We start from the raw sequence: 57,671 nt of genomic DNA, 5'->3' as shown, positions 1-57,671 counted from the left end.
TGAGCAAGGCTCTGGGTCGTGAAGTGCCGCTGGTGGCCGATTACCTGGGCGGCGTTGACGTGAAGGCCGGCGACATCGTGCTGTTCGAAAACGTGCGCTTCAACAAAGGCGAGAAAAAGAACGCTGACGAACTGGCCCAGCAATACGCCGCCCTGTGCGACGTGTTCGTGATGGACGCCTTCGGCACCGCTCACCGCGCCGAGGGTTCGACCCATGGCGTGGCCAAGTTCGCCAAAGTCGCGGCGGCTGGCCCGTTGCTGGCCGCCGAACTGGACGCACTGGGCAAAGCCCTCGGCGCCCCGGCCCAGCCAATGGCGGCGATTGTTGCCGGCTCCAAGGTCTCGACCAAACTCGACGTCCTCAACAGTCTGAGCCAGATCTGCAACCAACTGATCGTCGGCGGCGGCATTGCCAACACCTTCCTGGCCGCTGCCGGTCACCCGGTTGGCAAGTCCCTGTACGAGCCGGATCTGCTGGACACCGCTCGCGCCATCGCCGCCAAGGTCAGCGTGCCGCTACCGGTCGATGTTGTGGTTGCCAAGGAATTCGCTGAAAGCGCGACCGCGACCGTCAAGCTGATCGCTGATGTGGCCGCAGACGACATGATTCTGGACATCGGCCCACAGACCGCGGCGAATTTCGCCGAGCTGCTGAAGTCGTCCCAAACCATTCTGTGGAACGGCCCGGTGGGCGTGTTCGAATTCGACCAGTTCGGTAACGGCACCAAAGTCCTGGCCCAGGCCATCGCCGAAAGCTCGGCGTTCTCCATCGCTGGCGGCGGCGACACCCTGGCCGCCATCGATAAATATGGCGTTGCCGATCAGATCTCCTACATTTCTACCGGTGGCGGCGCGTTCCTCGAGTTCGTCGAAGGCAAGGTGCTGCCAGCCGTTGAAGTCCTGGAAAGCCGGGCCAAGGCCTGAGGCCGCCCATTTGACCAGGCAAAGGAGTGTTCAGATGGTCAAAACATTAGCGCTGTTGATTATCGCGGGGTCGCTGGCAGCTTGCGGGAGTAACCCGAAAGCCCCGAAGGTACCCGAGACGCCTGAACAGGACAAAGGCTGCTACCAGGCCGACTGGCAGGCCGAAACCAACCCGGTGATCAACAAGCGTTCCGGGCCTGATGGCCTGGACAAATATGAGACACAGACCCCGGCCAAGGAACATGGTTGCCCTTGACGGGTCTGACACTTTACTCAGGGCTGGCGGCGTGCGTCGTCGGTCGAGGAACATGGATGAAAGGTTTTATCGCCGTTGCGGCGCTGGCTCTGCTGGCAGGTTGCGCTAATTTGAACCTGTTCAAGCCTGCCGAATCGACGGACAGCTGGACCACCTGGACCTGCGACAGCCAGGCCAAAGTGCTCTGGCGCTACACCGACGAAAGCCGCAAGGAAGTCGACGTTCGCCTGGGCGGTGCCGATCAGGTCTACCGCTTGAAGCATGAGCCGGGCGCCGAAGGTTCGCTGTACAGCAATGACATGCTGGCGTTTCACATAAAAGGTGAGGAAGGCCTGGTGTACTGGGTCGCCACCAATGATTTGATCGGCCGCGGTTGCAAAGCGCAGTAAGACACGAAATTGATACACCACAGATCCAATGTGGAAGCAGATCCAAATGTGGGAGCGGGCTTGCTCGCGAAGGCGTCGGGTCAGCTTGCATCAACGTTGAATGTTAAATCGCATTCGCGAGCAAGCCCGCTCCCACAATGAATCTGTGCGGGTACATCAGATTTTTGCAGCACCGAATGAGCGGAGCGGGCCAACCCCCGATCTGCAATAACTTGAATAGCCGCCGCCGCTACGGCAGGCTGGCACGATTAACGACCCTAAACCGGGAGAGACACACACAATGGCACTTATCAGCATGCGCCAGATGCTGGACCACGCAGCCGAGTTCGGCTACGGCGTTCCAGCCTTCAACGTCAACAACCTTGAGCAGATGCGCGCCATCATGGAAGCCGCTGACAAGACTGACTCCCCGGTGATCGTCCAGGCTTCGGCCGGTGCCCGCAAATACGCCGGCGCCCCGTTCCTGCGTCACCTGATCCTGGCGGCAATCGAAGAATTCCCGCACATCCCGGTGTGCATGCACCAGGACCACGGCACCAGCCCTGACGTCTGCCAGCGCTCCATCCAACTGGGCTTCAGCTCGGTGATGATGGACGGTTCCCTGGGCGAAGACGGCAAGACCCCGACCGACTATGACTACAATATTCGTGTCACCCAACAAACCGTGGCCCTGGCTCACGCCTGCGGCGTATCGGTAGAAGGCGAGCTGGGCTGCCTGGGTTCGCTGGAAACCGGCATGGCCGGTGAAGAAGACGGCATCGGCGCCGAAGGCGTTCTGGATCACAGCCAAATGCTGACCGACCCGGAAGAAGCCGCTGACTTCGTCAAGCGCACTCAGGTCGACGCCCTGGCCATCGCCATCGGCACCAGCCACGGCGCGTACAAGTTCACCAAGCCGCCTACCGGCGACGTGCTGGCCATCGACCGCATCAAAGAAATCCACAAGCGCATCCCGAACACCCACCTGGTGATGCACGGCTCGTCTTCGGTTCCGCAAGATTGGCTGGCGATCATCAACCAGTACGGCGGCGACATCAAAGAAACCTACGGTGTACCGGTTGAAGAAATCGTCGAAGGCATCAAGCACGGCGTGCGCAAGGTCAACATCGACACCGACCTGCGTCTGGCGTCCACCGGTGCGATGCGTCGCCTGATGGCCACCAACCCGAGCGAGTTTGATCCGCGTAAATTCTTCGGCGCGACCGTGACTGCGATGCGTGACGTGTGTATCGCGCGTTATGAAGCGTTTGGTACGGCGGGTAATGCTTCGAAGATCAAGCCGATCTCGCTGGAAGCGATGTATCAGCGGTATTTGAAGGGTGAGTTGAACGCTAAGGTTAACTAAGCCTTTGGTGTTTGAGTCGCATTAATGAACCCGCCGAGAGGCGGGTTTTTTAATGCCTGGGAATTCTTCCAGACGTAAGGTGCTTGAAATGCCCAACATAGCGGACATAATCAGCCTTACACGTGTAAAAGTCCGATATAGGTAACATTGTGCTGATTCTGAATCCCCCAGTCCTCGGCGAGAGAATACGCCTGCTGCGCCGTGCTAAAGGCTATAGCCAGCAACAGCTGGCGGACAAAGCCAAGTGCAATCGCAAAACGATTATTGACTTGGAAGCCGGTGAAAACGTGGCGGTCTACACCTTGTTCAGGGTCATTTTGGCGTTGGGGATGGCACTCGAAATCGTGGATAAGAGAATCGACCTCAAATCTCTCTCTGATTTGGTAGAGCACGATGAGTAAAGTCAAATTGCTTGAGGTCATGACACCACAAGGGCTGTCGGGCGAGCTTTCCAAAGGTTCGCAGTTCTCATTTGCCTACGCGTCTGCCAAGGCGGTGCGTGAAGTCTCACTGGTCATGCCTTATGACCCGACGCCTTCGGTCAGCAACGTGCTGCATCCAATATTCGATATGAACGTGCCCGAAGGGTTTCTGGCGGACCAGATCAAGCGCCGGATGGCCAAGCATATGCAGGTGGATGAAATGCGCCTGTTGTCGGTCATCGGGGGAAATCAGATAGGGCGTCTCAGTTATCAAAACCCTGCTGATGCAACCGTGTCCGTTCGCGCTGAGGTCGGGCTACAAGAAATTCTGTCTGCGGACGCTTCGCAAGGCGTCTTCGCATTCCTCGTCGACACCTACTTCGAGTCGGGCATTTCGGGGGTGCAGCCCAAGGTGTTGGTGCCCGATCTGGACAAGCTCACCGGCACTCGAAAAACCATGCTCAGCTCCGACTTGATTGTGAAGTCAGGTGCCGATGAATACGCACATCTGGCTCAAAACGAATTTCTTTGCCTGGAGGCGGCTCGTCTTGCCGGGCTCGAGACGCCGCCATTCTGGCTTTCTGAAAACGGCGATCTGTTCGTGATGGAGCGATTCGACCTGACGCCGTCCGGTCGCCTTGGGTTTGAAGACATGGCCGTGCTGCTCAGTCTCAACAAAGACCCTCACGATAACTACAAGTATTCCCAGAGTTATGAAACGCTGGCAGCGGTGATTGGCCAGGTGTGCCGGCATGGTGACCCGATCCGTGAGCTTGAACGGTTTTTTTCCTCGGTCTGTCTTTCGGTCATGGTTCGCAACGGCGACGCGCATCTGAAGAATTTCGGCGTGATTTATACCCATCCTGATGCGCTGGATACCGTGCGATTGGCACCTGTTTTTGACGTGACAACCACAACGGTCTACGAGAACTACAACCCAAAGTCTGGCCGGTCACTGGAGGATCGCACCCTGGCCATCAAGATGAACAAGATGAAAAGTTACCCTGACCGCCAGCAATTGATTGAGTTCGGTCGCAAGCACTGTGCTGTGGATAGGCCCGCGTTAATCATCGAGCGGATTGCCGAGGCGATGACTGAGGCGCTCGCGAACAATCAACATCGCACAGACGGTGAGCTGTTTTCGGGTATGCAGACTGAATGGGATGCGGGGCGGCTGATGGCGCTTAATGATTCGATAACACCGGGGCTGCGGCGCAAGCCTGTCGTAGGGGGCGTGAATAAGCGGGACAGCTGATCAGCGTTGGCTTGCGATCTTCACCGGTCTGGTGGTGACATCAAAGAAACCTACGGCGTACAGGTTGAAGAAATCGTCGAAGGCATCAAGCATGGCGTGCGTAAGGTCAACATCGACACCGACGTGCGTCAGGCGTCCACCGGTGCGATGCGTCGCCTGATGGTCACCAGCCCGAGTGAATTCGATCCGCGTAAATTTTTCGGCACGACCGTGACGGCGATGCGTGATGTGTGTATCGCGCGTTATGAAGCGTTTGGTATGGCGGATAATGCTTCGAAGATCAAACCGATCTCATTGGAAGTGATGTATCAGCGTTACCTGAAGGGTGAGTTGAACGCTAAGGTCAACTAAGCCTGTGAGTTGAACCTGTTTATGAAAACCGCCGAAAGGCGGTTTTTTTATAACTGTAGTCGGAGGAGAGAGGGCTCTTTTCTGGGTAATGGGCTTTAAAGTTACCTGTGCCGTTGGTCGGTATAGGTATTTCTGACAGGTAGTAAGAGGCAAGTTGCATGCTTAGAGTAGGGCTAGTCGTCGAATCCTCGACGGTCACTACTGAGGGTAATAACTATGACTGCCTATATTGATTCAGCCTGGGGCGGCAACGCCTCAATAACGGTTCGTGGGCGAGGAACTCCTGGATAGGATCTATCTGCATCAGGCGGGCACCGGCGCGTTGCTGGGGACTGGTGTTGTTGGGGCGGATGGCGATTATTCGTTTATGACGCAGGAGTCAACGTTGCTAATGTACGGCGGTCAGACTATTAATGTGCAAGTCCGGGAGACTGCGGACAATGTTAGTTATTCCGATTGGAGTCTTTATTCCAGTGTTTCTATCAGTTGAGTCAAGCCGTTAGCTGGCGTGATTGGTTTTGGTTGTTTGGGATCACGGCAAAGACTTACAAAAACCGCAGGCATGCGGTTTTTGTGGCTGTAATTTAGTGAGCTAACCAGTTGTTCAACAAACTCGTTCGTTTGAATTTTCGAACTAAAAGGGGACAGATCTGGGGACAGATGTATTTAATCGTCCCCTAGAGCATCTGTTGGAGCTGTTTCGCGCATGCTGAGCCATTTGCGCTCGCACCGGGTTTAGCTCGATGTATCGACTACAAGCCAGCAAATAGGGCGAATTGGGACATGGGGACAAAGCGGCGGGGCGGTAATTGATTTGTCATGGAAAATCCTTAACTCAAGAAAAGAATTTGCCACCGTTTGCTGCGAAACAAATGGGATGACAGCTGTGCGCGGGTTCGCAGACCGAGGAGTTAAGACCCGGCAGACCCGAGGGTCTCCCACGCACAGCCGCCATAAAAAACAAGCACGGGCAAATGCTGCGCGTGTCGTAGTTTGACGGTTGTGGTTCTAACTCGGTAGGGCTGCGAAACCCTATCGCCGACTGCTGCCGGCCACGGGGCGAACTATAAGCGGCGACTTTGGCGGCTGCAACCGGGGCGTAGGACCGCGCGCGGGCATTGTGGCGAGGGGGCTTGCCCCCGTTCGGCGGCGCAGCCGTCGTAAATCGGGCGCTGCGGTGTGTCTGAGGAAATTGCGTAGCAGGGTTTGGGGCTGCTTCGTATCCCAACGGGGGGCACGCTCCCTCGCCATGGTCGGAGGAGTCCTACGAGCTTTTCGGAGGCTCAGATAATTTGGTTGTAGCAGCTGTCGAGCCTGCGAGGCTGCGTTCGGCTCGGGCCGCGTTCGGACGTAGCAGTCGTAAATCAGACAACGCATTTATTCAGTTAGACCGGGTTCATCGGGCTTGCGAGGACTTCGTCCTCGGACGCAGCCTCGCAGGCTCGGCAGCTGCAACAGAGATCGAGTTGTTCTTGGGAACGATCAGCGGGAGAGGGCTACTTATCGTGATCAATATCCAGCTTGCTGAACGTCACCTTCCCACCTTCGCTGGTGTACCCAGTGTGGTCCTGCACATAAACCCCGGCCTTGAAGTACAGTGGCTTGACGCTCCAGGTCTTACTGATGTCGGTGTCCCATTGGTAGCCTGCCGCACTGATGCCCAGCGCGCCGCGCGGGCTCAGGTGGATGAGGTAGGAAAACTCCCGATCCAGTTTCACCCCGGTAGCAATGGTGATTATCCGTGCGCTATCGTCATCAGGGTGCATACGAACCTTGGCGACGATGTTGCCTGACTGCGTGCTGGTCGAGTACTGATACTCGAGCTTCACCATGGGCTTCTGGCTTTCATAGGCGTGGATCTGGCCAATGACGATCTTGCCCGAGGTCGGTACCTGGTTCACTGCCAGGGTGGCGCGCAGGGTATTGTCGGCGTCCGGGTAGCGCCAGTTTTTCAGGGTGCCATTGCTGTAGGTTTCGCGAAGTTCAGTGCGGGGGTACTTTGCGTTTTCAGTTGTAGAACCGGTGACCGGGGCCCAGAAAAACAAGGTGCCGGTGTCGGAGTGAAAGTATTGGTCCTTGAAGCCATCCACCAGTTTTGACGTTTCAACGGTGTACGGCGGATTGCCGACGGGAACGCTGAGGTTCCAGGTTGCGAGATCGATCATAGACAAAAGCTTCCACGAGTTTTTTGCTGCACGCACGTTCCAGAAGCTCTGGCACGCGCCTTGGGGGCAATCCTTATAATCGCAGAAGTTCAATTTGTTAATGCGTAAATGACAAACGGGTGACGTCAAAATCCTGTCAAAAGGCCATCTTTCCCGGTTTCAGAGGCCTGTGGCGCCGACCGTTAGTCGGCAAATGGACTCTTTGGTTAAATGATGGCGTTCTGATAGCTTCTGCTTTTGCAGAACCCGGTCTAGAGTGAAGGCTTAGTATTTGTCCGGTTTTCACGAGAAACCGGCCTGACGTCCCGCATAAGAGAAGCAGCATGGAATGCGCGCAACCCACGCCAGCTGAAGGCAGTTCAATTCTTTTAATCGTCGATGATTACCCTGAAAACCTGATCAGCATGCGCGCGTTGTTGCAGCGCCAGGACTGGCAGGTCATGACCGCCGCCTCGGGCTTCGAGGCGCTCAGTCTGTTACTCGAACACGATGTCGACCTGGTGCTGCTGGATGTGCAGATGCCGGGCATGGATGGTTTTGAAGTGGCACGCCTGATGCGCGGCAGCCAACGAACCTGCCTCACGCCGATCATTTTTCTTACCGCCAACGAACAGTCCCAGGACGCCATGATCAAGGGCTATGCCTGCGGCGCGGTGGATTACCTGTTCAAACCGTTCGACCCACAAATTCTCAAGCCCAAAGTCCAGGCGCTGCTCGAGCATCAGCGCAATCGCCGTGCGTTGCAGCGCCTGAGCCACGATCTGGAGGTCGCACGCGCGTTTAATGCCTCGGTGCTCGACAATGCCGCCGAAGGCATCCTGGTGGTCGGTGAGGACGGTCTGATCCGCTTTGCCAATCCGGCGATGTCGCGGCTGCTCAATGCCTCGGTGCAAGACCTGCAAGGCAAAGAGTTCCTGGATTTCCTGCAAAATCCGCACATCCCGATCTGGGCCGACTCCGAGTTGTTCGCCGGTTACAAACGCGGTGAAACCCTGCGTCTGCACGATGCATTGCTGCGTACGGCGCCCGGCCAGCAGGTGCCCGTGGCGCTGTCTTGCGCACCGTTGCCCAGCGAGCAACATGCGATGGTGGTGACGGTGCTGGACATGTCGGTGGTGCGCCATCTGCATCAGCAACTGGAGTTCCAGGCGGTCACTGATCCATTGACCGGGCTGCTCAATCGTCGCGGTTTTTACCAGACGGCGGAAAACCTGCTGTTGCGTGGCGACCGCTCAGACGGCGCCTGGGTGCTGCTGTATCTGGACCTCGACGGCTTCAAACGGGTCAACGATTCCCTCGGTCACGATGCCGGCGACCGGGTGCTGCGGTGGGTGTCCGAGCAGTTGAAGGCCTGTCTGCGGCCCTTCGACATTCTGGCGCGCATGGGCGGTGATGAGTTCACCGCGTTGCTGGATCTGGAATTCCCCGAGCAAGCGGCAAAGATTGCCGAGAAGCTGATTGAGCGGGTGTCGATCTGTCAGCAGATCGATGGTCTGGATATCGCGTTGGGCGCCAGCATCGGCATTGCGACGTACCCGGATTGCGGTTCCAATCTTGACGGTTTGTTGCGCGCATCTGACATCGCCATGTACGAAGCCAAGCGCGCCGGCCGTCAGCAATATCGTTTCTACGATCACGGAATGAACGGCCGGGCACGCTCGCGCCTGATGCTCGAAGAAAGTGTGCGCGGGGCGATCGAGAACCGTGATTTCAATTTGGTGTATCAACCTCAGGTGGCCATTGCCAGTGGGCAGATTCGCGGGTTCGAAGCGCTGATCCGCTGGCAGCACCCGAGCGTTGGCGATGTACCACCGGGGCTGTTTTTGCCATTGCTGGAAGAGGCGCGGTTGATCAGTCGCCTGGGCAGCTGGATCTATCAACAAGGGGCGAGCCAGCGAAAAGCCTGGGAAACCTTGTTTGCCGACGACCTGGTGCTGGGCGTCAGTTTGAGCAGTACGCAGTTCGGCATGCCCAATCTGGTCACTGAGTTGCGCCAGGTACTGGAGCGCCATGGTTTGCAGGCGCGCCATCTGGAAGTCGAGGTCACAGAAGAGGCCTTGATGCAAAACCCCGAGGAAACCCGCAAACAGCTGCGCCTGCTGCGTAACCTGGGGGTGCGAGTGGCCCTGGATGACTTTGGTTGCGGGCCGTGCTCGCTGTCACATCTGCGTGATCTGGAGTTGGACACGCTCAAGTTCGACCGGCATTTGATTGCCCGGCTTCTGGAGTCCTCACGCGATGCGGCGCTGGTGCGCAATGTGATCGAGTTGTGCAAGGAGTACGGGATGCTGGTGATTGCCGAGGGGGTGGAAACCGTTGCGCAATATCGGTGGCTGCAAGCCAATGGTTGCGAGTACGTGCAAGGGTTTCTGGTCGCACGGCCGATGATGGCCGAGGACGTCGGCGACTTTGTGCGGCCGTTTGACTGGAACACGCTGACCGCCTGAATTCGCTACACTGGCGACCTTTTCGTGAATTGTGTTGCCGCCCCAATGACCGCGTTGAAATACCTCCAGGCCTATCCTGCAGCGCTGCAGGACCAAGTGCGCCAGCTGATCGCCGACGGTCGGCTGGGCGACTACCTGAGCCAGCGTTACCCGGAAAAACACTGGGTACAGAGCGACAAGGCGTTGTACACCTATACGCTGGACCTCAAGCAGGAATACCTGCGAAATGCCCCGGCCATCGATAAGGTGTTGTTCGACAACCGCCTGGACCTGACCCACCGTGCCCTCGGATTGCACACCGCGATATCCCGGGTGCAGGGCGGCAAGCTCAAGGCCAAGAAAGAAATTCGTGTTGCTTCATTGTTCAAGGATGCACCTGCCGAGTTTCTGAAAATGATCGTGGTGCATGAACTGGCGCACTTCAAAGAGTCGGATCACAACAAGGCGTTCTACAAACTTTGCGAACACATGTTGCCGGGGTATCACCAGGTGGAGTTCGATGTGCGGGTGTACCTGACGTGGCGGGATATGCAATAGAGATCAAAATATCGCAACCGGGAGTGTTTAGATGGATGTAAGCAAGACCAAGAGCAGCTTCTATCGTCGGTTGTACGTGGCGTACCTGATTGATAGCGGGTTGGCCAGTAGCGTCCCGGCGCTGACCGAAGTGACCGGCATGCCACGGCGCACGGCGCAGGACACTATCGCGGCGTTGGCGGATCTGGACATTGTTTGCGAGTTCCAGCAGGAAGAAGGTGCGCGCAATCATGCCGGGCGCTATCGGATTCGCGAGTGGGGGGCGATTGATCGGGGGTGGATCGAGCGTAATTTGCGGCAGATTAAAGCGGTGCTTGAGTACCCCTGAACTTCTGCGGTGAACCGGCTGACGCCTTCGCGAGCAAGCCCGCTCCCACATTAGATCTCCAGTGGATATGGACTTTGTGCACGACGCAGATCAATTGTGGGAGCGGGCTTGCTCGCGAAGAGGCCCTCAGGAACGACGCATCCCGATATGAGGAATGCCATCCTCCACGAACTCCTCGCCCGCCACCACAAATCCATATTTAGCGTAATACCCCTGCAAATGCGCCTGGGCCGAGAGATAGATCGGTACTTCAGGCCAGCGTTTTTCAGCCTGCTTCAACGCCTGTGCCATCAGCTCATGCCCAAGCCCTGTACCGCGCGCTTGAGGGGCAATAATCACTCGCCCGATGACCACGTCGCCACCCTGTAACTCAGGGTCGAGCAACCGCAGGTATGCCACCAACCGATCCCCGTCCCAGGCCATTAAATGGCAGGTGTCACCTTCAAGATCCTGGCCATCGACGTCCTGATAGACGCATTTCTGCTCAACGACAAACACCTCTGCACGTAGCCGCAGAATGGCGTACAGCTGCTCTTTGCCCAGATCGCTGTGGTGTTTGCAAACCCAATCGATTGTCATTTTCACACTCCTTGAACATCGTCGCTCCGATACTAAGCGCCCAGGCGAAAGATGTCTTTATGGCAGAGAAATCTGTGACAAAGGCCAAAATGCCATCATTCATTTCGCGCGGCCTTGTCTTGTTTGTGTAATCTGGGGTGAAGCGCTGTGCAGTGGCTTCGATGAGCTAATGTTAGTACCTGGGTTTGGCAGTACGGGGGCCTTGGAGTTTTGGCTGAAAACACGTCGGGCGTCCCGCCCGCTAAGGATTTTCTAGCATGCCGCGATTGCATCGAGCCTTTGCTTTGATTGGATTGCTGTTGCTGACTCAAGGCGCGGCAGCTGAAAAGCTGCGATTGGTCGCCGATACCTGGCCGCCGTTTACCGACGCCACGCTGGTCAACGGTGGGTTGGCCACGGACATCGTCAGCACAGCACTGGCCCGGGCCGGTTATGCCAGTGACTTTGAACAAGTGCCTTGGGCGCGGGCCTTGCTGGGGGTAAGCGAGGGTCGATACGACGTGTTGGTCAACGCCTGGTACACCGACGATCGTACAAAGTTTGGCCAGTTTTCCGGCGAATACCTGCTCAACCGGGTGCGCTTTCTCAAGCGCAAAGACACACCGATCGAATACAACAACCTGCAACAACTGCATACCTACCCGATAGCGGTGGTGCGCGGTTATGCCTATTCGCCAGAGTTCGATGGCGACGTATCGCTGCAGAAAGTCCCGGTGCACAGCTTCTCCATGGCGGTGCGCATGGTCGCCGCCGACCGGGTCAAATTGACGCTGGAAGACGAATACGTCGCGCGTTACTACCTGGCCCGGGAATCAAACAAGGTGCGCAATGCCGTGGAGTTTTTGCCCCAGCCACTGAGCGAGAACAGCCTGCACATCCTGGTCAGCTTGAAGAACCCCAGGCATGAACAGATCGTCGCCGGTTTCGACCGCGAGATCGCGGCGATGAAAGTGGATGGGAGTTATCAGCGGTTGATAAAACAGCACGGACTGTAAGCGCCGGGCCCACGCTCAATCCTCGCTCGTTTCCTTGATGAGATGCGCCGCCAACGTGCGCAATGGCCCGAGCTGACGGCAGATCAACGCCAACTGTGTCTGCACCAGCCGTTGGCCTTCATCGATTTCGTCCGGCATCTGTTCAAGCGTATTGGCCAGTGCCTCTTCCTCATCGCTCTGAATCGCAATCGGCAATTTGCTCGCCAACCCTTGGGCAATTTCATCGATGCTGGCGGCCAGTCTCACGCCGGCCCCGTCGATCAGATGCTCGCGCACGTCGGGCGGTAGCTGGGTTTCCCGGTGTGCGCCCAGTCCGGACAAATAACTGAGCAAGGTGTGCGACAGCACCAGGAAGCGGAAACCGACATCCGCTTCCTTACGGAAATGCCCCGGTTCCATCAGCATGTTGGCGAGCGTCGTCGACAGTGCCGCGTCGGCGTTGTGCGCATTGCGCCGGGCCAGGCGATACGCCAGGTCGTCGCTTTTGCCGACTGCGTATTGCTGCATGATCTGGCGCAGGTAAATGCTGTTGCACGTGAGGGTGCTGGCCAGCACTTTGTTCAGGCGTCGGCCCTGCCAGTCCGGCAGGAACAGGAACACCGCGAGCCCGGCGATGAGGCTGCCGAGCAAGGTATCGAACAACCGTGGCAGGAACAGCCCGTAACCATCCCCGACCTGATTGAAGCAGAACAGCACCATTAAGGTGATCGCGGCCGTTGCCAAGGTGTAGCGGGTGGTGCGGTTGATAAAGAACACCACCCCGGCGGCGATCGCGAAGCACGATTGGACCAAGGGATTCGGAAACAGATCGAACAGCGCCCAGGCCAGGGTCAGGCCGATGGCGGTGCCGATGATTCGCTGGCCGAGTTTGCGGCGGGTGGCGCCGTAGTTCGGTTGGCAGACAAACAGCGTGGTGAGGATGATCCAGTAACCCTGAGACGGATGAATCAAATGCACCATCCCGTAGCCGATGCTCAGGGCCAGGGGCAAACGCAGTGCGTGACGGAACAATAACGAGGTCGGCGTCAGCTGCGTGCGTAACCGAATCCACACATCTTTGAGGCTGCGGGGCGAACGGTCGAGCAGGCTGCTGTCGGTGGCGTCCGCCAGGGCATCGGGGTTGCTGGCGTCGCTGAGCAAACGGTCGAGCGTGCCGAGGTTGGCTGCGAGTGCCCGCAACGAACGCAGCAATCCGCGCCATGCCGGGTTGCTCTGAACGCGCAAATGTTCGAGAGAGGCGTGCAGGTCGCTCAGGGCTTCGGCGAAGCTGGCGTCATAGATGAACGGCTGGCGCATCTGAATTGACTCGGCCAGCGCCCGGCAGGCCTTGCCTTGCTGGCGCAGCAGACGCTGGCAGCGGAACATCACGTCGCTGTGAAAGAAGGCATCGGCGAGGGCGTTGTAAGGGTAGTGCGAGGAGCTGGCACGCTCGTGGATGTCCTGAGCGAGGAAGTACAGCTTCAGGTAACGGCTGACTTTCGAGCCCGGTCGACCGTTGCCAACCCGGTGCAGGATGATTTCCTTGGCGGCGTTCAGTGCTGCCACGACACGGCCGTTTTGCTGCGCCAGTTCCAGTCGACGCGCTTCCACGTCCATCTGCCGGATCGGCTCGAACAGCGACGATTTCAGCTTCAGGTAAAAACCCAGTTCACGGAACAACCGCGCCAGGCTTTGTTGCACCGGCTGATTGGAAAACATCGCCTGCCACAGTACCGAGAGCAAACCGTACCAGGCTGCACCGGCCACCAGCAGCACCGGCTCGTGCCAGAAATCGGTGACTGCACCGCCGCGCTGGTCCACGCCGATCATGGTATAGACCGACAGAATCAACGTCGCGGAGGCAATCGCGCCATAGCGTTCACCCAAGGCGCCGAGCATGGTCAGGCCGAAACTGGCCAGGGCCAGGGCAATGACAAAAACGACGGGGTAGGGGAAGAGCAGCTCGACGGAAAGGGCGGCGACGCTGAAACACACCAGCGTCACGGCCAGTGCGTTAAGGCGGCCTTGCCAACTGTCGTCGGTCTCGGCCAGGGCGCTGGCGATGATCCCGAGGAACAGCGGGATCAGCAGCCCCATTTCATCCTTGTACCAACACAGCGCCATGCTGCCGGTCAGGGCGATGAACACCCGCACGCTGTAGCTGAATTTATCCAGCGCCCAGAGGCGACGTAGAGACTGACTAAAGTGGGTCGATGACATGAAGTGCGAGGGCCTTCCGAGGCAATGACGCTAAATTGAGCCAGTAATGACGCCGACGCAATGGCGCCGATCACATCCGACAGCAAAATCTGTTCCTTCCTTGTGATCAGATGTATTGCGCTGCGGCGTAACCCGAGGCCCAGGCCCACTGGAAGTTGAAACCCCCCAGATGCCCGGTGACGTCGAGCACTTCGCCGATGAAATACAGGCCGGGGCTTTTCAGCGATTCCATGGTCTTGGACGACACCTCGTTGGTATCGACGCCGCCCAATGTCACTTCAGCGGTGCGATAACCTTCAGTGCCGGCCGGAACCACTTTCCAGCTCGCCAGTTTTTCGGCGATGTCAGCAATTTCTGCGTGGGTGTACTGCTTCATCGGTTTGGAGACGAACCAGTTATCCGCCAGCAGGTTGGCCATCTTCTTGGTGAAGATTTCTCCCAGCAGGGTTTTCAGCTCGCTGTTCGGACGTTCGGCTTGCTGCTGTTGCAGCCAGGTCGGCACGTCATGGTCCGGCATCAGATTGATCTCTATCGTGTCGCCCGATTCCCAGAACGAAGAGATCTGCAAAATCGCCGGGCCACTGAGGCCGCGGTGGGTGAACAGGATGTTCTCGCGGAAACTCTGGTCATTGCAGCTCACCAGGCAATCCACCGACGTACCGGACAGTTCGGTGCAAAGCTCCTTGAGCTGATCGGTAATGGTGAACGGCACCAAACCTGCTCGGGTCGGCAGTAAATCGTGGCCGAACTGTTTGGCCACCTGATAACCGAAACCAGTGGCGCCCAGCGTCGGGATCGACAAACCACCAGTGGCGATCACCAGGGATTCGCAAGTGATCTGATCGAGGGTGGTTTGCAGCAGGTAGCCGCTTTCCATTTTCTCGATGTGCTGGATCGAGGTGTCCAGGTGCAGGCTGACGCCGACCTGATCGCACTCGTTGAGCAGCATGTCGAGGATGTCGCTGGATTTGTTATCGCAGAACAGCTGACCGAGTTTCTTCTCGTGGTACGGCACGCCGTGTTTGGCGACCATGCCGATGAAATCCCACTGGGTGTAACGGGCCAGGGCGGATTTGCAGAAGTGCTCGTTCTGCGAGAGGAAATTGCTCGGTTCGGTGTACATGTTGGTGAAATTGCAGCGGCCACCGCCCGACATCAGGATTTTCTTGCCGGCCTTGTTGGCATGGTCGAGCAACATCACCTTGCGCCCGCGCCCCGCGGCGGTCAGCGCACACATCAAACCTGCGGCGCCAGCGCCAATGATCACGACTTCGGTAGAGCGCAAAACGGTGTCCTCTTAATCTGTCACCACAAAACTAACTGTGGGAGCGGGCTTGCTCGCGAAAGCGGTGTGTCAGCCAACATCAATGGCGACTGACAGATTGCATTCGCGAGCAAGCCCGCTCCCACAGGGGATCTTCGTTGGGTCGAAGAATCCTTACAAAATCCGCACGCGCAGCGAACGGCCTTTGATCTTGCCGTCGTTCAGACGCTGCAAGGCTTGCTTGGCGATCCCGCGCTCCACAGCCACATAGGCCTGGAAGTCGAAAATCGCGATCTTGCCAACCTGAGCGCCCGGAATACCGGCATCGCCAGTCAGTGCGCCCAGAATGTCGCCCGGACGCACCTTGTCTTTACGGCCCGCGCCGATGACCAGCGTACTCATCACCGGCAGCAGCGGAGCGCCGCCCTGGGATTTGAGGTTGTCCAGCTGATCCCAGCTCAACGGCGAGTTCTGCAGTTGCTCGATGGCTTGGGCGCGGTGCGCTTCGGACGGTGCGACCAGGCTGATCGCAATCCCTTTCTCGCCAGCACGACCGGTACGGCCGACACGGTGGATGTGGATTTCCGAGTCACGGGCCAGTTCGACGTTGATCACCATATCCAGCGCATCGATGTCCAGACCGCGAGCGGCGACGTCAGTGGCGACCAGCACCGAGGTGCTGCGGTTGGCGAACATGGCCAGTACCTGGTCACGGTCACGCTGTTCCAGATCGCCATGCAGGCCGACGGCGGAGATGCCTTTGGAGGTCAGGTGATCGACGGTTTCCTGAACCTGCTGCTTGGTGAAGCAGAAGGCGACACACGATGCCGGACGATGATGCGCGAGGACTTTGACCACGGCGTCCATGCGCTCTTCCGGGGAAATTTCGTAGAAACGCTGCTCAATCTGCGTGTCGTCGTGGAACGCCTCGGCCTTCACGATCTGAGGGTTGCGCATGAACTTCGCGGCCAACTGCTTGATGCCCGTCGGGTACGTGGCGGAGAACAGCAGGGTCTGGCGACGCTCCGGGCACTGGGCGATGATTTCTTCGATGGAATCGTAGAAGCCCATGTCGAGCATGCGGTCGGCTTCGTCGAGGATCAGCGTGTTCAGGCCATGGAGAATCAGCGAACCCTTGCGCAAATGCTGCTGAAGGCGGCCCGGGGTGCCGACGATGATGTGCGCGCCGTGCTCCAGAGAGCCGATCTGTGGGCCGAAGGACACGCCGCCGCACAGGGTCAGGATCTTGATGTTGTCTTCGGCGCGGGCCAGACGACGGAGTTCCTTGGCAACCTGATCCGCCAGCTCGCGAGTCGGGCAGATGACCAGCGCCTGGCAACCGAAGAAGCGCGGATTGATCGGGTTCAGCAGGCCGATACCGAAGGCGGCGGTCTTGCCGCTGCCGGTCTTGGCCTGGGCGATCAGGTCCATCCCCTTGAGGATCACCGGCAAGCTTTGCGCCTGGATCGGCGTCATCTGGGCATAACCGAGGGAGTCGAGGTTAGCCAGCATGGCGGCGGACAGCGGCAAAGTATTAAAAGCGGTGGCGATGGTGGTCACGGGACTGGCCTGCAAAACAAAATGTCGCGCAGTGTACCAGCCCGGTGGCCATTCGCCCTAAGGCTCTATGTGTTCTTCCGGACGCTTGACGCGCCGTCCGTCTTCCTGTGAGAGCTGGGAGAAGATGGTTGCAGCGAGCATCGCCATGATCCCGACCGTTACAAAGGTCAGCTGGAACGCGCCTAAAACCGTGTCCACACCATCGTTGCCAGCTTCTGCAGTGAACCCGCCGAGCAAGGCGCCGGCACAGGCAACGCCAAGGCTCAGGGACAATTGTGCAACCACCGACAGCAGGCTGTTGCCGCTGCTGGCGCTGGCGTCGTCGAGGTCGATCAGGGTGACGGTGTTCATGGCGGTGAACTGCAAGGAGTTGATCGCCCCCAGAATCGATAGCATCACCAACAGCAGCCAGTACGGCGTTTGCTCGCTGACCAGGCCCATGCTCGCCAGCATCAGCCCCAGCGCCAACGTATTACCGGTCAGCACGATGCGATAGCCCCAGCGTTCGATCAGCGGCCGCGCCACCGACTTGGCGACCATCGCTGCCGCCGCCAGCGGCAGCATGCTCATCCCGGCCTGGGACGGCGAGTAACCCAGCGCCACTTGCAACAACAATGGAACGAGAAACGGCAGGGCGCCGCTGCCCAGTCGAGCGAACAGGTTGCCGAGGATGCCCACGGCAAACGTCCGGGTCTTGAACAATGACGGTGCGAACAGCGGATTTTCGATGTTCCCGGCCCGCAACCAATACGCCGCCAGACAGGCCATGCCGGCGAACAGCAGCAACATCACGCGCAAGTGCGGCAGGTGCAGCTCGCCGAGGCCTTCCATGGCGATGGTGATCAGCACCATCGCCGCGCCGAACAGTAAAAAGCCCAGGCTATCGAAGCGGGTGCGTTCAGTGCCGCGCAGGTCGGGGATGCATTTCCACACGGCATAGCAGCCGATGGCGCCCACCGGCAGGTTGATCAGGAAGATCCAGTGCCAGGTCAGGTATTCCACCATCCAGCCGCCCATGGTCGGGCCGATCAACGGGCCGAGCAATCCAGGGATGGTGATGAACCCCATGATCCGCACCAGCTCCGAGCGAGGGTAGGCGCGCAACACCACAAGTCGCCCGACCGGCAACATCAGCGCACCGCCAAGGCCCTGAATCACCCGTGCGCCAATCAGCATACTCAGGGTGCTCGACAGTGCGCAGAGCAACGAGCCGAGGCTGAACAGCAGGATCGCGCCGAAGAAGATTTTCTTGGTGCCGAAACGGTCGGCGATCCAGCCTGAAGCGGGGATCAGCAAGGCGACGGTGAGCATGTAGGCGATGATCACGCCCTGCATGCGCAGCGGATCTTCGGCCAGGTCTCGGGCCATGGCGGGCAGGGCGGTGTTGAGGATGGTCCCGTCGAGGGATTGCATGAAGAACGCGATGGCGACGACCCACGGCACCCAGCGGGCGGTGACAGTGTCGAGAGGCGGGCGGTTGGGCATGGGACCTCTTGTGGGTTGAAGTTAATGCAAAATCACTATGTCTCACGGTCCATGTGGGAGCGGCGGTGCGGCGATCCGACTTGCTCGCGAAGAGGTCATCACATCCAACATCAATGTTGACGGATCCATCGCTTTCGCGAGCAAGCCCGCTCCCACAGGGCCTTCTGTGTACCGTGGGATTGTGCTTACAGGGTCAGGGTCAATCGGCTCACGAGCGCCCCCGGCAACAACGCCGAGGCCGTGGCCCGCTGGCTGTAGGTGCTGGCCGACAACATCAGCTCGCGCTCCTCGGTTAACGCTTCCAGCTGCGATCCCAACAAACTGTAAGCACTGTCATCAAACCGCATGGTGCTCACCGGCGCCTGAATCTCGCCGTTCTCGACCCAGAAGGTCGCAAACCGCGTCATGCCGGTCAGGCGTGCCGCCGGCTGATCGGAGTAGTTCAGGTACCACAGGTTGCTGATGTACAAGCCCGTGCCCAGTTGCTTGAGGATTTCAGCCTCAGGCAACGTACCGGCCGCCATGTTCACTGCGCTCGGCATTTCACCGCCGCTGGCGCCGTTGGCGGTCAGGCCGTACTCGGCCGCACTGCGTGAGCTGACCATCTGCGCGCCGGCCTTGCCGTTGACGATCAACCCAAGATCGCTGCGCGGATAACCTTCGCCGGAGAATGCCGGGCTCAACGAACCGCTGACTTTTTCATCAACGGACACCAACGGGCTGAACGCACTGTCGCCCGCGTAAAGCTTCTGCAGCGGGCTGTTTTTGCTGGCAATCGACTGCGCCGAGAAACCACCCCAGCCCAGCATGTCCATGATTTCTCCCAGGGCTGCCGGCGCCAGATAGGCGCGGTACTGACCGGGCGCCAGGGTGTGTTGCGGTCTGCCGAGAAACGCCAACTGCTCGCGTGCCTGCGCAAAGCGCTTGGCAAACCCTTCGCTGTTCCAGTCGTGCCCGGCGTAACTGGCTTTCACCGCTTGGCCGTTTTCATGGACCAGACTGAAATCAAAGTTGAAGCTGTTGGCCTGATGCCAACCGAAGGCACCCGAAGAACTGGCGAAACCACGACTGATCGGGCCGGCGGCGTAGAAGCCGACCAGATCCAGCCCTTTGGCGGCCTGGGTGATTTCAGCGACCACTTGCTCGGTGTCCGGCAGCGGGTGATCTTGAACATTCTTGCTCTGCCAACCGTTGTGGTTGAGCAGCAGGTACGGATCCTGCTGCAGCAGCGGCAAGGTTTCGCGCAACTGTTGCAGACCTTCGGCCAGGCGCTGCACATCGACTGCGGCATCACCCGACAGCGTGATGTCCAGGTCTGCGTGGCGCCCCTCGTTGATCAGTTTGAAACCGACGCTCGCCTGTTGCACCTGCCCGGCCTGACGGACCTTGGCGTGGTTGAAGCGCACGAAGGCCGACGACTCAGCCGCGTAGCTGAGGGTGAATTGTTCCGGCTCGCGAATCGCATCGCGCAGCCAGTTGACCAAGGCCTTGAACGCATCGGCCTGACTTTTTGAAGTACTCATCAGGCATCCCCCCCAAACACATCAACGTTGCTGAACACACAGGCCGGTGAGGCATGGCCGACGCGGATCACCTGGTTCGGCTCGCCTTTGCCGCAGTTCGGCGTGCCGAGGACCTTGACGGAGTTGGCATCGCCAACGGCGCTGAGGCTTTTCCAGAACTGCGCGGAAATCGCCCGGTAGTTCGGGTTCTTGACCACGCCTTTGAGTTCGCCGTTTTCGATCAGTTGGCCCCATTCACAGCCGAACTGGAACTTGTTGCGGGCATCGTCGATGGACCAGGACCGGTTGGTGCTCATCAAGATGCCGTGCTCGATGTTGCCGATCATCTGCTCCAGCGGTTGATCGCCGGCCTCGATGTTCAGATTGGCCATGCGATCGATTGGCGGGCGGTTCCAGCTGCAGGCGCGGCTATTGGCCACGCCATCCATGCCGGCACGGAATTGCGACAGCGCACCGCCCAATGGGCGCAGCAGCAAGCCTTCTTTAATCAGAAACTGTTTGCTGGCGGCAGTGCCGTCGTCGTCATGGCCGTAACTGGCGAGTTGCTCGGGGATCTCCGGGTCGAAGGTCACGTTGAGCAGTTTGGAGCCGTATTGCAGGCGGCCGAAGTCTTCTGCCTTGACGAAGCTGGTGCCAGCGTAATTGCGCTCGTCGCCGAGGATGCGGTCCAGTTCCAGCGGGTGACCGATGGATTCGTGGATCTGCAGCATCATTTGGTCCGGCATCAACAGCAGGTCGCGCGGGCCTTGCGGGGTGTTCGGCGCCAGCAGCAATTGCAGCGCCTGATCGGCGACTTTCGGGCCGGCACCGACCAGGCCGCAGCGGCTGATGACATCGGCACTGCCTTGCTGGCCGAAGTTCTCGCGGCCCAGGGTACGGGTCTGGCTGTCATTGCCGTCGTAGGCGGTGACTTCCAGGCTCGGGTAGACGAACCGCTGGGCCTGGCGCAGTTCGGCGCCGGCGCTGTTGAGGTAGATCTGTTCGACATTGGTGATGCCGATGCTCACTTCCCAGTTCACCAGTCGCTCATCCTTGGGCACGGCGGCGGATTCGGCACCGAGCAGTTGGTAGCAATCGCTCAGGGACGGGAAGGGCTGGTCGAGGTTCGGCGAAAAGTAGTCGGCGCGGTCGCTGGAGACGGCTTGCTCGCGCAGGTCGAGCAGAGCGTGGGGCTTGAGTCGGCGGGCTTGTTGCTCGGCTCGCTCCAGCGCGGCTTGCAGGCCAGATTGCGACAGGTCGTTGGTCGCGGCGTAGGCTTCGACGCCGTTGACCCGAACGGTCAGCATCGCGCCTTCGTCACGGCTCAGGCTGGGAGGTTCAGCGACATTCTTGCGCACCGACAGGTACTGGCCGGACTCACGCACATAACGCAGCGAAAAGAATTCAGCGCCCGTGCGCAAGGCAGCGAAGCGCTGCTTGAGCTGGGGATGGAAATCGAACATTCGGGAACCTCCTTGGTATGGAGTGGCGGTGTATCTATGTTGCGAGGGGGGTGAAACGTTTGCGTGGCGCTAGATTAGGCCGGTGCGGGGGGTAGGATCAAGCTTGGAGAGGTGTAGGAAAAGATTACCCGAGGTGGGTCAGAGGGAGATGTGGTGTCTGGCCGGGCCTCTTCGCGAGCAAGCCCGCTCCCACATTTGATCTTGGGTGTTCACAAATTTTGTGTTCACTGGAGATCTCCTGTGGGAGCGGGCTTGCTCGCGAAGGGCGCACCGCGGTGTAACTGTCTTACTGCGCGGTAGGACTCACATCACGCAACGGCTTGCCACGCACTGGCGCATCGCCGGCCACGAAGTAGGCGGCCTTGCTACGCGGCAATGGCTTGCGGCCACGGATCTTGTCGGCGATTTTCTCGGCGATCATGATCGTCGGCGCATTCAGGTTGCCGGTGGTGATGATCGGCATGATCGAGGCATCGACCACACGCAGGCTCTGCATGCCGTGCACACGACCTTCAGCGTCAACCACCGCCATTTCGTCGGTGCCCATCTTGCACGAGCAGGACGGGTGGAACGCGGTTTCGGCGTGTTCGCGGATGAACTGGTCGAGCTGTTCATCGGTTTGCACGTCGATGCCCGGGCTGATTTCGCGGCCACGGAACGCGTCCAGTGCAGGCTGTTGCATGATTTCACGGGTCAGGCGGATGCCGTCACGGAATTCCTGCCAGTCCTGCTCGGTGGCCATGTAGTTGAACAGGATGCTCGGGTACTCGCGCGGATCCTTGGACTTGGCCTGAATCCGACCACGGCTCGGCGAACGCATGGAGCCCATGTGCGCCTGGAAGCCGTGCTCTTTCACACCGTTGCTGCCGTTGTAGTTAATCGCGACCGGCAGGAAGTGGTACTGGATGTTCGGCCAATCGAATTCCGGACGGGTACGGATGAAACCGCCGGCTTCGAACTGGTTGCTGGCGCCGATGCCGGTGCCGTTGAACAGCCACTCGGCACCGATGGCCGGCTGGTTGTACCAGAGCAGCGACGGGTACAGCGAGACTGGTTGGGTGCACGCGTATTGCAGGTACAACTCGAGGTGATCCTGCAGGTTTTCACCCACGCCCGGCAGGTCGTGGACCACCGGGATTTCGAGCTTTTTCAGCAGCTCGGCTGGGCCGACGCCGGAACGCTGCAGAATCTGCGGCGAAGCGATGGCGCCGGAGCACAGCAACACTTCTTTGCGGGCGCGGGCTTCAACGCGCTCTTCAGCGGCGCCGATCAAGTAACGCACGCCGACCGCACGCTTGCCTTCGAACAGAATCTTGTCGGTCAGGGCGTGGGTGACGATGGTCAGGGTCGAGCGCTTCTTGGCGATGTCCAAGTAACCGCGAGCGGTGCTGGCGCGACGGCCGTTCGGCGTCACGGTACGGTCCATCGGACCGAAACCTTCCTGCTGGTAACCATTCAGGTCTTCGGTGCGCGGGTAACCGGCTTGCACGCCGGCTTCAACCATCGCATTGAACAGCGGGTTATTGCCGGCTTTTGGCGTGGTCACGCTGACCGGACCTTCGCCACCGTGATAGTCGTTCGGGCCGATGTCACGGGTTTCAGCCTTGCGGAAATACGGCAGGCAGTTCAGGTAGTCCCAGTCTTCAAGACCTGGCAGTTTGGCCCAGTTGTCGTAGTCCATCGCGTTGCCGCGGATGTAGCACATGCCGTTGATCAGCGAGGAACCACCCAGGCCCTTGCCGCGACCGCATTCCATCCGGCGACCGTCCATGTGTGGTTCTGGATCGGTTTCGTAGCCCCAGTTGTAGCGACGACCTTGCAGCGGGAACGCCAAAGCGGCCGGCATTTGCGTGCGGAAGTCTAAACGGTAGTCCGGGCCGCCTGCTTCGAGCAGCAGGACGGTGACGCCTTCGTCTTCAGTCAGACGGGTCGCCAGGGTGTTACCGGCCGAGCCGGCACCGATGATGATGTAATCGAATTCTTGGGACATTGAATGCACCCTCTTTGAAGTTGGTCAGGTCGCCTGTAGCAGCTGCCGAGGCACGAGGCTGCGTTGGGTCGCGCAGCGACCCTCTGAGGGCGGTCCTGCGGACACGCAACGCAGCCTCGTGCCTCGACAGCTGCTACCGGGTATTCAGCCGGGGCTTAGAAAACCGAGGCGTAATCGCCCAGTTCGACCTGTACCGATTTGATGCGTGTGAAGTTGTTCAGCGAGCTGATGCCGTTCTCACGGCCCACGCCCGACTGCTTGTAGCCGCCGACCGGCATCTTGGCGTCGGATTCGCCCCAGGCGTTGATCCAGCAGATACCGGCTTCCAGTTGATGAATCACGCGGTGAGCGCGGTTCAGGTCTTTGGTGACAACGCCAGCGGCCAGGCCGAAGTCGGTGTCGTTGGCGCGACGGATCACTTCTTCTTCGGTTTCGTAAGTCAGGATGCTCATCACCGGACCGAAGATTTCTTCGCGAACGATGGTCATTTCGTCGGTGCAGTCGGTGAACACGGTCGGTGCCACGAATGCGCCTTTGGCGAATTCGCCTTCGGTCAGACGGTCGCCGCCGCACAGGACGCGAGCGCCTTCTTCCTTACCTTTGGCGATGTAACCCAGCACGCTTTCCATGTGGGCGAAGCTGACCAGAGGACCGAAGTTGGTGTTCTCGTCTTCCGGGTTGCCGACGCGGATGCGCGCAACGCGCTCAACGATCTTGGCTTCGAACGCGGCTTTCAGGTGGCTCGGCACGAACACGCGAGTGCCGTTGGTGCAGACCTGACCGGAGCTGTAGAAGTTGGCCATCATCGCGGTGTCGGCGGCGCGATCGAGGTCGGCGTCGTCGAAGATGATCAGCGGGGATTTGCCGCCCAGTTCCATGGTCACGTCTTTCAGCGACGAAGCGGAAGCGCTGGCCATGACCTTCTTGCCGGTGTCGGTGCCGCCGGTGAAGGAGATCTTTTCGATGCGTGGGTGCTCGGTCAACCAGGTACCGACTTCACGGCCGCTGCCGGTCAGCACGTTGAACACGCCAGCCGGAACGCCGGCTTCGGTGTAGATCTCGGCCAGTTTCAGCGTGGTCAGGGAAGTGACTTCGCTTGGCTTGAAGATCATCGCGTTACCGGCCGCCAGGGCAGGGGCGGATTTCCACAAGGCGATCTGGATCGGGTAGTTCCACGCGCCGATACCGGCCACGATGCCCAGTGGCTCACGACGGGTGTAAACGAAAGACGTGGTGCGCAGCGGGATTTGCTCGCCTTCGATGGCCGGCACCAGACCTGCGTAGTACTCCAGCACGTCAGCGCCGGTGACGATGTCGACGTAACGGGTTTCGGAGTACGACTTGCCGGTGTCCAGGGTTTCCAGAGCAGCCAGTTCATCGTTGCGCTCGCGCAGGATGTCGACGGCACGACGCAGGATGCGCGAACGCTCCATGGCGGTCATGGCGGCCCAGATTTTCTGACCCTTTTCGGCGCTGACTACAGCGCGCTCAACGTCTTCCTTGGTCGCACGTTGTACGGTTGCGAGGACTTCACCGTTAGCCGGGTTGATGGCTTCGAAAGTGGCGTCGCTGCTGGCGTCACTGTAGCCGCCATCGATGTAGAGTTTTTGCAGTTCGAAACGGGCCATATAGTCCTCGCAAGAGCATAAGTTGGTTGGCGGTAACCACTGGGCGTGCCTTATAGCTTGGGCAACGCTGGTCAGTGGCGGTTCAGGTGCTGAGCGGTTCTGTGTGCTCTAACTCACCTGCTTGGCCAGTTGGAAATCCATGTATTCGTAAGCGATCTGGTGCGCCTGCTCAGTGTCGAAAGCATCTCCCGACAGCGCGCCGCGCAGCCACAAACCGTCAATCAACGCTGCCAGGCCGCGGGCTGCACTGCGCGCATCATCGAGCGACAATACGCGGCGGAACTGGCAGCACAGGTTGGAATACAGACGGTGATCGTTGATCCGCTGCAACCTGTGCAAAGACGGGTGGTGCATGCTGGTGGCCCAGAAGGCCAGCCAGGTTTTCATTGCCGGGCCATTGACCTGGCTGGCGTCGAAGTTGCCTTCGATGATCACCTGCAGATGCGCCCGCGGGCTTTCATCTGTCAGCGCCTGACGGCGTGCGGTGACGTTCTCGCTGAGGACACTCATCAGGTACTGCGCCGTGGCAGCGATCAGGCCGTTCTTGTCCTGAAAGTAGTGACTGATGATGCCATTCGAGACACCGGCCAAACGGGCGATCAGCGCAATGCTGGCGTCCCCCATGCCGACCTGATCTACCGCCTGCAATGTGGCTTCGATCAACTGCTGGCGGCGGATGGGTTGCATACCGACCTTGGGCATCTTGCACATCTCCTTAGGCCTTCCGGCGGACGTAAAACGTCTATCGGATTGAAGGCCAGTCTATTTTGTTTTGATTGAACGTTCAATCAACAAAGAATAAGATCTGCGACAATTCGTCGCTGCCTACAGGTTTTTCCTACATGTAGTTGGCGGAAAAACGACATCCGAAAACGCTCGAAACCCACGCGCTATGGCGCTCCCGGGCTTCGGGCTTTTTTCGGGGTGTCTTTATATCACCCGCTGGTCGGCTGCCAACTAAGCGATTGGTCGGGTAACGCGTTGCCTTGTGTTCTTCTCTCGCACTGCCTGGAGCATCTGTGCCATGAGTTCTGCCTCTCTTATAAAGACCCCACCCGAGAAGGTGACGGTCAACGGTTGGGTGTTCTACACCTCTACCGCGTTGATCCTGTTGTTGACCGCCATTCTGATTATCGCCCCGCAAGAGGCTGGCAGATTGCTCGGTATTGCCCAGGCCTGGTTGTCCCGCAGCTTCGGCTGGTACTACATGGTGGTGATCGCCGCCTATTTGGTATTCGTCGTCGGCTTGGCGTTTTCGTCCTACGGCAAGCTCAAACTGGGCAGCAAAGACGACACCCCGGACTTCAGCTACGGCGCCTGGGCGGGGATGCTGTTCTCGTCGGGTATCGGTATTTCGCTGTTGTACTTCGGTGCCTCCGAGCCGCTGGACCACTACTTCAACCCGCCAGAAGGCGTGGCCGCCAGCAACCTTGCCGCCCGTCAGGCGGTTCAGCTGACGTTCCTGCACTGGGGCCTGCATGGCTGGGCGATCTACGCATTGGTCGGCCTGGCCGTGGCGTACTTTGCTTACCGTCATAACCAGCCGCTGGCGTTGCGTTCGGCGCTGTATCCGCTGGTGGGCGAGCGTTGGGTCAAAGGCGCGGCTGGTCACGCGGTGGACGGCTTCGGCATGTTCGTGACCCTGCTGGGGCTGGTGACCAACCTGGGGATTGGTTCGTTGCAAGTGTCGTCGGGGCTTGAAAACCTGTTCGGCATGGAACACAGCAATACCAATCTGCTGATCGTGATCATCGTGATGAGCACCGTGGCGACTATCGCTGCCGTGTCCGGCGTGGAAAACGGCATCCGCCGTCTGTCCAACCTGAACATTGTGCTGTTCAGCGGCCTGCTGATTTTTGTGCTGCTGTTCGGCCCGACCCTGCACCTGCTTAACGGCTTCGTGCAAAACATCGGCGACTACCTGAACGGCGTGGTGCTGAAGACTTTCGACCTCTATGTGTACGAAGGCGACAGTGAGAAGTCCGACCGCTGGTTGGGTCTGTGGACCGTGTTCTATTGGGCCTGGTGGATTTCCTGGGCCCCATTCGTCGGCATGTTCATCGCGCGTATTTCCCGTGGTCGCACGGTGCGTGAACTGGTGGCCGGCGTGTTGCTGATTCCACTGGGCTTCACCTTGGCGTGGTTGTCGATTTTCGGTAACTCGGCCCTGGACCTGGTGATGAACCATGGTGCGGTGGAGCTCGGAAAGACGGCGTTGGAACAGCCGTCGATGGCGATTTACCAGTTGCTGGAGCATTACCCGGCGTCGAAGATTGTGATCGGCGTGTCGATCTTTGTCGGTTTCGTGCTGTTCCTGACCCCGGCGGATTCCGGCGCGGTGATGATGGCCAACCTTTCGTGCAAGGGCGGTAACGTCGACGAAGACGCCCCGCACTGGCTGCGGATCTTCTGGTCGGCGGTGATCACGCTGGTGACCATCGGCCTGCTGTTCGCCGGTAACTTCGAAGCCATGCAAACCATGGTGGTGCTGGCCGGTCTGCCGTTCTCGGTGGTGCTGGTGTTCTTCATGTTCGGCCTGCACAAGGCCATGCGCCAGGACGTGCAGATCGAACAGGAGCAAGCGGAGCTGGCTGCGCGGGGGCGTCGTGGTTTTAGCGAGCGTTTGACTCAGCTGGACTTGCAGCCAAACCAGTCGATTGTTCAGCGCTTCATGGACAAGCAAGTCAGCCCGGCGCTGGAAGAGGCCGTGGTGCAATTGCGTGGCAAGGGTCTGGACGTGCAAGCGTTGCTGGGCAAGGCCAAGCGTTGCATGGGCCTGCGGATCGAGATGGAAGAGGGCAACCCTTTTGTCTACGAAGTAAGCCTGGACGGCTATCTGGCAGCGGCGAGCGACACGGTGTCGGCTGAAAGTGCTGATGAACCGCGTGCACGTTACTACCGAGCCGAGGTGTACCTGCACAACGGCAGCCAGGACTACGACTTGATGGGCTTCACTTCGGATCAGATCACCCGTGACGTGCTCGATCAGTTTGAAAGCCATCGGCAGCTCCTTGGCCGGGTCTATAGCTAAAACTTGATAGGACGCGGTGTTTCGATCTGAAGCACCGCGTCGTGTTCTTCGCGAGCAAGCCCGCTCCCACATTTGATCTGAGTCGTTCACAAATCCAATGTGGGAGCGGGCTTGCTCGCGAAGGGGCCATCAGCTTCGACGCCGCATTACCCGATGTCCCGATAAACAAAAACGCCGCGATCCTCTCGCGGCGTTTTTGTGTGTATTGCTTTAACCCAGGTTCTTGCCGAGCAGTGCGTGATACAGCTCACTGTCACCGAGAATCCCGACCACCTTGTTGTTGTCGTGCAGCACCAGCTTATTACCCGTCTGATATCGAATCTGCAGCGCTTCGCGCATGCCGATGTTCGAATCCACTACCGTTGGCCGACGACCCAACCCTTCAACCGCTTGACCCGGCACCCAGTTCTGCAGATCCAGACTCGCGCCGTTCTGACGAGCGCCCTTGATGGTGTTGCCCTCCGCCAGGTCCAGCCACGAATCGCCGCCCGGATCGAGGCACACCGAACCGTTGATGCGTTTGCAGTTGTCGAGGGTGCGCATCAGGCTGCGACCGCACAGTACGTTCAGCGGGTTGGTGTGGGCCACGAAGGTCCGCACGTAATCGTCCGCAGGGTTCAACACGATCTCTTCCGGCACGCTGTACTGAACAATGCGGCCGTCTTTCATGATTGCGATACGGCTGCCGAGCTTCAGGGCTTCATCGAGGTCGTGGCTCACGAACACGATGGTTTTGTTCAGCCTGCTTTGCAGTTCCAGCAGTTCGTCTTGCAGGCCTTGGCGGATCAGCGGGTCAAGGGCCGAGAACGGTTCGTCCATCAGCAGAATGTCGGCGTCCATCGCCAGCGCGCGGGCCAGGCCCACACGTTGCTGCATACCACCGGAGAGCTCGTCCGGCTTCTTGTTGCGCCACTGGGTCAGGCCCACCAGCTCAAGCTTCTCGTCCACCAGTTTGCGGCGTTCCTTCTCCGGACGACCCTGCATTTCCAGACCGAAGCTGATGTTCTCGCGAACGGTCAGCCAAGGCATCAGGGCGAACTTCTGGAACACCATCGCAATGCGCTTGGTGCGCATCATTTTGAGTTCTGCCGGGGTACAGGAAGCGATGTCGATCTGATTGCCTTCGTGCTCGACGAACAACTTGCCACGGCTAACGGTGTTGAGGCCGTTGATGCAGCGCAGCAAGCTGGACTTGCCGGAGCCGGACAGGCCCATCAACACGCAGATTTCACCTTTTTCGACATCCAGGCTGGCCTTTTCAACGCCAACAATCTGCCCGGTCTTTTTCAGGATCTGGTCGCGTGTCATGCCCTGGTCGAGGAGTTTCAAGGCCTCGCGCGGGTCTTTGGAGAAGATTACGTCGACGTCTTCGAAGCGAATAATGCTCATGCGTCACCCCCTACTTTGGCTTCGGGTTGTTTGCAGATACGGTCGAGCATGATCGCCAGCAGTACGATCGCCAGGCCGGCTTCGAAGCCCAGGGCGATATCAGCAGTGTTCAGTGCGTTGACCACGGGTTTGCCCAGGCCGTCGGCGCCCACCAGTGCCGCGATCACCACCATCGACAGCGACAGCATGATGCACTGGGTAATACCGGCCGCGATGCTTGGCATGGCGTGGGGCAGTTCAATCCGTGAAAGCAGTTGACGGCGCGAGCAGCCGAAGGCTTTGCCGGCGTCCATCAGTTCCTGCGGAACATCGCGAATGCCCAGGTAGGTCAGGCGGATAGGCGCGGCAATCGCGAACACTACCGTCGAAATCAAGCCCGGGACCACACCCAGACCGAAGAGGGTCAGGGTAGGAATGAGGTACACGAAGGTCGGTACGGTCTGCATCAGATCGAGCACCGGACGCATCAGTGTGTAGAACATCGGTTTGTGCGCGGCGACGATGCCCAACGGCACGCCGATGACCACGCAGACCAGGGTGGCGAACAACACCTGGGCAAGGGTTTCCATGGTTTCCTGCCAGTACCCCAGATTGAGGATCAGCAGGAAGGAGGCGATGACAAAAACGGTCAGTCCCCACTTTCGTTGAATGAAGTGTGCCAGTAGCGCGATGAGGCCGATCAATGCCAGCGGGTTGAACCAGGTCAGCGCAAAAGTCACACCGTGGATCATCGTTTCCAGTGACACGGCGATTGCGTCGAAGGTGCTGGCGCCGTGTTGCGTCAACCATTCAACGAAGCCCGCGATGTACTGGCCTAAAGGTATTTTCTGATCAATCAGCATGGTAGTGAACGTCCGCATGCAAGGAAATAAACAGCCCGGGCGAGTGAACTCGCCCGGCGTAAGCGATTACTGCGCGAGCTTGGCTTTCACGGCCTCCAGGCCTGGTTTACCGTCAATGGTGGTCACGCCAGCGAGCCAGGTATCGAGGACCTGTGGATTCTTTTTCAGCCAGGCCTTGGCGGCCGCGTCAGGCTTCATTTTGTCGTCCAGGATGTTGCCCATCAGCGAGCTTTCCATGTCGACGGTGAATTCCAGGTTTTTCAGCAACTGGCCAACGTTGCTGCATTCCTGGGCATAACCCTTTCGAGTGTTGGTCGCCACGGTGGCGGCACCGAAGTCGGGGCCGAAGTAATCGTCACCACCAGTGAGATATTGGATCTTGAAGCGCTTGTTCATCGGGTGGGGCGCCCAGCCGAGGAACACCACGGCGGTATCGCGTTTCTGGGCGCGGTCGACTTGCGACAGCATGCCCGCTTCGCTGGACTCGACGATCTTGAATCCGGCGTCTTTCAAGCCGAAGGCGTTCTTGTCGATCATACTCTGAATCAGACGGTTGCCATCGTTACCCGGTTCGATGCCGTAGATCTTGCCGTCGAGTTCTTTCTTGAATTTCGGAATGTCAGCGAAGTCGTGAAGACCTTTGTCATACAGCGCTTGAGGTACGGCGAGGGTGTACTTGGCGCCTGTGAGGTTGGTGCGCACGACGTCCACGGTGCCGGCATCGCGATAAGCCTTGATGTCGTTTTCCATGGTCGGCATCCAGTTACCCAGGAATACGTCCATGTTCTTGCCGTCGGCCAGGGACTTGTAGGTCACCGGTACGGAAATCATCGTGGTTTTGGTCTTGTAGCCGAGGGCGTCGAGGACGACGCTGGTGGTGGCGGTCGTTGCGGTGATGTCGGTCCAGCCGACATCGGAGAAGTTTACGGTGCTGCATTGAGCCGGTTCTGCGGCGTGAGCCAGAAGCGGCAGACTCAGCATGGCGGCCAACAACAACGACGGGGAACCTTTCATGGATGGACTCCTTGGTGTTTTTTTTGGCAGTGTTCCGACTGGACCACCGCACTTATAGGTTGCGGTTGGATGGCGTTTTGGAGACAGCTCTACCACGGCGCCTTGCAATCGAGTCGATACGATCATGTACCAGTGAAAATCTGACGCCTACAGGGGGCGTCGTAACCAGTACAGGGATGGTCGCATCCAGTGTCGGTGACGTCGTTTACAGCTTTTTTCAGCCCTCTTTGCCCCTCTGATCCGCAAAAAAACGGCGAAAACGCAGCGTCAAAGGCCCGCGGCGTTGGTGGGCATGAGTGCGTCGGTGTGAGACGTCGAACGACATGACAAAAGGCTGATGATGCGGCCATCTCGGCGGATTGCAGCTTGAGCGTAGCAGCTCCGTCACTGGGCGCTTTTGCGTCTGGAGTAGGCACATCCAGGAGTTCGGCAGTAATGGCTATCAGTGTATTCGACCTGTTCAAAATCGGCATCGGCCCTTCCAGTTCGCACACCGTGGGGCCTATGCGGGCCGCCGCGTTGTTCGTGCAAGGTTTGCGTGAGCAGGGTCTTTTGGAACAAGTAAGGCGCGTCGAAGTTCAGCTTTATGGTTCGTTGTCGGCCACCGGCATCGGTCACGGCAGCGACAACGCAGTGATTATGGGGCTGATGGGCGAGTGGCCGGACGCGATCGATCCATCGCAAATCGGCATTCGCATCGAAACCCTGCGCGAAACCCACACGCTGTTGCTCGACGGGCATTTGTCGGTCCCGTTCATCTGGGCCCGGGACATGCGCCTGATCGACGAGAACCTGCCGTTCCACCCCAACGCCATGACGCTGATCGTCGAAGGTGATGACGGCGAGCTGCATCGCGACACCTACTATTCCATCGGCGGCGGTTTTGTCGTCGATGAAGCACAAGCCTCCAGCGGTGTGGTGGACCTGGACCGCACGGTGTTGCCGTACGATTTTTCCAGTGCCGCCGAGCTGCTCAGCCTCTGTAAGCAGCACAACTTGCGCGTCGCCGAATTGATGATGGCCAACGAGAAGGTCTGGCGCAGCGAAGAGGAAATCCGCGCCGGCCTGATGAAGCTTTGGCGGGCCATGCAGGATTGCGTCGAACAAGGTCTCAAGCACGAAGGTATCTTGCCCGGTGGCCTGAATGTGCGTCGTCGCGCGGCCAAACTGCACCGCAGCCTGCAAGAACTGAACAAGCCCAATGTGATCGGCTCGACCTTGAGCGCCATGGAGTGGGTCAACTTGTTCGCCCTGGCGGTCAACGAAGAAAACGCCGCTGGCGGGCGCATGGTGACGGCACCGACCAATGGCGCGGCGGGGATCATTCCGGCGGTGTTGCACTACTTTATGAAGTTCAGCGAGGTGGTGACTGACGCCAACGTAGTCGACTATTTCCTCAGTGCGGCGGCGGTAGGGATTCTGTGCAAGAAGAACGCTTCGATTTCCGGTGCCGAAGTCGGTTGCCAGGGCGAGGTCGGTTCGGCCTGCGCCATGGCGGCGGCCGGGCTGGCGGAGATTCTGGGTGCCACACCGGAGCAGCTGTGCAACGCGGCGGAAATCGGCCTGGAACACAATCTCGGCCTGACCTGCGACCCGGTGGGCGGGTTGGTACAAGTGCCGTGCATCGAGCGCAATGCGATTGCCGCGGTGAAGGCGATCAACGCGGCGCAGATGGCGCTGCGTGGCGACGGTCAGCACTTTATCTCGCTGGATCGGGTGATCCGCACGATGCGTGATACTGGTGCGGACATGCATGACAAATACAAAGAGACATCGCGGGGTGGGTTGGCGGTTAGCGCGGTTGAGTGCTGAGACCGCGTCGCCTGCATCGCGAACAAGCTCGCTCCCACATTATTTGATCTGTGTCGTTCACAAATCCAGTGTGGGAGCGAGCTTGCTCGCGAAGGCGCCAGACCAGTCAAAACTGCGCGCTTAGTGAACACCGGAATCAAAACGCGCCACGTTTTGGCGCGTCGCTTACAGATAAGCGACTTGCCCGAGATCCGGGATCCAAGTTGGCCATTACCGCCTGTCACCTGTGCTTGCGGTGACACTCTCCCTCAGGTCGCTGTAGCCCTGTTCCCACAAGTGCTACCGATTTGCTCACGCCCAACGGGGCAGAGCGCCTCCCACCGATAATGGCACTTATAACCCCCACTCGCGGCGCGGCTTATATAGACGCCGCGCGACGTCGTTTTCAGGAGTTATTGAACGGCCATTCAACTTTAGGCATGGCAATTGCTCTGTCATTACAAAGCCCGTCTCCCACGCGAGAACGATGGCAATAACAAGAGCCTCCGCCTGAGGCCATCACCCGCTTTGTGTGAGGAGATACCGCGATGACGACGTTCAACTCCGGGGCCCAACCCCAGAACCGTGCGCCTCAATCCATCGGCTTTTTGCTGCTGGACAATTTCACGCTTATTTCTCTGGCCTCCGCAGTAGAACCCCTGCGCATGGCCAACCAACTGTCCGGCCGCGAGCTGTATCGCTGGACCACACTGACCGTCGACGGTGGTCAGGTCTGGGCCAGTGACGGTCTGCAGATCACCCCTGACGCCTCCATGCACAAAGCGCCTCCCATGGACACCATCATTGTCTGTGGCGGTATTGGTATTCAACGCACTGTTACCCGCGAACACGTGTCATGGCTGCAAAGCCAGGCGCGTCAGTCCAAGCGTCTGGGCGCGGTCTGCACCGGTAGCTGGGCCCTGGCCTGCGCCGGTTTGCTGGACGGTTTCGATTGCAGCGTGCACTGGGAATGCCTGGCCGCTATGCAGGAAGCGTTTCCGCGTGTGGCCATGAGCACCCGGTTGTTCACCCTCGACCGTAACCGTTTCACCAGCTCCGGTGGCACCGCGCCGCTGGACATGATGCTGCACCTGATCAGCCGCGATCACGGGCGTGAACTGTCGGCCGCGATCTCGGAAATGTTCGTCTACGAGCGCATCCGCAACGAGCAGGATCACCAGCGTGTGCCGCTCAAGCACATGCTCGGCACCAACCAGCCGAAGTTGCAGGAAATCGTCGCGCTGATGGAGGCCAACCTGGAAGAGCCGATCGACCTCGACGAGCTGGCGGTGTATGTCGCCGTGTCCCGTCGTCAACTTGAGCGCTTGTTCCAGAAGTACCTGCACTGCTCGCCGTCGCGTTATTACCTGAAACTGCGCTTGATTCGCGCCCGGCAGCTGCTCAAGCAAACGCCGATGTCGATCATCGAAGTGGCGTCGGTGTGTGGCTTCGTGTCTACGCCGCACTTCTCCAAGTGCTACCGCGAATACTTCGGCATTCCGCCGCGTGACGAGCGCGTAGGTTCCAACACCACGCAACAAGTGGCGATGATGCCGCTGCCGCAAGCGTTGGTGCTGTCACCGTTGTCCGGGCCGTTGTCGGCGTTGAGTCAGGCGCGTAATGAGTCGACGTTCGCCAGCGTAAGGCTCTAAACCGAGGCGCCTTCATTCGCGAGCAAGCCCGCTTCCACATTCGACCGAGTCTCTCAGGGGGAATACGGTCAAATGTGGAAGCGGGCTTGCTCGCGAAAGCGGTTTATCAGGCGCTACGGCTCTGCTGATACTCCGCCAGCGCGGGCAGCAATTGCTTGTCGATGGCCTGGCGCACGGCCGGCAGGATGGTCGCGCTGCTGGTGTACATCTGCTTGACCATGGTCCGCAGTTCCATTGCCCGTTCGTTGTTCAAGCCTCGTACCGCGCATTCGCAGGCCTGCTCAGCGGTTGCGCCAGGGGGCACTGCAAATCCCAACGCCTTGAGCTGGCCCAACAGGTCTTCCTGGTCTATCAAATCGGCGTGCATCATGACGCAATCCTTCTTCAGGGAACGGTGTCGTGGCTCGATTCTCGTAGGGGTACGGAGTGGCGGCAAGGACGATTTGTCGCAATGGCCGCAATACCTATGAACAGGTCGTTTTCGGCTAACTTGCACAGGATGAGAGTGGGCACACTGGGATCAGCTGGCTTCACGAAGGTTTGGTCACCCTCGCGCAACGGCTCCTCAACAGTACCCACCTCTGCCCCGATCCTGTCACGGCTTGATCGGGGTTTTTTTTGGCTGGGATTTAACGCTGCAGGACGAGGATGCGCGACAACAATTCATCACGGTCGACATAGCAACCCTGAAAATGCCGGGCGCCGGTGGCGGGGTCGAAGGCGTTGCGGGCGTGGAGGGTGCGGCGGTTGTCGAAACACCACATTTCGCCGGGGTTTAGCCGCGTCATCACCCGGAATCGCGGTTCCCGGGTCATCGTAATGAAGCGGCGGTAGGCGTGATAGAGAGCGGGCATCTGCTCGACCGACGCATCGAACGGCCCACGCAGAAAATTCGCCATGCGGATTTCCGAAACCTGCCCAAAGGCATCCAGCGCGATGACCGGCGCGAGACAGCGGTAGTCGCTGTGGCGGTCTTTGTTGCGGAACTCCACTGGGATTTCGCAAAGGCTTTTAAACGCTTCGGGATCTTCATTGCGCAAGGCTTCGGCAATGGCAAAACCGTCGACGAAAATACTCTCGCCACCCTCGGCGTCATTCACCAGGCAATGCAGAAATTGCAGCCCCGGTTGTAACTCCCGGGTTGGCAGGTCGCTGTGCAGTGGCAGGTTGAAAGCGGTGTAGGCATTGCTGTCGGCATCGGCTTTGGATTGCACGTTGAACAGCACGCCAAAATTGCTCTCGCGGATGAAGGAAATCCGCTGGGCAATCAACTTCAACGAGCCCGGCTCGGTGGGTACACCGCGAACCTGGGTCAAGCCGATATCGCGCACGGCCAGCAGCCATTGCAGCAAGGCGTCGTTGTCGTTCATCAACGCCTGGTAGTCGAACACCGGCAGCTTCAGGTCGCTGTTCCAGAGCTGGCTTTTGGGCTTGGCGGCCCGGCGTTCAGCGCGGGACTCATCGTCGTAGGCGTGGGCCCGTAACCAGCCAGGATCGAAGCGGCTAAGATGGCCGTCCTGCCAGTCGATACGCAGGCAGCCTTCGGCATCAACGCCGACGTCCGAGGGCTTCAGGTTTTCGGCGACGTCGACGATTTCCAGCACTTGCTCGCGGGTTACGGTGTAGACGCACAGCGGGCACGGGCAGTTGTCCCGCAGCCACTGATGATGAAAGGGGCTGACACGGTCATCGGCCCACTTCACTTGAATTCGGTCCGCCAGGGCGTGTACGGCGGTCAACGCGCTGATCAACGGGTAGGTACGGAAGTCGGCAAAAGCGGCGGCGGTGTTCAATGGCGATCTCCTTGTTATTTTTTAGGGGGTAACGCGATCACTCGGCCAATGTAGTCGGGGGCGGGAAGGTCGGTTTGCTCGGCGACGATGGCTTGCAGCTTGCCCAAAGTGTCTTCGCTGAACGGTGCGGAGCGCGGTCCGGCAAGGTCAACGTGCAGCAGCATTTGCTCATTGCCCGCCAGTTCCTTGTCATCACCCACTAAATGCAGGCTGTGATAGAGGTGCAGGCGTTTTTGGTCGTGGCCGATGATTTGGGTGTGCACTTCGACGTCGGCGTCGAGCTTCACTTCGTGCAGGTAATTGAGGTGCAGTTCGAGGGTGAACAGCGAGTTGCCGCTGGCTTCGCGGTTGTTGCTGTCCATGCCCAGACGATCCATCAGCGCGTCGGTGGCGTAGCTGAAGATGAGCAGGTAGAAGGCGTCGCGCAGGTGGCCGTTGTAATCGACCCAGTCGGGGATGATTTTGGTTTGGTAGGTGGTGAGGGTGGGCATGATTCTCTCCAGGCATGATCGGTATGATCGTTCCCATGCAGAGGGTGGGAACGATCAGTGCGGCGGGCTATTCGCTGAAGGCCATCCCATGCTTCTCTTTGGTGGTCTTCACCGCCTCCAAAACCGCCAGCAAGCAATCATCACGATAGCGCTCCAGCGCCGAAATGCTGTGCGTGCCCAACTGATCGCTGGTGCCATCCACCACATCATCGATCAACTTGTCGGTCAGTTCCGGTGCTGGCAGATAGGTCCACGGCAACTGCAACGCCGGTCCGAATTGCGCCATGAAGTGCCTCATACCCGCATCGCCCCCCGCCAGGGTGTACGTCAGGAACGTGCCCATGAACGACCAGCGCAGGCCCGCGCCAAAGCGGATCGCATCGTCGATTTCACCGGTGGTCGCCACACCGTCGTTGACCAGGTGCAGCGCCTCACGCCACAACGCTTCGAGCAATCGGTCGGCGATAAAACCGGGTACTTCCTTGCGCACATGCAGCGGACGCATGCCCAAGGATTCGTAGACTTTAATCGCCGCTTGCACCGCTTCCGGGGCGGTGTTTTTGCCGCCAACCACTTCCACCAGCGGCAGCAGATAAACCGGGTTGAACGGGTGCCCGACGACGCAGCGTTCCGGGTGCGTCGAACTCTCGTAGAACTCGCTCGGCAACAGGCCAGAAGTACTGGAACCGATCAAGGCATTGGGTTTGGCCGCTGCGCTGATTTTGCTGTGCAGTTCCAGTTTCAGGTCCAGACGCTCAGGGGCGCTTTCCTGAATGAAATCCGCGTCGCGAACGCATTCTTCAATGGTTGCGACAAAGCGCAGCCGATCCTGCGATGCCCCTGGCGCAAGGCCCTGTTTCTCCAAAGCGCCCCAAGCATTGGCGACGCGTTTGCGCAGCGCGTCTTCGGCACCGGGCGCCGGGTCCCAGGCTACAACGTCGAGGCCGTGGGCGAGGGCGCGGGACACCCAACCGCTGCCGATGACACCGCTGCCCAGGGCTGCGAAGGTTTTGATATCAGTGATAAAGCTCATGGCGACGTCCTAAAAAATTCGGTGATCCAATGTGGGAGCGGGCTTGCTCGCGAAAGCGGAGTGTCAGTCGACAGAGATGTCGGATGTAACGGCCTCTTCGCGAGCAAGCCCGCTCCCACAGTTGGAAAGAGTTGTTAGCAGTTAACCGCGCTTGGTCAGGCCCATTTTTGCCCGGCCTTCCGCCGGGGTCAGAACACGGGCGCCGAGACGGCTGAGGATTTCCGAGGCGCGTTCGACCAATTGGCCGTTGGTCGCCAGTACGCCTTTGTCCAGCCAGATGTTGTCTTCCAGGCCGACCCGCACGTTGCCACCAAGCAGCACCGCTTGCGCGGCCATCGGCATTTGCATGCGACCGATGCCGAAACCGGCCCAGACCGCATTGGCAGGCAGGTTGTCGACCATGGCCTTCATGGTGGTGGTGTCGGCCGGCGCGCCCCACGGGATGCCCAGGCACAGTTGGAACAACGGGTCGTCGAGCAACCCTTCCTTGATCATCTGCTTGGCGAACCACAGGTGACCGGTATCGAAGATTTCCAGCTCGGCCTTCACGCCCAGCTCTTGAATGCGTTTGGCACCAGCGCGCAGCTGGGCTGGGGTGGACACGTAAATAGTGTCGCCGTCGCCGAAGTTCAGGGTGCCGCAATCGAGGGTGCAGATTTCCGGCAGCAGCTCTTCAACGTGGGCCAGACGGGTCAGCGGGCCGACCAGGTCGGTGTTCGGGCCGAACTCCATCGGGTTCTCGCCAGCGCCGATTTCCAGGTCGCCGCCCATGCCGGCGGTGAGGTTGACGATGATGTCGACGTCCGCCTCGCGGATGCGCTCCATCACTTCGCGATACAGGGCTACATCACGGCTGAATTTGCCGGTTTCGGGGTTACGAACGTGGCAGTGGACTACGGTGGCGCCGGCCTTGGCGGCTTCCACGGCGGCAGCGGCGATTTGTTTCGGGGTGACCGGCACGTGTGGGCTCTTGCTGGTCGTGTCGCCAGCACCGGTGAGTGCGCAGGTGATGATGACGTCGTGGTTCATGAGGCGGGTTCCTTGCAGGCGTGATGATTCCGTTCGCAGCCCGGTCGGGCTGCGAGTCGGTGGTTCAATCAGGTTTATTTGGTGGTCAGTTGCAGGTTTTCAGCAGCGGGTTTGCCATCGAAGGTGGTCACGCCTTCGAGCCAGCGTTGCTTGTCTTGCGGGTGATCTTTCAGCCATTGTTTGGCCGACTCGAAAGCGTCCTTGTGATCCAGCAGCGGCTGCATCATCCGGCTCTCGTCTTCGGCGGAGTACGTCAGGTTGCTTAGCAATTTGCCGATGTTCGGGCATTGCTCGGCGTATTTCGGCGCGGTGACGGTCCAGACCGTGGCCATGCCTTCGTTCGGGCCCAGGGCGTCGTCGCTGCCGGTGAGGTACGTCATCTTCACATTGACGTTCATCGGATGCGGCGCCCAGCCGAAGAACACCACGGCCTCGTTGCGGCGCACGGCGCGATCCACCGCCGCGAGCATCCCGGCTTCACTGGACTCGACCAACTGGAACTTGCCGAGGCCAAACTGGTTCTTGGCAATCATCGCCTTGATCTGGGTGTTGGCTCCCGAACCTGGTTCGATGCCGTAGATCTTGCCGCCCAGTTCTTTCTCGAACTTGGCGATGTCAGCGAAGGTTTTCAGGCCCTTGTCGGCGAGGTAAGTCGGTACGGCGAGGGTGGCGCGGGCGTCTTTCAGGCTTGGCGCTTCAAGCACTTTGACCTGCTTGCCATCGACGAACGGCGTGATGGTCTGGGTCATCAGCGGGTTCCAGTAGCCTAGGAACAAATCCAGGCGCTGATCGCGGATCCCGGCGAAGATGATTTGCTGGGAAGCGCTGGTTTGTTTGGTGTTGTAGCCGAGGCCATCGAGCAGGACTTGGGTCATGGCACTGGTGGCGATCACATCGGTCCAGTTCACGACGCCCATGCGCACGTTCTGGCATGAGGCAGGTTCGGCCGCCATGACGCTGGCGCTCAGGAAAGCGGTACCGCTGAGTGCAAGAACACAGCTGCTGATCAGTCGTTTCATCTCAGGTTCCTCGGCAGTTCGTTATTGTGGGTCCGGTCGTCTTTGTGCGCCGGTGATGCCAAGTTACGCAGCTTCAGCCCCGTCAAAACGCACTGCGGCGACCAGCTCTTGCACTGCAGCGACCTGCGCTCTTGAATGCCTCTTGCAAGTGGCGTATCAACGTCCACACGCTTCCCGCCCTCTCGTTACCTGCCAGTCGAGTGCGCTCCATGTCCCAGGATTTCTATTTCTTGTTGATGCCGGGTTTCTCGGCGATTGGATTTATCTCGGCCATCGAGCCGCTGCGGGTCGCCAATCGTTTTCGTGGCGAGCTATACCGCTGGCATGTGCTCAGTACGGACGGCGGAGCGGTGCTGGCCAGCAACGGCATGTCGGTCAACGCCGATGCGGCGCTGGAACCGCTGAAGAAAGGTGCAACGCTATTGGTGGTCGCCGGCTTCGAACCCCTGAAATTCGCCACCCCGGCGCTGGAGCACTGGCTGCGCCGACTGGACAATGAAGGCGTGACCCTCGGCGCCATCGACACCGGCAGCTTCATCCTCGCCGAGGCCGGCCTGCTCGACGGCCACCGCTTGACCCTGCACTGGGAAGCCATCGACGCGTTCAAGGAGTCCTATCCACAGCTCAGCGTCACCCAGGAGCTGTTCGAGATCGACCGCCGGCGCATCACCTCCGCCGGCGGTACTGCGTCCATCGACCTGATGCTCGACCTCATCAGTCAGGCCCATGGCCCGGAACTGGCGATTCAGGTCAGCGAACAATTCGTGCTCGGCCGCATTCGCCCGCGCAAAGACCACCAGCGCATGGAAGTCGCCACGCGTTATGGCATCAGCAACAAGAAACTGGTGCATGTGATCGGGGAGATGGAGCAGCACAGCGAACCGCCGCTGAGCACGCTGGAATTGGCCGAATCGATCAAGGTGACGCGGCGGCAGTTGGAGCGATTGTTTCGCCTGCACCTGAACGACACACCGAGCAATTTCTACCTGCGCTTGCGGTTGGAGAAGGCCCGGCAGCTGTTGCGGCAGACGGACATGAGTGTGTTGGAAGTGAGTATCGCGTGCGGGTTTGAATCGCCGTCGTATTTCACCCGCAGCTATCGAGCGCGGTTTGAACGGTGTCCAAGGGAAGACCGACGGCGGCTGGGGGATGGTCGGGAACTGGTTTGATCACGCCAGAAGCCTGTACACAAGACAAAATGTGGGAGCGGGCTTGCTCGCGAATGCGGTCAGTCATTCAACATTGATGTCAACTGATCCACCGCATTCGCGAGCAAGCCCGCTCCCACATTTTGATCCGGTTTCGCTTTTACTTCTTCATCAGGGCGGAGCAGGCCGCTTTAAACGCTTCATGCTGATACTTGTTCAACGTCCCCGGCAGTTCGAAGTTGTGCTTTTTGGCCTGCGCATTGATGGTTTGTGGCGACAGCAACGTCACCTCGCAACTCTCCAACAACTGAAAAACGCCCTCGATCTTGAACGTGGTCGGCCCTCCGGCGAACTCGCCTTTCTTGCTGCGCTTCTTGATCGCAATCCGGTCGATGGAATTCTCGCGTACAAACGACGCCACCTGAGCGGCAAATACTTTGACGTTCGCGGCTTCGTCGTCATCGTCGAGGGCGATTTTCTTGGTGGCCAGGGCGACGTGGCTCAGGGCCTGACCGTCGAGGGAGGCCACGGCGATGATCGCTTCGGTGCCTTTGATTTCGATGCCGCAGAATTTCATTTGAGTTCCTTAACTGGCTGATGGCGTGCAGCTTACAGCTCAAGCTGATCGGCGTTGATGCCAAAAGCCGCGGCAATTTTCTCACGGGTCGCTTTGCGAGGCTTGGCGACGGTCTCCTGTTGGGCGAAGGCCGGTTGGGAGATGCCCATGCGTTTGGCAACTTCATCCTGGGTCAGGTTCAGATGTTCGCGCCAGGCGCGAATTGGCGTTGCGCCGTCGACGATACGGCTGACCACCTCATGAGGGATCAGGTCGTGCTCGATCTTTTGCGCCATGTATTGCGCGTATGGAATAACCACGAAGGCGGGGTTTCCGTCAGCGTCATTAATAATTTGAACGTCAGTAGGTGCGCTCATCGCGTTTTTTGACCTCTTGAATACTGATCACTTTAATTGCGCCATCCCAGTCGAACATGATCCGATAATTGCCGACTCGCAGACGGTAGGCGTAATCATGACCAACCAGTGCTTTGACGTTGCCCACATCAGGCATGTCAACCAGCACCGTGATGGCATCACGAACCTGGATCTGATGAGCGGAATGCAATTTCAGAAGCTGCTTAACGGCCTTTCGAGTCCAGTGGATGCTGTTCATAGGGGAATATAAGTCTTTTATAAGATTTTCGAATCTTTACTTATATTTTCCAGGTCGCAAACAAACGAACCGTGTCGGCATGTTGCCCGACTGAAGCGGTCGTTTATTGAGCTAAAGGGCGGTTGTAGGCGAGATGAAAACTGCTTGCGGGAAAGGTCATTTCTTGCGGTTAGAAAGCTGGCGACAGCACCAGCTTCCGACGGACGATAAGGTTCACTCCTGCCCAATCGACTCCAAAAACTCCGACCGCTCATCGCTCATCCGCGCGACACAATCATTTTGCGCAATCGTGAACGCCTTGCTACCGCTCGTCGCCGGAAACGCCTCAACCGCGCAATCCGCATCCCGGGCCTTCAGCCATTGCTGCTGAGCCGCCTTGAGCTTGGCGGTGATGTCGGTCAGTTGTGCCGGGTTCTTGCCGTAGAGCGTTTGCATGCGCTCGGTCAGGCCTTGATAGTTGTCTTTCAGGAACTGTTCGGCGGTGGTTCTGCTGTAGACCGAGCATTCCAGCGTCTGGACTTCGTTTTCGACTTTGTCGCAGGGGTTATCTTCGGACTCTTCAGCCGCGTGTACACCGGTCGCTATCAGTGCCAAAGCCAGGAAGATCGATTTCATTGCGCTGCCGCCCCTTATTCCAGTAAAGCATTCAGTAATGCCGCGAATTCTGGCTCATGCGCAGGCCCTTGAACAGGTGGCCCATGACGTCTGGCGACGACCCTTTGTCGCGGATTGACGCTTTCGGCAAACCCCCTGTCGTTTTTGCACCCGGCTGCCCCCTCCCTCAGGCATATGCTGGCCCCAAAGCGCCGACACACGATTCGGCGCATGAATCGCTAATAGGGGACAGCCTGATGAGCCCAGCCGAATTGCACGCCGACAGCATCGTTATCGACGGTCTGATTATTGCCAAGTGGAACCGTGAGCTGTTCGAAGACATGCGCAAGGGCGGTCTGACCGCGGCCAACTGCACCGTGTCGGTGTGGGAGGGCTTCCAGGCCACCGTCAACAATATCGCCGCCAGTCAGAAGCTGATCCGCGAAAACAGCGACCTGGTGATTCCGGTACGCACCACCGCCGATATCCGCAAGGCCAAGGAGCAGGGTAAGACCGGCATCCTCTTCGGCTTCCAGAATGCCCACGCCTTTGAAGACCAGATCGGCTACGTCGAGGTCTTCAAGCAGCTGGGCGTCGGTATCGTGCAGATGTGCTACAACACCCAGAACCTGGTCGGTACGGGTTGCTACGAGCGTGATGGCGGCCTGTCGGGTTTCGGTCGCGAAATCGTCGCCGAGATGAACCGCGTCGGCGTCATGTGCGACCTGTCCCACGTCGGCTCGAAAACCTCCGAAGAAGTCATCCTCGAATCCAAGAAACCGGTCTGCTACTCCCATTGCCTGCCGTCGGGTCTGAAAATTCACCCGCGCAACAAATCCGATGAAGAACTGAAGTTCATCGCCGATCACGGCGGTTTCGTCGGCGTGACCATGTTTGCGCCATTCCTGGCCAAGGGCATCGATTCGACCATCGACGATTATGCCGAAGCCATTGAATACACCATGAACATCGTAGGTGAAGACGCCATCGGTATCGGCACTGACTTCACCCAGGGCCATGGCCAGGACTTCTTCGAATACCTGACCCATGACAAGGGCTACGCCCGCCGTCTGACCAGCTTCGGCAAGATCATCAACCCGCTGGGCATCCGCACCGTCGGCGAGTTCCCGAACCTGACCGAAACCCTGCTCAAGCGCGGCCATTCCGAGCGTGTGGTCCGCAAGATCATGGGCGAGAACTGGGTCAACGTCTTGAAGGACGTCTGGGGCGAGTAACCCCTTTTTCAAACGAACGCTGTAGCAGCTGCCGAGGCACGAGGCTGCGTTGCGGTCCGCAGGACCGCCCTCGGGGGCTGCTTCGCCGCCCAACGCAGCCTCGCAGGCTCGACAGCTGCTACGGCACGACAACACAACGAATTTTTCTGGAGTTAAGTTTCCATGGCCAAGATCGCCCCGCAATTGCCAATCGAAGTCGACAGCGAAACCGGTGTCTGGACCTCCGACGCCCTGCCAATGCTGTACGTACCGCGTCACTTCTTCGTCAACAACCACATGGGCATCGAGGAAGTGCTGGGCGCCGACGCCTACGCCGAAATCCTCTACAAGGCCGGCTACAAATCCGCCTGGCACTGGTGTGAAAAAGAAGCCGAGTGCCACGGCCTGGAAGGCGTTGCGGTGTTCGAGCACTACATGAAGCGCCTGTCGCAGCGCGGCTGGGGCCTGTTCAAGATCCAGGACATCGACCTCGACAAAGGCACTGCCAGCGTCAAGCTCGAACACTCGGCGTTCGTCTACGTGTACGGCAAGGTCGGCCGCAAAGTCGACTACATGTTCACGGGCTGGTTTGCCGGTGCCATGGACCAGATTCTGCAAGCTCGTGGCAGCAAGATCCGCACCGTTGCCGAACAGGTTTACGGTGGCTCCGAAGAAGGCCACGACGACGGCCTGTTCACCGTCAAGCCGTTGTAAGTCGAGGAACCCGCCATGGCTTTCGAAGCAATGTTCCAGCCGATCCAGATCGGCAAACTGACCATCCGCAACCGCGTGCTCAGCACCGCGCACGCCGAGGTCTATGCCACCGACGGCGGCATGACCACCGACCGGTACGTCAAGTATTACGAAGAGAAAGCCAAGGGCGGGATCGGCCTGGCGATTTGCGGCGGTTCCTCCAGTGTGGCCATCGACAGCCCGCAAGGCTGGTGGAAGTCGGTCAACCTGGCCGACGACCGGATCATTCCGCACTTCCAGAACCTGGCCGATGCCATGCACAAGCATGGCGCCAAGATCATGATCCAGATTACCCACATGGGTCGTCGTTCCCGCTGGGACGGCGAGCATTGGCCAACCCTGCTGTCGCCGTCGGGCATCCGTGAGCCGGTGCACCGTGCGACCTGCAAAACCATCGAGCCGGAAGAAATCTGGCGGGTGATCGGCAACTACGCCAGCGCCGCTGCGCGGGCCAAGGCCGGTGGCCTGGACGGCGTTGAACTTTCGGCGGTGCACCAGCACATGATCGACCAGTTCTGGAGCCCGCGCGTCAACAAACGTACCGACGAATGGGGCGGCAGCTTCGAAAACCGCATGCGTTTCGGCCTCGAAGTACTCAAGGCTGTTCGCAAAGAAGTCGGCCCGGATTTCTGCGTCGGCATCCGTCTGTGCGGTGATGAGTTCCACCCGGACGGCTTGTCCCACGAGGACATGAAGCAGATCGCCAAGTACTACGACGACACCGGCATGATCGACTTCATCGGCGTGGTGGGATCGGGTTGCGACACCCACAACACCCTGGCCAACGTTATTCCGAACATGAGTTATCCACCGGAGCCGTTCCTGCACTTGGCGGCCGGTATCAAGGAAGTGGTGAAGGCCCCGGTGCTGCACGCGCAGAACATCAAGGACCCGAACCAGGCGACCCGAATTCTGGAAGGCGGTTACGTCGACATGGTCGGCATGACCCGCGCCCACATCGCCGACCCGCACCTGATCGCCAAGATCAAAATGGGTCAGGTCGACCAGATCAAACAATGCGTCGGCGCCAACTACTGCATCGACCGTCAGTACCAGGGTCTGGACGTGTTGTGCATCCAGAACGCCGCGACCTCACGTGAATACATGGGCGTACCGCACATCATCGAGAAGTCGACCGGTGTGAAGCGCAAGGTTGTGGTGGTCGGTGCCGGTCCTGCCGGGATGGAAGCCGCTCGCGTCTCCGCCGAACGTGGCCACGACGTGACCCTGTTCGAGAAGAAAGAATTCATCGGCGGGCAGATCACCACCGCCTCGAAAGCCCCGCAACGGGACCAGATCGCCGGTATCACCCGCTGGTTCCAGCTTGAGCTGGCGAGGCTGAAAGTCGACCTGCGCCTGGGCGTGGCCGCCGATGCGGCAACCATTCTCGACCTGCGTCCGGACGTGGTGGTACTCGCCGTCGGCGGCCATCCATTCCTGGAGCAGAACGAGCACTGGGGCGCGGCGGAAGGCCTGGTCGTCAGCAGTTGGGACATCCTCGACGGCAAGGTTGCACCGGGCAAGAACGTGCTGGTTTACGACACTATCTGCGAGTTCACCGGGATGTCTACCGCGGACTTCCTCGCCGACAAGGGCAGCCAGGTCGAGATCGTCACTGACGACATCAAACCGGGTGTTGCGATTGGCGGCACCTCGTTCCCGACGTACTACCGCAGCATGTACCCCAAAGAAGTGATCATGACCGGCGACATGATGCTGGAGAAGGTCTACCGCGAAGGCGACAAGCTGGTGGCGGTGCTGGAAAACGAATACACCGGCGCCAAAGAGGAGCGGGTGGTGGACCAGGTCGTCGTCGAAAACGGCGTGCGTCCAGACGAAGAAATCTATTACGCGCTGAAGGAAGCGTCGCGCAACAAAGGCCAGATGGACATCGAGGCCCTGTTCGCGATCAAGCCGCAACCTTCGCTGAGCCAGGCGGGCGACGGCTACTTGCTGTTCCGCATCGGCGACTGCGTGGCGCAACGCAACACCCACGCGGCGATCTATGACGCGCTGCGGTTGTGCAAGGATTTCTAAGAGCTTGTGGATAACCCTGTGGGAGCGGGCTTGCTCGCGAAGACGGACTGACATTCAACATTGATGTCGACTGACCCGCCGCTTTCGCGAGCAAGCCCGCTCCCACAGGAATCGGGCAAGGCATCCAGCTAGTTAAGCCTGCAAGACCCTGCGGTCTTTGGGAGCTCCACCATGTTGAACACCCTTCTTCCAATCCTGTTGTTCGCAGCCCTGGGCCTCGCTGTCCTCGGCGCGTTGCGGCGGGTGGCTATGTGGCGCCGAGGCCGGGCTTCGAAAGTCGACCTGATCGGTGGCCTATTCGCCATGCCCAAGCGCTATATGGTCGATTTGCACCATGTCGTCGCGCGGGACAAATACATCGCCAACACCCACGTGGCCACGGCCGGTGGTGCGGTGGCGTCCATTGTGCTGGCGATACTGGTTCACGGTTTCGGCCTGCACAGCCGCATTCTCGGTTTTGCCCTGTTGATTGCCTCGGCGGTGATGTTCGTCGGTGCGATCTTCATGTTTCTGCGTCGTCGTAACCCGCCCGCCCGCCTGTCCAAAGGGCCGTGGATGCGCCTGCCGAAAAGCCTGTTGGCGTTCTCAGCGAGCTTCTTCCTGTTGACCCTGCCGGTCGCCGGCATCCTCCCGGAAAACTTCGGTGGTTGGGTGGTAGCTGCGATTCTCGGCGTCGGTGTGCTGTGGGGCGTCAGTGAATTGTTCTTCGGCATGACCTGGGGCGGGCCGATGAAGCACGCCTTCGCCGGTGCCCTGCACCTGGCCTGGCACCGTCGCGCCGAACGCTTTGGTGGCGGCCGCTCCACCGGTTTGAAACCGCTGGACCTGAACGATCCAAACGCGCCACTGGGCGTGGAAAAACCCAAGGATTTCACCTGGAACCAACTGCTCGGCTTCGACGCCTGCGTGCAGTGCGGTAAATGCGAAGCCGCGTGCCCGGCGTTCGCCGCCGGCCAGCCGCTGAACCCGAAAAAACTGATTCAAGACATGGTCGTTGGCCTGGCCGGCGGCACCGATGCCAAGTTCGCCGGCAGCCCGTATCCGGGTAAAGCCATTGGCGAACACGCGGGCAATCCGCATCAACCGATCGTCAACGGTCTGGTGGACGCTGAAACCTTGTGGTCCTGCACCACTTGCCGCGCCTGTGTCGAGGAGTGCCCGATGATGATCGAGCACGTCGACGCCATCGTCGACATGCGCCGCCATCTGACCCTGGAAAAAGGCGCGACCCCGAACAAGGGCGCCGAAGTCCTGGAAAACCTGATCGCCACCGACAACCCTGGCGGTTTCGCCCCGGGCGGGCGGATGAACTGGGCGGCGGACTTGAACCTGAACCTGCTCAGCGAGAAGAAATCTGTCGACGTGCTGTTCTGGGTCGGCGACGGTGCCTTCGACATGCGCAACCAGCGCACTCTGCGCGCCTTCGTCAAAGTGCTGAAAGCGGCCAAGGTCGACTTCGCGGTGCTGGGGCTTGAAGAACGCGACAGCGGTGACGTGGCCCGACGTCTGGGCGACGAAGCGACCTTCCAGCTGTTGGCCAAGCGCAACATCCAGACCCTGGCCAAGTACAGCTTCAACCGCATCGTCACCTGCGACCCGCACAGCTTCCACGTGCTGAAAAACGAGTACGGCGCCTTCGACGGCAACTACCTCGTGCAGCACCACAGCACCTTCATGGCGGAAATCATTGGCGCTGGCGCCCTGAACCTCGGCCAGCACAAAGGCAGCAGCGTGACTTATCACGACCCGTGCTACCTCGGCCGCTACAACGGCGAATACGAGGCACCGCGTGAAGTGCTGCGCGCCCTGGGTATCGAGATCAAGGAAATGCAACGCTCCGGTTTCCGCTCGCGCTGCTGTGGCGGTGGTGGCGGTGCGCCGATCACCGACATTCCGGGCAAGCAACGGATCCCCGACATGCGCATGGAAGACATCCGCGAAACCGGTGCCGAACTGGTGGCCGTGGGTTGTCCACAGTGCACCGCGATGCTCGAAGGCGTGGTCGAACCTCGGCCGTTGATCAAGGACATCGCCGAACTGGTGGCGGACGCGTTGCTCGAAGACGCGGCCCCGAGCAAGCCGACCAAACCGGCCCAACGTGAACCTGCGGAGGCCCACTGATGAGCGACATTATCCGCCGCGACCCACGCGCCGAATGGATCGCCCGCAACCGTCTGCACCCGCTGCACGCGGCCATGCAACCGGCGCAACACAGCTGGATGGGGCCTAACGGCGTCATCCGCAAGAATTTGCACGGCATCGGCTTTATCGGCCCCAACGGCATCAAGCGAATTGACCGCAGCGGCGCTCAACAGGGCGGGGCGACCAAACGCTCGGCCGCGGTTGAAGTGCAATTGCCACTGCATCAAGTGCCTGCACCTGCGTTTTACATCAGCGTGGTGCCAGACATGGTCGGCGGCCGCTTGAGCAGTCACGACCGCGACTTGCTGGGCCTGGCTCACCAATTGGCCGGCAAGGACGGCGGGGTGTTGGCCGTAATCTTTGGCGAACATAAAGAAAACGCCTTCGCCACCGCTGGCGTTGATCGCTTGCTGGTGCTGGAAGGCGAAGAATTCAACGGTTATGCACCGGAACAACGGGTCCAGGGCCTTCGGGCTGTGGATAACCAGTTCAGCCCACGTCACTGGCTGCTTCCGGACAGCCGCAGCGGCGGTGGTGAATTGGGTCGACGCTTTGCCGCAGCACTGGGCGAACGCCCGGCCACGCGGGTCTGGCAGGTCAAGGATCAGGAATGCATTGGCCGCGCCGGTGCCGGTTTGCAAGACCTTGCGCGCCCGGTCGCACGCTTGATTCTGGCTGCCGTCGAGTGCGCCGAACCTGTGAGCGAAACCCGTCACGAAGCCTTGCCGGTGGAGTTATCCACAGCGGTCGCACGAAGCTTGTCGCGCATCGAGGATTTGGGTGCGGTGGCGGTGGACCCGGCGGTGATTCCGATGGCCGAAGCCGAGTTCATCTTCTCCGGCGGCAATGGGGTCAAGGACTGGGGACTTTTCCACAGGACCGCCGAAGCGTTGGGTGCTACCGAAGGCGCGTCCCGAGTGGCGGTGGACGATGGCTTCATGGCCCGCGACCGTCAGGTCGGTGCGTCCGGCACCTGGGTCACTGCGCGGGTTTATGTAGCGGTGGGGATTTCCGGGGCGATCCAGCACCTGCAAGGCATCGGTGCCTGCGACAAGGTGGTGGCGATCAACCTCGACCCTGGCTGCGACATGATCAAACGGGCCGACCTGTCGGTGATCGGCGAGAGCGCCGAGATTCTTCAAGCCTTGATCGATGCGGTAGAGGCATACCGCAACGAAGCCAAGCGCGATGCGGCTTAAGGGAAGGAAAGGGTTATGAGCACGAAAATCATCAGCCTGGTGTCCATCGGCGCCCACCCGACCTCCGGCCGGCCGCGCCGCGCGGAACAGGATGCGCGGGCTGTGGAACTGGGTCTGCAGCTGGCTGGGGATAACCTGCAAGTGCTGCATGCCGGCGACGTTGCGGAACCGGCGTTGCGCGCGTACTTGGGCATGGGCCTGGAACAGCTGCACGTGCTTGAACAACCTTCAGGCGCCGATGCACTGCCGGCATTGACCGCGTATTTGCGTGACGCCGGGGCGCAGGTCGTGCTGACCGGCAGCCAGGCGGAAACCGGCGAAGGCTCGGGCATGCTGCCGTTCCTGCTGGCCGAAAGCCTGGGTTGGCCGTTGGTCGTGGGGCTGGCTCAAGTTGAATCCATCGACGGTAATTCAGCGCTGGTGCTGCAAGCCTTGCCTCGTGGTCAGCGCCGTCGCTTGAAAGTGCGGCTGCCGTTCCTCGCGACTGTGGATAACGCCGCGCCGAAACCTCGGCAGAGCGCCTACGGCCCGGCCCGACGCGGGGTGTTGCAGGCGGATGAAGTCGAAGTGATCGACGATGAACTGCTGGCAGTCGCCACGCTGCAACCGGCCAAGCCACGGCCTAAACGCTTGAAGGTGATCAAGGCCAAGAGCGGCGCGGACCGGATGAAGGCCGCGACGGCCAAGGCCAGCGGCGGGGGCGGGCAGGTGCTTAAAGGGTTGAGTGCCGAGGCTGGGGCCGAGGCGATTCTCAAGTTACTGATCGAAGAAGGCGTGGTCCGCTAGCGGACATCCAGTGAAGATCTAATGTGGGAGCGGGCTTGCTCGCGAAGGCGGCGTGTCAGTTATTACAGATGCTGGCTGACAAGACGCCTTCGCGAGCAAGCCCGCTCCCACAAGGAAAAATAATGACCGTTGAATTTCGTTCGGCCCTGCGCGCGGATGCGCGGGAGATTGCTCGCTTGTTCCAGATTTCGTCAGAAGGTGCTGCAGATTACATCTGGAGCCAACTGGCGCAACCCGGTCAGGATTTACTGGACGTGGGCGCCAGTCGGTATGCCCGTGAAGACGTGGATTTTTCCTGGCAGAACTGCCTCGTTGCCGAGGCACAGGGAAACGTCATTGGCATGATGCACAGCTACGTGATGCGTCACGATCCGCTGGCCGCTCCCGTCACAGATCCGGTCCTGGCGCCGTATGCCAAGATGGAAATCCCCGACACCCTCTACATCTCCAGTCTCGCGTTTCATGAAGGCTGGCGAAATCAGGGCCTGGGCAAGCAATTCCTCGCCTACGCTTACGACCGTGCCAGCCAGCTGGGGCTCAATGGCTTGAGCCTGATCGACTACGCCGCCAACACCGGCGCCCGCCGGTTTTACGAGCGACATGGCTTTCGTATCGTCGACACCTGCCAAATCACTCCCCATCCGATGATTCGGGTCACGGGGGAGGCTTATCTGATGTATAGGCCCTGATGAGCTACATTTCTCTATGAGCTGGGGCGGGGTTGCCGCAGCGCTAGTTCATAAAACTCGTTTTCAAGAATGGGTTGACCATGACAGCGGTCAGTCGGCGTGAGACATGTCTGATCTGCGGCGTGAATTTAAAGTCGTCTCTGGTGCTGCTTGCATTTTTGATGTGTGCAGCAACAAGTGCGACGGCCGGTACCAGACCGGCAACTCTGGATTTCTACACATGGTTAGCGTCTGAACAGGGACAAAAAGCGTCCTTGGTGCAGCTGAAACAGCAATGCGACAAGGTGTTGGATGCTGAAGACAACCTGAATTGTTCAGTCTCCGTTTTCGCCCGAATGTTCGAGGCCAAAACCGCGAACCAGCTTCCCGAATACTATCTGGCGATCAAGCGTCGTCATGCTCAGGCCATTGCGAATGACCCTGAGCTCAACGCAATGTTTTCCATGTTCGGCAGCGAATCCCTCGCGACACCCAGATCGCTTGGCGATTTTTGGGTGACAAGAGCGAAGCGGTACGAAGTGCTGGCGATTCATCCCTATGCCAGCGACGGTCACGTGACTGACGAGGTGCTGCCCTACCTCGATGTCAAAGCGGCCAATGGTTCCTCGTCACGCTTCATTCTCGACACCGGCGCACCGCAAACCCGGGTCAACCACGAAACCGCGAAGCTAATGGGAATCAGGTTATTAACCGACTCTCACTATGGCTACAGCACGTTTTATGGTGAACGTGACCTGTCAGCCAAACTCGGGATCTTTGAGTCTTTAAAGATAGGCTCAAGCGAGTTCAGAAACGTCCTGGTGTTTGTCAGTGACCGGGATAACTTACTGGGGCTCGATTTGATCGGTAAGTTGGGGCGATTGAAGATCACCAAAAAGACCCTGGCGCTTAACGCCGAACCTCCCGCGCGATGCGATTCGCGAGTTAATTACGCGCGAGTGGACATTAATCAACGACTGACCATTGCTGCACGCCTGGATCGTCGGGCGACGCCGGCGATTATCGACACCGGCAATGCTGATTACCTGACGTCGTCCTCGCCGGGCAACTCACCCATTCATGTCACCGATAAACCGCGTTCCGAAACCTACAAGGGTGAATTGAGCCTGTCGGGACATATCCAATTGATCACCTACAACTACTACCCGGACTTTACGATTCCTCCGTCGTTGTTGCTGGGTCAGTACGTGCCTTCGCTTTTGCTTGGGTGGGGTGCATTCGATGACTATGAGTTGAATCTGGACATCGACTCGGGCCGATCGTGTTTCAACAGGACCTGATCGTGGTTACCCACAATCCCTGTTAGCGCTTCTGTGGATAACATGTTCGCCCTTCGCTGCACCCCATACAAATCAAGCCCTGCAACCCTTCGTACAAAAAACAACCAGCCTAACTCGCGGTTTTTTCAGGCTTTTTCCTGAGAATAACTTTGTGCGCGAGCCAATACTTGCCCCCAATCTCTGTTAGCGCATCTGTGGATAAGATGTTCGCTGTCCTCTACAGGCCATATAAAACGGGCTTATCAGGTGATTGGTCAAAAAACAATCAAATCGTTGTTTTAGACCGAGAAACCTCGCGCAAACCCCGATTTATCGCGGCTTCCAACGGTTTTCCACAGATCCGCCCAAGTTGCCCCCAAAGTCTGTTGGCGCTTCTGTGGATAAGGTGTTCGCCATCCTCTGCAAGCCACGTATAACGTGTCTTACAAGCTTTCGATCAAAAAACAACCAATCGCTGTTAAAAACCCTGCTTCTGGATAAGTCACGGATTTTCTTCAGTTTCTGTGGAGAAAGTTTTTCGTAAATCCGCACTTGTCCCCATTTGCTGTGGGCGAAGTTGTGGATAACTTGTTCGCGAACCTCTACAGCCCCATGCCAGCGGCAGCTCTAAAGCGATTGATCGAAATTTGAACAATAAAAAACCGCGAAACATGTTCGCGGTTTTTTGTCTCAGCGGGATCGGTCAGCCTTGAACCGGAACCCCTTTGAGGTAATGCGCAGGTTCCGCGCCCAGGTTGTTCAGCAAACGCTCGCTGTACCAGTCCACGAAGTTCACCACGCCAAACTCATAGGTCTTGGAGTAAGGCCCTGGCTGGTAAGCGGTGGAGTTGATGCCGCGCTGGTTCTCTTCGGCCAGGCGACGGTCTTCGTTGTTGGTGGAGTCCCAAACCTCGCGCATTCGGTCGACGTCGTAATCCACGCCTTCGACAGCGTCCTTGTGCACGATCCACTTGGTGGTGACCATGGTTTCCTGCGCGCTGATCGGCCACACGGTGAACACAATGATGTGATCGCCCATGCAGTGGTTCCAGGAGTGCGGCAGGTGCAGGATGCGCATCGAGCCCAGGTCCGGGTTCTGGATCCGGCCCATGAGTTTCTTGCTGGCTTGCTTGCCGTCCAGGGTCATCGACACGGTGCCCTTGAGCAGCGGCATGCGCACAATGCGGTTACGCAGGCCGAAGCTGGCGTGAGCGTATGGAATCTTCTCGGCTTCCCAGGCAGCGGCAGAGGCGGCCACGTGGTCCTTGAACGCCTGGTCGGCGCGTGGGTCGGTAACGTCGTCCCATTCCAGCAGGGTTTTCAGCAGTGCCGGGTGCGACGCGTTGCAGTGGTAGCACTCGCGGTTGTTTTCCAGCACCAGTTTCCAGTTGGCTTTTTCGAACAAGGTGGTCTGGATCGCCACCTTGGTGTTCTCCATGTCGTACGGTTCCATGTAGTGGTCCAGCGTCGACAGGAAGTCATCAATGGCTGGCGGGTTGTCCGACAGGCTGATGAAGATGTAGCCGCCGGCAGTTTTCACGTTTACCGGTTTGAGGCCGTACTCCTTCATGTCGAAGTCGGCGCCCATTTCGGTACCGGCGAACAGCAGGCGGCCGTCCAGTTCGTACGTCCACTGGTGGTAGTGGCAGACCAGTTTGGCGACCTTGCCTTTTTCACTGGTGCACAGCCGCGAACCACGGTGGCGGCAAACGTTGTGGAACGCATGTATCACGCCTTCGGCGCCGCGAATCACAATGATCGGGTTCTTGCCGACTTGCAGGGTCAGGTAGTTGCCCTTGGTCGGGATTTCGCAGGCCATGCCGGCGATCAACCACTCTTTCTGGAAGATTTCCTGCATATCGATATCAAACAGCCGCTCGTCAGAGTAAAACGGCTGCGGCAGCGAGAAAGTGCGTTCGCGCTCTTGCAGCATCTGCGCGGTGGCCTTGCGAGCGGGTTCCAGCGGATCGCCCAGGCTGATTTTTGCGGTGACGTCCATCGATTTGATCCTCAAGGCCATTCTGTGTGGCCGGCGAAATAGTGGCTGATACGGTTTGCTACGCAAGGCTGTAAAGGAATCGTCTTTGTGTGGAGCGAGTGTGGGGCCGGCGCACGCCAGAACCTTATCCATGGGCGACATGGCCCAATCTGTTCCCGACGCGTAACCCCCGGTAGATGTGGGCTGGTCGCGATAAGTATGTGAATGTCGCAGATAGGTAAATGGGTGGTTCGCACGTTACGCAGAATCGCCAACATAAGGCCGACCATCGGCGGTGGAGAACAGCATGTCCAACAGCTTCCTGAATCCGGTAACCACCCAGACCTGGGCCAATGGTCGACACATCGTCCGTTGCGTCAAAGTCATCCAGGAAACCTGGGATGTGCGCACCTTCTGCTTTATGGCCGACCAGCCAATCCTGTTCTTCTTCAAGCCGGGGCAGTTTGTCACCCTGGAGCTGGAAATCGAAGGCGTGCCGATCATGCGCTCCTACACCATTTCCAGCTCGCCGTCGGTTCCTTACAGCTTTTCGGTGACCATCAAGCGCGTACCGGGCGGCAAGGTCTCCAACTGGCTGCACGACACGCTGCATGAAGGCCAGGAGCTGGCCGTGCACGGGCCGGTCGGGCTGTTCAACGCCATGGACTTCACTGCGCCGAAGGTGCTTTACCTCAGCGGTGGCGTCGGTATCACGCCGGTCATGTCGATGGCTCGCTGGTTCTACGACACCAACGGCAACGTCGACATGGTGTTTATCCACAGCGCCCGTTCACCGAAAGACATCATTTACCACCGTGAGCTGGAACACATGGCGTCGCGGATCGATAACTTCAGCCTGCACCTGATCTGCGAGAAGCACGGTCTGGGCGAGCCGTGGGCCGGTTATCGCGGTTACCTGAACCACAAGATGCTGGAACTGATGGCGCCGGACTTCATGGAGCGCGAAGTGTTCTGCTGCGGCCCGACGCCGTATATGAACGCGGTCAAGCGCATGCTGGAAGCGGTCGGCTTCGACATGTCGCGTTATCACGAGGAATCGTTCGGTGCTACACCACCGGAAGCCCGGGCCGATGCGGTGGAACAAGCCGAAATCGCCGCAGACGCACCAGACATCGACGTCGCGGACCTGCACCAGGTGGAATTCACCGCGTCCGGGAAAAGCATTCGCGTTGCACCGGGGGAAACTGTACATGCGGCAGCGGCCAAGCTGGGTCTGTTGATTCCGAAGGCGTGCGGGATGGGGATCTGCGGGACGTGCAAGGTGATGAAGCTGGGTGGGGAGGTCGAGATGGACCACAACGGCGGGATTACCGAGGAAGACGAAGCAGAAGGGTTCATTCTTTCGTGCTGCAGCGTGCCGAAGGGCGACGTGCGCATCGAGTTTTAAGCAGCGTCGTGCCCATCCCGAGATCGGGATGGGCACCTTCCATTCAGTCGACAAACAGGTCCGGCATCAGCGGGTCGGTGGTGTCGGGCGCGAACCGATACTGTTCAAAATCCGTCACCCCATGTTCACCCAGAATTTCCTCATCAATCAGCAGCCGCCCAGTAATGCTGCGGCCACCACTGTCCAGAACGAGATACGCAGCATCCGCCATGATTACCGGTGTCCGCGCATGCTTGAACGACTCGCGCGAGCCCAACTGAAACTCGATAGCAGCCGTCGCAATCATCGTCTGCGGCCACAACGAGTTAACGCTGATACCGTAGGCCGAAAATTCCTCGCTCATGCCCAGGGTCAGCGTGCTCATGCCGTATTTGGTCACGGTATAGGGGCTGTACTGAGCAAACCATTTGCTCGCCAGATTCAGTGGTGGGGAAAGGCTGAGGATATGTCCGCCGCTTTTCTTCAGATAGGGCAGGGCGGCCTGGCTGCACAGGAGCACGGCGCGGGTGTTGATCTGGTGCATCAGGTCGAAGCGCTTGAGTTCGATGTGTTGAACCCCGGTCAGCTTGATCGCGCCGGCATTGTTGATCAGCGCATCAATGCCGCCGAAATGCTCGTTGGCCTTGGCCAGTGCCTCACGCACCGCGACTTCATCACGCACATCCACCTGCAAGGCCAGCGCCTTGCCGCCCGCGGCTTCGACTTCCTTGGCCACACTGAAAATCGTGCCTGGCAACTTGGGGTGCGGCTCGGCGCTTTTGGCGGCAATCACAATGTTGGCCCCATCCCGCGCAGCTCGTAGCGCGATCTCACGACCAATCCCGCGACTTGCGCCGGTAATGAACAGGGTTTTGCCTTGTAAGGACATGCGTGCGCTCCTGATTATTGTTGTCTGAGCGGATCGAACAGCTCGCCAGTCAATGTAGACCAAGAGTCCGGCGCAATCAGGGAGGGGCTTTTATGTAATTGGATGGACTCGCCCAAGCCGAGGCGTCAATGCGCCACGGTGGCAGTCTAAACAGCCAACGACAGCGAGGGCGAGTCCATGAAAAATCATAGTTCGATTGATCAATCCCTGTCTTCTTCCGATTTGTCGGCCTGCACAACCGTGGCGGTCGATCTGGCC

49 protein-coding genes and 1 pseudogene (1 of these 50 running past the window's edge) are annotated in these 57,671 nt (G+C 59.2%); 24 read left to right on the top strand and 26 right to left on the bottom strand.

The window, feature by feature from the left end:
* The 7 genes and pseudogenes from FQ187_RS02420 to FQ187_RS02390 form a co-directional block, all read left to right on the top strand.
* Positions 1–923, top strand: the 3' portion of a protein-coding gene (locus tag FQ187_RS02420; protein ID WP_149628270.1) for a phosphoglycerate kinase. Its footprint begins 241 nt before the window's first position; 923 of the gene's 1,164 nt are visible here — the last part of the coding sequence; its start codon lies beyond the left edge, outside the window; its stop codon occupies positions 921–923.
* A gap of 34 nt (positions 924–957) precedes the next feature.
* Positions 958–1,179: a hypothetical protein gene (locus FQ187_RS02415; RefSeq protein WP_046045274.1), complete on the top strand. Its 222-nt coding sequence runs from the start codon at positions 958–960 to the stop codon at positions 1,177–1,179.
* A 56-nt stretch (positions 1,180–1,235) separates the two neighbouring features.
* On the top strand, positions 1,236–1,568 hold the full coding sequence (locus tag FQ187_RS02410; RefSeq protein WP_149628269.1) for an MliC family protein: 333 nt from the start codon (positions 1,236–1,238) through the stop codon (positions 1,566–1,568).
* A gap of 280 nt (positions 1,569–1,848) precedes the next feature.
* The gene (gene fba, locus FQ187_RS02405; RefSeq protein WP_046045276.1) at positions 1,849–2,913 is read left to right on the top strand and encodes a class II fructose-bisphosphate aldolase; all 1,065 of its coding nucleotides are present in this window, start codon (positions 1,849–1,851) and stop codon (positions 2,911–2,913) included.
* Between the two features lie 149 nt (positions 2,914–3,062).
* Positions 3,063–3,314, top strand: a complete 252-nt coding sequence (locus FQ187_RS02400) for a helix-turn-helix transcriptional regulator (protein ID WP_149628268.1) — start codon at positions 3,063–3,065, stop codon at positions 3,312–3,314.
* Positions 3,307–4,590, top strand: a complete 1,284-nt coding sequence (locus FQ187_RS02395; protein WP_149628267.1) for a type II toxin-antitoxin system HipA family toxin — start codon at positions 3,307–3,309, stop codon at positions 4,588–4,590. The genes FQ187_RS02400 and FQ187_RS02395 overlap by 8 nt, the downstream gene beginning before the upstream one ends.
* Position 4,591: 1 nt before the next feature.
* Positions 4,592–4,941 (top strand): annotated as a pseudogene (locus FQ187_RS02390) (class II fructose-bisphosphate aldolase); the annotation flags it as partial.
* A 1,496-nt stretch (positions 4,942–6,437) separates the two neighbouring features.
* Here the strand turns inward: FQ187_RS02390 and FQ187_RS02380 are convergent.
* The gene (locus FQ187_RS02380; RefSeq protein WP_149628266.1) at positions 6,438–7,106 is read right to left on the bottom strand and encodes a polysaccharide lyase family 7 protein; all 669 of its coding nucleotides are present in this window, start codon (positions 7,104–7,106) and stop codon (positions 6,438–6,440) included.
* 323 nt (positions 7,107–7,429) lie between these two features.
* Here FQ187_RS02380 and FQ187_RS02375 point away from each other — a divergent pair, with 323 nt between their 5' ends.
* Genes FQ187_RS02375 through FQ187_RS02365 form a run of 3 tightly spaced genes read left to right on the top strand, consistent with a single transcriptional unit; the run spans position 7,430 to position 10,418 of the window.
* The gene (locus tag FQ187_RS02375) at positions 7,430–9,553 is read left to right on the top strand and encodes a bifunctional diguanylate cyclase/phosphodiesterase (protein WP_149628265.1); all 2,124 of its coding nucleotides are present in this window, start codon (positions 7,430–7,432) and stop codon (positions 9,551–9,553) included.
* Positions 9,554–9,598: 45 nt separating this feature from the next.
* Complete coding sequence (locus tag FQ187_RS02370; RefSeq protein ID WP_149628264.1) at positions 9,599–10,090, top strand: M48 family metallopeptidase; 492 nt, start codon at positions 9,599–9,601, stop codon at positions 10,088–10,090.
* A 31-nt stretch (positions 10,091–10,121) separates the two neighbouring features.
* On the top strand, positions 10,122–10,418 hold the full coding sequence (locus FQ187_RS02365) for a helix-turn-helix domain-containing protein (protein WP_008151963.1): 297 nt from the start codon (positions 10,122–10,124) through the stop codon (positions 10,416–10,418).
* 126 nt (positions 10,419–10,544) lie between these two features.
* Here FQ187_RS02365 and FQ187_RS02360 read toward each other — a convergent pair whose 3' ends face one another.
* Complete coding sequence (locus FQ187_RS02360; protein WP_149628263.1) at positions 10,545–10,997, bottom strand: GNAT family N-acetyltransferase; 453 nt, start codon at positions 10,995–10,997, stop codon at positions 10,545–10,547.
* 257 nt (positions 10,998–11,254) lie between these two features.
* On the opposite strand from FQ187_RS02360, the gene FQ187_RS02355 reads away from it, so the two are divergent.
* Positions 11,255–11,992 carry an ABC transporter substrate-binding protein gene (locus tag FQ187_RS02355; protein ID WP_149628262.1) on the top strand — a complete coding sequence of 246 codons (738 nt, stop codon included), beginning with the start codon at positions 11,255–11,257 and terminating at the stop codon, positions 11,990–11,992.
* Positions 11,993–12,007: 15 nt separating this feature from the next.
* On the opposite strand, the gene yccS is transcribed toward FQ187_RS02355, so the two are convergent.
* The 9 genes from yccS to betI form a co-directional block, all read right to left on the bottom strand.
* Complete coding sequence (gene yccS, locus FQ187_RS02350) at positions 12,008–14,191, bottom strand: YccS family putative transporter (protein WP_149628261.1); 2,184 nt, start codon at positions 14,189–14,191, stop codon at positions 12,008–12,010.
* A 106-nt stretch (positions 14,192–14,297) separates the two neighbouring features.
* Positions 14,298–15,476: an NAD(P)/FAD-dependent oxidoreductase gene (locus FQ187_RS02345; protein WP_149628260.1), complete on the bottom strand. Its 1,179-nt coding sequence runs from the start codon at positions 15,474–15,476 to the stop codon at positions 14,298–14,300.
* 153 nt (positions 15,477–15,629) lie between these two features.
* Positions 15,630–17,015 carry an ATP-dependent RNA helicase DbpA gene (dbpA, locus tag FQ187_RS02340; protein ID WP_149628259.1) on the bottom strand — a complete coding sequence of 462 codons (1,386 nt, stop codon included), beginning with the start codon at positions 17,013–17,015 and terminating at the stop codon, positions 15,630–15,632.
* 57 nt (positions 17,016–17,072) lie between these two features.
* Positions 17,073–18,500: a multidrug transporter subunit MdtD gene (gene mdtD / locus FQ187_RS02335; RefSeq protein WP_149628258.1), complete on the bottom strand. Its 1,428-nt coding sequence runs from the start codon at positions 18,498–18,500 to the stop codon at positions 17,073–17,075.
* Positions 18,501–18,685: 185 nt separating this feature from the next.
* A complete protein-coding gene (locus FQ187_RS02330; RefSeq protein WP_149628257.1) occupies positions 18,686–20,023 on the bottom strand; it encodes a TldD/PmbA family protein in 1,338 nt (445 codons plus the stop codon).
* A complete protein-coding gene (locus FQ187_RS02325; RefSeq protein ID WP_149628256.1) occupies positions 20,023–21,465 on the bottom strand; it encodes a TldD/PmbA family protein in 1,443 nt (480 codons plus the stop codon). The genes FQ187_RS02330 and FQ187_RS02325 overlap by 1 nt, the downstream gene beginning before the upstream one ends.
* 286 nt (positions 21,466–21,751) lie before the next feature.
* Positions 21,752–23,455: a choline dehydrogenase gene (betA, locus tag FQ187_RS02320; protein WP_149628255.1), complete on the bottom strand. Its 1,704-nt coding sequence runs from the start codon at positions 23,453–23,455 to the stop codon at positions 21,752–21,754.
* A 155-nt stretch (positions 23,456–23,610) separates the two neighbouring features.
* Entirely contained in the window at positions 23,611–25,083 is a 1,473-nt protein-coding gene (gene betB, locus FQ187_RS02315) for a betaine-aldehyde dehydrogenase (protein ID WP_149628254.1), read from the bottom strand.
* A gap of 108 nt (positions 25,084–25,191) precedes the next feature.
* On the bottom strand, positions 25,192–25,785 hold the full coding sequence (gene betI / locus FQ187_RS02310) for a transcriptional regulator BetI (RefSeq protein ID WP_149628253.1): 594 nt from the start codon (positions 25,783–25,785) through the stop codon (positions 25,192–25,194).
* 379 nt (positions 25,786–26,164) lie between these two features.
* Between betI and FQ187_RS02305 the strand changes: the two genes are divergently transcribed.
* Positions 26,165–28,114 carry a BCCT family transporter gene (locus FQ187_RS02305; RefSeq protein ID WP_256667267.1) on the top strand — a complete coding sequence of 650 codons (1,950 nt, stop codon included), beginning with the start codon at positions 26,165–26,167 and terminating at the stop codon, positions 28,112–28,114.
* Positions 28,115–28,324: 210 nt separating this feature from the next.
* Here FQ187_RS02305 and choV read toward each other — a convergent pair whose 3' ends face one another.
* The 3 genes from choV to FQ187_RS02290 form a co-directional block, all read right to left on the bottom strand.
* A complete protein-coding gene (choV, locus tag FQ187_RS02300) occupies positions 28,325–29,503 on the bottom strand; it encodes a choline ABC transporter ATP-binding protein (RefSeq protein ID WP_149628251.1) in 1,179 nt (392 codons plus the stop codon).
* The gene (gene choW / locus FQ187_RS02295) at positions 29,500–30,345 is read right to left on the bottom strand and encodes a choline ABC transporter permease subunit (protein ID WP_129440472.1); all 846 of its coding nucleotides are present in this window, start codon (positions 30,343–30,345) and stop codon (positions 29,500–29,502) included. Before choW ends, choV begins: the two co-directional genes overlap by 4 nt.
* Positions 30,346–30,411: 66 nt before the next feature.
* Positions 30,412–31,359 (bottom strand): choline ABC transporter substrate-binding protein, encoded by a 948-nt coding sequence (locus FQ187_RS02290; protein WP_129440474.1) that lies wholly within the window; start codon positions 31,357–31,359, stop codon positions 30,412–30,414.
* 435 nt (positions 31,360–31,794) lie between these two features.
* On the opposite strand from FQ187_RS02290, the gene FQ187_RS02285 reads away from it, so the two are divergent.
* Positions 31,795–33,171, top strand: a complete 1,377-nt coding sequence (locus tag FQ187_RS02285; RefSeq protein ID WP_149628250.1) for an L-serine ammonia-lyase — start codon at positions 31,795–31,797, stop codon at positions 33,169–33,171.
* A 527-nt stretch (positions 33,172–33,698) separates the two neighbouring features.
* A complete protein-coding gene (locus tag FQ187_RS02280; protein ID WP_123368585.1) occupies positions 33,699–34,802 on the top strand; it encodes a GlxA family transcriptional regulator in 1,104 nt (367 codons plus the stop codon).
* Positions 34,803–34,908: 106 nt separating this feature from the next.
* Here FQ187_RS02280 and FQ187_RS02275 read toward each other — a convergent pair whose 3' ends face one another.
* From FQ187_RS02275 to choX, 6 genes are all read right to left on the bottom strand, one after another.
* Positions 34,909–35,172 carry a hypothetical protein gene (locus FQ187_RS02275; RefSeq protein ID WP_123368586.1) on the bottom strand — a complete coding sequence of 88 codons (264 nt, stop codon included), beginning with the start codon at positions 35,170–35,172 and terminating at the stop codon, positions 34,909–34,911.
* Positions 35,173–35,431: 259 nt separating this feature from the next.
* Positions 35,432–36,595 carry a gamma-butyrobetaine dioxygenase gene (locus FQ187_RS02265; protein WP_149628249.1) on the bottom strand — a complete coding sequence of 388 codons (1,164 nt, stop codon included), beginning with the start codon at positions 36,593–36,595 and terminating at the stop codon, positions 35,432–35,434.
* Between the two features lie 14 nt (positions 36,596–36,609).
* Positions 36,610–37,086 carry a thioesterase family protein gene (locus FQ187_RS02260; protein WP_149628248.1) on the bottom strand — a complete coding sequence of 159 codons (477 nt, stop codon included), beginning with the start codon at positions 37,084–37,086 and terminating at the stop codon, positions 36,610–36,612.
* Between the two features lie 67 nt (positions 37,087–37,153).
* Positions 37,154–38,119, bottom strand: a complete 966-nt coding sequence (locus FQ187_RS02255) for an L-carnitine dehydrogenase (protein ID WP_149628247.1) — start codon at positions 38,117–38,119, stop codon at positions 37,154–37,156.
* A 141-nt stretch (positions 38,120–38,260) separates the two neighbouring features.
* Positions 38,261–39,148 carry a 3-keto-5-aminohexanoate cleavage protein gene (locus tag FQ187_RS02250; protein WP_140674841.1) on the bottom strand — a complete coding sequence of 296 codons (888 nt, stop codon included), beginning with the start codon at positions 39,146–39,148 and terminating at the stop codon, positions 38,261–38,263.
* A 74-nt stretch (positions 39,149–39,222) separates the two neighbouring features.
* Positions 39,223–40,167: a choline ABC transporter substrate-binding protein gene (gene choX / locus FQ187_RS02245; RefSeq protein ID WP_149628246.1), complete on the bottom strand. Its 945-nt coding sequence runs from the start codon at positions 40,165–40,167 to the stop codon at positions 39,223–39,225.
* Between the two features lie 209 nt (positions 40,168–40,376).
* On the opposite strand from choX, the gene FQ187_RS02240 reads away from it, so the two are divergent.
* Positions 40,377–41,336, top strand: a complete 960-nt coding sequence (locus FQ187_RS02240; protein ID WP_149628245.1) for a GlxA family transcriptional regulator — start codon at positions 40,377–40,379, stop codon at positions 41,334–41,336.
* Between the two features lie 139 nt (positions 41,337–41,475).
* On the opposite strand, the gene FQ187_RS02235 is transcribed toward FQ187_RS02240, so the two are convergent.
* The 4 genes from FQ187_RS02235 to FQ187_RS02220 form a co-directional block, all read right to left on the bottom strand.
* The gene (locus FQ187_RS02235) at positions 41,476–41,892 is read right to left on the bottom strand and encodes a DUF3010 family protein (RefSeq protein WP_149628244.1); all 417 of its coding nucleotides are present in this window, start codon (positions 41,890–41,892) and stop codon (positions 41,476–41,478) included.
* Positions 41,893–41,924: 32 nt separating this feature from the next.
* On the bottom strand, positions 41,925–42,248 hold the full coding sequence (locus FQ187_RS02230; RefSeq protein WP_149628243.1) for a helix-turn-helix transcriptional regulator: 324 nt from the start codon (positions 42,246–42,248) through the stop codon (positions 41,925–41,927).
* The gene (locus FQ187_RS02225) at positions 42,232–42,486 is read right to left on the bottom strand and encodes a type II toxin-antitoxin system RelE/ParE family toxin (RefSeq protein WP_149628242.1); all 255 of its coding nucleotides are present in this window, start codon (positions 42,484–42,486) and stop codon (positions 42,232–42,234) included. Before FQ187_RS02225 ends, FQ187_RS02230 begins: the two co-directional genes overlap by 17 nt.
* A gap of 213 nt (positions 42,487–42,699) precedes the next feature.
* Positions 42,700–43,101: a lysozyme inhibitor LprI family protein gene (locus FQ187_RS02220; protein ID WP_149628241.1), complete on the bottom strand. Its 402-nt coding sequence runs from the start codon at positions 43,099–43,101 to the stop codon at positions 42,700–42,702.
* Between the two features lie 236 nt (positions 43,102–43,337).
* Between FQ187_RS02220 and FQ187_RS02210 the strand changes: the two genes are divergently transcribed.
* From FQ187_RS02210 to FQ187_RS02170, 8 genes are all read left to right on the top strand, one after another.
* A complete protein-coding gene (locus tag FQ187_RS02210) occupies positions 43,338–44,315 on the top strand; it encodes a dipeptidase (protein ID WP_008033250.1) in 978 nt (325 codons plus the stop codon).
* Between the two features lie 162 nt (positions 44,316–44,477).
* Positions 44,478–45,008, top strand: coding sequence for a DUF5943 domain-containing protein (locus FQ187_RS02205; RefSeq protein ID WP_008033249.1), 531 nt, complete (start codon positions 44,478–44,480; stop codon positions 45,006–45,008).
* A gap of 15 nt (positions 45,009–45,023) precedes the next feature.
* Positions 45,024–47,084 carry a dimethylglycine demethylation protein DgcA gene (dgcA, locus tag FQ187_RS02200; RefSeq protein ID WP_149628239.1) on the top strand — a complete coding sequence of 687 codons (2,061 nt, stop codon included), beginning with the start codon at positions 45,024–45,026 and terminating at the stop codon, positions 47,082–47,084.
* A 171-nt stretch (positions 47,085–47,255) separates the two neighbouring features.
* Positions 47,256–49,205 carry a dimethylglycine demethylation protein DgcB gene (gene dgcB / locus FQ187_RS02190; RefSeq protein ID WP_149628238.1) on the top strand — a complete coding sequence of 650 codons (1,950 nt, stop codon included), beginning with the start codon at positions 47,256–47,258 and terminating at the stop codon, positions 49,203–49,205.
* Positions 49,205–50,425, top strand: coding sequence for an electron transfer flavoprotein subunit alpha/FixB family protein (locus FQ187_RS02185; RefSeq protein ID WP_149628237.1), 1,221 nt, complete (start codon positions 49,205–49,207; stop codon positions 50,423–50,425). The genes dgcB and FQ187_RS02185 overlap by 1 nt, the downstream gene beginning before the upstream one ends.
* Positions 50,426–50,440: 15 nt before the next feature.
* Positions 50,441–51,211 (top strand): electron transfer flavoprotein subunit beta, encoded by a 771-nt coding sequence (locus FQ187_RS02180; protein ID WP_123368597.1) that lies wholly within the window; start codon positions 50,441–50,443, stop codon positions 51,209–51,211.
* A gap of 122 nt (positions 51,212–51,333) precedes the next feature.
* Complete coding sequence (locus tag FQ187_RS02175) at positions 51,334–51,900, top strand: GNAT family N-acetyltransferase (RefSeq protein ID WP_149628236.1); 567 nt, start codon at positions 51,334–51,336, stop codon at positions 51,898–51,900.
* Positions 51,901–51,980: 80 nt separating this feature from the next.
* Positions 51,981–53,180 (top strand): retropepsin-like aspartic protease, encoded by a 1,200-nt coding sequence (locus tag FQ187_RS02170; protein WP_149628235.1) that lies wholly within the window; start codon positions 51,981–51,983, stop codon positions 53,178–53,180.
* A gap of 682 nt (positions 53,181–53,862) precedes the next feature.
* Here the strand turns inward: FQ187_RS02170 and gbcA are convergent.
* A complete protein-coding gene (gene gbcA, locus FQ187_RS02165; protein WP_149628234.1) occupies positions 53,863–55,158 on the bottom strand; it encodes a glycine-betaine demethylase subunit GbcA in 1,296 nt (431 codons plus the stop codon).
* A gap of 286 nt (positions 55,159–55,444) precedes the next feature.
* Here gbcA and gbcB point away from each other — a divergent pair, with 286 nt between their 5' ends.
* Complete coding sequence (gene gbcB / locus FQ187_RS02155) at positions 55,445–56,545, top strand: glycine-betaine demethylase subunit GbcB (protein ID WP_129440532.1); 1,101 nt, start codon at positions 55,445–55,447, stop codon at positions 56,543–56,545.
* 43 nt (positions 56,546–56,588) lie between these two features.
* On the opposite strand, the gene FQ187_RS02150 is transcribed toward gbcB, so the two are convergent.
* Positions 56,589–57,413: an NAD(P)-dependent oxidoreductase gene (locus FQ187_RS02150; RefSeq protein WP_149628233.1), complete on the bottom strand. Its 825-nt coding sequence runs from the start codon at positions 57,411–57,413 to the stop codon at positions 56,589–56,591.
* Positions 57,414–57,671 lie beyond the last annotated feature (258 nt).

It is taken from the genome of Pseudomonas sp. ANT_J28, from assembly GCF_008370005.1.
Taxonomy (GTDB): Bacteria; Pseudomonadota; Gammaproteobacteria; order Pseudomonadales; family Pseudomonadaceae; genus Aquipseudomonas; species Aquipseudomonas frigoris.
The sequence above is the reverse complement of the archived record's forward strand: the minus strand, read 5'-3'. Positions and strand labels throughout refer to the sequence as shown.

Bases quoted from the DNA above. Each gene is read 5' to 3' on its own strand.
- FQ187_RS02415 (WP_046045274.1), top strand. From the start codon at position 958: ATGGTCAAAACATTAGCGCTGTTGATTATCGCGGGGTCGCTGGCAGCT.
- FQ187_RS02410 (WP_149628269.1), top strand. From the start codon at position 1,236: ATGAAAGGTTTTATCGCCGTTGCGGCGCTGGCTCTGCTGGCAGGTTGC.
- fba (WP_046045276.1), top strand. From the start codon at position 1,849: ATGGCACTTATCAGCATGCGCCAGATGCTGGACCACGCAGCCGAGTTC.
- FQ187_RS02395 (WP_149628267.1), top strand. From the start codon at position 3,307: ATGAGTAAAGTCAAATTGCTTGAGGTCATGACACCACAAGGGCTGTCG.
- FQ187_RS02380 (WP_149628266.1), bottom strand. From the start codon at position 7,106: ATGATCGATCTCGCAACCTGGAACCTCAGCGTTCCCGTCGGCAATCCG.
- FQ187_RS02375 (WP_149628265.1), top strand. From the start codon at position 7,430: ATGGAATGCGCGCAACCCACGCCAGCTGAAGGCAGTTCAATTCTTTTA.
- FQ187_RS02370 (WP_149628264.1), top strand. From the start codon at position 9,599: ATGACCGCGTTGAAATACCTCCAGGCCTATCCTGCAGCGCTGCAGGAC.
- FQ187_RS02365 (WP_008151963.1), top strand. From the start codon at position 10,122: ATGGATGTAAGCAAGACCAAGAGCAGCTTCTATCGTCGGTTGTACGTG.
- FQ187_RS02360 (WP_149628263.1), bottom strand. From the start codon at position 10,997: ATGACAATCGATTGGGTTTGCAAACACCACAGCGATCTGGGCAAAGAG.
- FQ187_RS02355 (WP_149628262.1), top strand. From the start codon at position 11,255: ATGCCGCGATTGCATCGAGCCTTTGCTTTGATTGGATTGCTGTTGCTG.
- yccS (WP_149628261.1), bottom strand. From the start codon at position 14,191: ATGTCATCGACCCACTTTAGTCAGTCTCTACGTCGCCTCTGGGCGCTG.
- mdtD (WP_149628258.1), bottom strand. From the start codon at position 18,500: ATGCCCAACCGCCCGCCTCTCGACACTGTCACCGCCCGCTGGGTGCCG.
- FQ187_RS02330 (WP_149628257.1), bottom strand. From the start codon at position 20,023: ATGAGTACTTCAAAAAGTCAGGCCGATGCGTTCAAGGCCTTGGTCAAC.
- FQ187_RS02325 (WP_149628256.1), bottom strand. From the start codon at position 21,465: ATGTTCGATTTCCATCCCCAGCTCAAGCAGCGCTTCGCTGCCTTGCGC.
- betA (WP_149628255.1), bottom strand. From the start codon at position 23,455: ATGTCCCAAGAATTCGATTACATCATCATCGGTGCCGGCTCGGCCGGT.
- betB (WP_149628254.1), bottom strand. From the start codon at position 25,083: ATGGCCCGTTTCGAACTGCAAAAACTCTACATCGATGGCGGCTACAGT.
- betI (WP_149628253.1), bottom strand. From the start codon at position 25,785: ATGCCCAAGGTCGGTATGCAACCCATCCGCCGCCAGCAGTTGATCGAA.
- choV (WP_149628251.1), bottom strand. From the start codon at position 29,503: ATGAGCATTATTCGCTTCGAAGACGTCGACGTAATCTTCTCCAAAGAC.
- choW (WP_129440472.1), bottom strand. From the start codon at position 30,345: ATGCTGATTGATCAGAAAATACCTTTAGGCCAGTACATCGCGGGCTTC.
- FQ187_RS02290 (WP_129440474.1), bottom strand. From the start codon at position 31,359: ATGAAAGGTTCCCCGTCGTTGTTGTTGGCCGCCATGCTGAGTCTGCCG.
- FQ187_RS02285 (WP_149628250.1), top strand. From the start codon at position 31,795: ATGGCTATCAGTGTATTCGACCTGTTCAAAATCGGCATCGGCCCTTCC.
- FQ187_RS02280 (WP_123368585.1), top strand. From the start codon at position 33,699: ATGACGACGTTCAACTCCGGGGCCCAACCCCAGAACCGTGCGCCTCAA.
- FQ187_RS02275 (WP_123368586.1), bottom strand. From the start codon at position 35,172: ATGATGCACGCCGATTTGATAGACCAGGAAGACCTGTTGGGCCAGCTC.
- FQ187_RS02260 (WP_149628248.1), bottom strand. From the start codon at position 37,086: ATGCCCACCCTCACCACCTACCAAACCAAAATCATCCCCGACTGGGTC.
- FQ187_RS02255 (WP_149628247.1), bottom strand. From the start codon at position 38,119: ATGAGCTTTATCACTGATATCAAAACCTTCGCAGCCCTGGGCAGCGGT.
- FQ187_RS02250 (WP_140674841.1), bottom strand. From the start codon at position 39,148: ATGAACCACGACGTCATCATCACCTGCGCACTCACCGGTGCTGGCGAC.
- choX (WP_149628246.1), bottom strand. From the start codon at position 40,167: ATGAAACGACTGATCAGCAGCTGTGTTCTTGCACTCAGCGGTACCGCT.
- FQ187_RS02240 (WP_149628245.1), top strand. From the start codon at position 40,377: ATGTCCCAGGATTTCTATTTCTTGTTGATGCCGGGTTTCTCGGCGATT.
- FQ187_RS02235 (WP_149628244.1), bottom strand. From the start codon at position 41,892: ATGAAATTCTGCGGCATCGAAATCAAAGGCACCGAAGCGATCATCGCC.
- FQ187_RS02230 (WP_149628243.1), bottom strand. From the start codon at position 42,248: ATGAGCGCACCTACTGACGTTCAAATTATTAATGACGCTGACGGAAAC.
- FQ187_RS02225 (WP_149628242.1), bottom strand. From the start codon at position 42,486: ATGAACAGCATCCACTGGACTCGAAAGGCCGTTAAGCAGCTTCTGAAA.
- FQ187_RS02220 (WP_149628241.1), bottom strand. From the start codon at position 43,101: ATGAAATCGATCTTCCTGGCTTTGGCACTGATAGCGACCGGTGTACAC.
- FQ187_RS02210 (WP_008033250.1), top strand. From the start codon at position 43,338: ATGAGCCCAGCCGAATTGCACGCCGACAGCATCGTTATCGACGGTCTG.
- FQ187_RS02205 (WP_008033249.1), top strand. From the start codon at position 44,478: ATGGCCAAGATCGCCCCGCAATTGCCAATCGAAGTCGACAGCGAAACC.
- dgcA (WP_149628239.1), top strand. From the start codon at position 45,024: ATGGCTTTCGAAGCAATGTTCCAGCCGATCCAGATCGGCAAACTGACC.
- dgcB (WP_149628238.1), top strand. From the start codon at position 47,256: ATGTTGAACACCCTTCTTCCAATCCTGTTGTTCGCAGCCCTGGGCCTC.
- FQ187_RS02185 (WP_149628237.1), top strand. From the start codon at position 49,205: ATGAGCGACATTATCCGCCGCGACCCACGCGCCGAATGGATCGCCCGC.
- FQ187_RS02180 (WP_123368597.1), top strand. From the start codon at position 50,441: ATGAGCACGAAAATCATCAGCCTGGTGTCCATCGGCGCCCACCCGACC.
- FQ187_RS02175 (WP_149628236.1), top strand. From the start codon at position 51,334: ATGACCGTTGAATTTCGTTCGGCCCTGCGCGCGGATGCGCGGGAGATT.
- FQ187_RS02170 (WP_149628235.1), top strand. From the start codon at position 51,981: ATGACAGCGGTCAGTCGGCGTGAGACATGTCTGATCTGCGGCGTGAAT.
- gbcA (WP_149628234.1), bottom strand. From the start codon at position 55,158: ATGGACGTCACCGCAAAAATCAGCCTGGGCGATCCGCTGGAACCCGCT.
- gbcB (WP_129440532.1), top strand. From the start codon at position 55,445: ATGTCCAACAGCTTCCTGAATCCGGTAACCACCCAGACCTGGGCCAAT.
- FQ187_RS02150 (WP_149628233.1), bottom strand. From the start codon at position 57,413: ATGTCCTTACAAGGCAAAACCCTGTTCATTACCGGCGCAAGTCGCGGG.